This is a genomic window from Amorphus suaedae (assembly GCF_053629675.1).
This window is the reverse complement of the sequence record NZ_JBRJIT010000003.1, coordinates 115,084-170,245: the sequence shown is the minus strand read 5'-3', so window position 1 is coordinate 170,245 and position 55,162 is coordinate 115,084. Positions and strand designations below refer to the sequence as shown.

Genomic DNA, 55,162 nt, shown 5'->3' with positions numbered 1-55,162 from the left:
CCGCAAGGTGACGGTGACGGCGCCCCAGCGCGGCACCAAGCGCGAGCTCGTCGACCACGCGCGCCAGAATGCGCGCGAGGCGCTGGGCCGCAAGCTCGCCGAGAGCGCCAGCCAGGCGGCACTGCTGAAGGGCGTGGCCGAGGTGTTCGGCCTCCCCGCCACGCCGCGCCGCATCGAGGTCTACGACAACTCCCACATCATGGGCACCAACGCGGTGGGCGGCATGATCGTCGCTGGCCCGGACGGCTTCGCCAAGGCGCACTACCGCAAGTTCAACATCAAGTCGGAGACGGTGACGCCCGGCGACGACATCGGGATGATGCGCGAGGTGCTGCAGCGGCGGTTCCAGCGGCTTCTGAAGGAAGCTGGCCCGCGCGGCGACGGCGAGACGCCCGACGAGGGGATCGGGCCGTGGCCGGACCTGGTGCTCATCGACGGCGGCGTCACCCAGCTCGGCGCGGCGCGCGAGACGCTGGCCGACCTCGGCATCACCGACCTGCCGCTGGTGGGGGTGGCCAAGGGCGTCGACCGCGACGCCGGCCGTGAGGAGTTCCACATTCCCGGCAAGCAGCCGTTCCGGCTGCCGCCGCGCGACCCGGTGCTCTACTTCGTGCAGCGCCTGCGCGACGAGGCGCACCGCTTCGCCATCGGCACCCACCGGGCGAAGCGGTCGAAGGAGATCCACGCCAACCCGCTCGACGAGATCGCCGGCATCGGCACCGCGCGCAAGCGGGCGCTGCTGCGCCATTTCGGCACCGCCAAGGCGGTGTCGAAGGCCGGAATTGAGGATCTCCTGTCGGTGGACGGCATCTCCGAGGCGATGGCGAAACTCATCTACGCCCACTTCCACGAACGCGCAGGTTGAAGTAATAACAAGTAAGAGCTGGCCGGAAAGCTTCGCACAGCCTTCCAGGCCGCCCTGCGTCCATGTGTTCCCGCGTCCACAGACTTTGAAATGACCTGTGATGTCCGTCACAGCGGCCCTCCGCCGTGGCGTGGCATCTGCAGTTTCGTTGGAAATCGATCGTTTCCGGCCACCGGTTCCCTGTGCCCACCGGCCGGCCGATCCCCGGAGATCTCTCGAATGTCGTTCAGGTTCGCGCCGGCGCTCGCCGGCATCGGCGTCCTGGCCGCGCTGTCGGCCGGCGCCTCCGCCGAAACGCTCACCGAGCGTGGCTTCTATCTCGTCACCACCGTCATGGCCTGCGGCAACTGCCATACGCCCGTCGGCCCCACCGGGCCCGACCAGGCGAAGTTCCTGGCCGGCGGCCTGACCTTCGACGACAAGCCGTTCACCGTGACGGCCCCCAACATCACCTCCGACAAGGCGACGGGCCTCGGCGAGTGGACCGACGCGGAGATCAAGGCGGCGCTGGTCGAGGGCGTCCGCCGCGACGGGACGCCGCTGGCGCCGGTGATGCCGAGCGCCTTCTACAAGGTGCTGTCGCCGCGCGACCTCGACGCCATCGTCGCCTATCTGCGCACGGTGACGCCCATCGAGAACAGCGTGCCGGGGCCGGAATACCGCCAGGTGATCGAGGCGAAGCCGCTGCCGGGCGCCGAGAAGCCGATCCTGGAGGCGGCGCGCAACCGCGACGTGGTGACCGAGGGCTTCTACCTGACCACCATCGCCCACTGCATGGAGTGCCACACGCGCTGGACCGACGGGCACCCGGATCCGATCGAGGGGCTGGGCGCCGGCGGTCGCGAGTTCCCCGGCCCCTGGGGCACGTCCGTCGCCGCCAACATCACCCCGGACCCGGAAGCCGGCATCGGCGCCTGGTCCGACGCGGAGGTGAAGAAGGCGATCACCGACGGCGTCGCGCCGGACGGAACCATGCTCAAGCCGCCGATGGGATATCCCTACTATCACGGCATGCTGGACGACGACGTCGACGCCATCGTCGCCTACCTCAGGACGATCCCGCCCCGGAAGTGAGCGGCGTCCCCGGCCGCATTCATCGGCGGCGCGGCGGAACGCTTCGCCGCGCCGGGAGGTTTCGTTGACGGGTGCGGTCGGCTGTGGTCTTTCTGTGCCGCCCGCATTCCGGATCAGGCGAACCCAAGGGACCGGTCGGAAATTGCTACGGATTCAACACCTTGAAGATGCCGCGCCCGCCCGGCCCCGGTCCCGCCAGGCGGACGCGCCCGGCTGGCCCCGCGCTTGCTTGACGGTCGAAGCATGAGCACCACCAACGCCTTCACCGTCCCCAACCTCCTCACCTACGGCCGGATTCTCGCGGTCCCCATCATCGCGGCGCTGCTGCTGGTGCCCGATCCGACGGCACGCTGGGTGGCGGCGGTGCTGTTCATCGTGGCGGCGCTGACCGACTATCTCGACGGCTACCTGGCGCGCACCCTGAACCAGGTCTCGGCGCTCGGGCGCATGCTCGATCCGATCGCCGACAAGCTGGTGGTCGCCGCGCTGCTCATCGCGCTGTCGGCCGACGGCACCATCGACGGGCTGAACGTGCTCGCCGCGGTGTTCATCATGATGCGCGAGATCTTCGTGTCGGGCCTGCGCGAGTTCCTCGGCGGCACCGTGGTCATCCACGTCTCCAAGCTCGCCAAGTGGAAGACCACCGCGCAGCTCGCCGCCATCGCCATCCTGCTGCTCGCGCCGGTTCTCGGTGCCGCCGCCCAGGCCACCGAATGGCTGGGGCTCATCGTCCTGTGGATCGCCGCCGGCCTTACCATCTACACCGGCGTCGACTATATCCGCGGGGGATTGCCCTATCTGAGCGAGGCCGAGTGATGCGTGTCGTCTATTTCGCCTGGGTCCGCGAGCGGGTCGGCGTCGAGGAGGAAGAGATCGACCTTCCGGCCGACGTCGCAACCGCCGGCGACCTGGTCGCCTGGCTGAAGGACCGCAGCCCCAACCACGCCTTCGCGCTGGAAGAGCCGGCCGCCATCCGCGTCGCCGTCGACCGGATGCACGCCCAGCAGGACGCGCCGATCGCCGGCGCCCGCGAGGTGGCGCTGTTCCCGCCGATGACCGGCGGGTGACTGCCGTGAGCGCGCCCTCCTGGCCGGCGCCCGTCGTGCGTGTCGGCCTCGATCCCATCGACGTCGCCGCGGAGACCGGGGCCCTCACCGGGGGCCGCACCGACATCGGCGCGGTGGTGACCTTCACCGGGCTGTGCCGCGACGAGGGCGGCCGGCTGTCGGTGCTGGAGCTGGAGCATTATCCCGGCATGGCCGAGGCCGAGATCGGCCGCATCGCGGCGCAAGCGATCGCGCGCTGGCCGCTGATGGGTCTCAGGGTCGTCCACCGCTCCGGCCCGATCCGCCCCGGCGAGACCATCGTGCTGGTGGCGGCCGCGTCGGCGCACCGCGGCGACGCCTTCGAGGCGGCCTCGTACCTGATGGATTTCCTGAAGACCCGCGCGCCCTTCTGGAAGAAGGAGCACCTCGCCGACGGCACCAGCGGCGGCTGGGTGGAGGCGAAGTCGGCCGACGATGCGGCCGCCGGGCGCTGGGACTAGAGCCGTTCCCTTTCGTTCAGATCGACGCGGTCCGAGCGAAAAATGCGCAAGGTCTTGAATCCAAGGAATTTCCGGGCGCAACGGGCGCCGGTTCGCCGTCCGGAACCGCGACGGGGAATGGCCGGGCCTATTCCGGGATCGGCAGGCGGTGGTCGGCCTTCAGGGTCGACAGCACGATCGACGACTTCACCGTCGAGACCGACTGGTGGGGCAGCAGCGCGCCGTTGATCAGCTCCGACAGCGCCGGCAGGTCGGCGACCACGATCTTCAGGAGATAGTCCATGTCGCCGGTGAGGGCGTGCGCCTCCTGCACCTCCGGCAGGCGGGCCACTAGCCGCTGGAAGCGCTCGGCGTTCTCCGGCGAATGGGTGTTCAGCATCACGTTGACGTAGACGGTGATGGTGAGGCCGAGCCGGGCGGCGTCGAGGTCGGCCCGGTAGCCGCGGATCAGGCCGTCGGTCTCCAGCCGCTGGCGGCGGCGGGAACACTGGGACGCCGACAGGTGGACGATGTCGGCCAGCGCCTGGTTGGTCAGCGCGCCGTCGTCCTGCAGCGCCCGCAGGATGCGGCGGTCGTAGAGGTCGAGGGTGGAGGATTCGTGCGGCATCGGATCACTCTATGCGCGCTTCGTGCGCCGTCAACGGCCGATATGCGCGCGCCGAGCGTGAACGAGCGCCGATACGACAACGGCCCGGCAGACGGGTGTCTGCCGGGCCGTGTCTGACTGTCGGAAGCTTCGATCAGGCGTCGGCGTCGGGCTTCGGCGCGGCCTTCGGGCCGCCCTTGGAGACGCCGACCATCGCCGGGCGCAGCACCCGGTCGGCGATCACGTAGCCCGGCTGCACGACCTGCACGACGGTGCCGTTCGGCACTTCCTCGTTGGGAACCTCGAACATCGCCTGGTGCTTGTTCGGGTCGAAGCGCTCGCCGTGCGGCTCGATCTTGGCGATGCCGTGCTTTTCCAGCGCGTTCAGGAACTCGCGCTCGGTGAGCTGGATGCCGTCGACCAGCGACTTCACGGCCGGGTCCTTGAGGGCGTCGCCCTCCGGCATGGATTCCAGCGCGCGGCGGAAATTGTCGCCCACCGACAGCATGTCGCGGGCAAAGCCGGCCACCGAATAGCGGCGTGCGTCGGCGACGTCGCGCTCGGCGCGGCGGCGGGTGTTCTCGGCCTCGGCGAGCGCGCGCAGCAGCTGATCCCGGAGGTCGCCGACCTCGCGCTCCAGCACGGTCACCGGATCGTCGACGCCGCTCGCGTCGGCAGCGTCTTCGGCCGGCGTCTCGGCGGTCAGCTCGGGGTCGATCTCGTCCGGGTTGGCCTTGTTGGCGGTCTCGTTGCTCATCATCGCTCGTCTTGGGCAGTCGGAGGGAGGGGCCGCCGCATGCGGCCCTGTTGCAGGCTATCTAGGTGGTCTCGCACGCGAATGCGAGCCCGGCCGTCGCCGACCGGGCCCGTTTTCGGCGCAGAAGCGTGCGATCAGATCGACGCGTTGATCCAGTCGACCAGCTTCCCCTTCGGCACGGCGCCCACCTGGGTGGCGGCCGGCTTGCCGTCCTTGAAGAGGATCAGCGTCGGGATCGAGCGCACGCCGTACTTCATCGCGATGTTCTGGTTCTCGTCGATGTTCAGCTTGGCGATCTTCACCTTGCCGTCCATCTCCGTCGCGATCTGCTCGAGCGACGGGGCGATCATCTTGCACGGGCCGCACCACTCGGCCCAGAAGTCGACGACCACCGGCTCGCTGGAGTCGAGAACGTCGGCCTGGAAGGAGGAATCGGTGACGTTGGAAGGGCTCATGGCACACCTCGGATCTGGAGACCCGGCGCCGGACTTTCGGCGGCGGGGCGGCCTTTTCGGCCGGCAGAAGAGAAAAGCCGGAAAACGTCCGGGAACTGCGGGCGCGAACCCGCCGGGCGGCGACTCTTCAGGTTGACTGCAAGGTAGGTAGCGCGACGAACAGCGTCAAGCGAGCGCGGCCTGCGGGGCCGCCAGGACAGGCATGCGGAGGCGGCGATGCGAATCGCCCCTCAGTCCTCGGTCCGGGCCTCGTTCAGGCGCGCCAGCACGGCGTCCAGCGCCGCGTCCGGGATCGCCATCAGCCGGGCCGTATCGGTCCACACCAGCGCCGCGCCGATCGCCGCATGCGGTTCCAGTGGCCGCAGGATCTCCCGGTAGAGCGCCAGCTGCGCCAGATAGGCGGGCGGCACGTCGTCCAGCGTCTCGGGTGCGGGCCGGTCGCTCTTGTAGTCGACGATGAGCACCCGGCCGTCGCCCCGGATCATCCGGTCGACGCGGCCGGTCACCAGCCGGCGCGCCCCGGCGACGGTGAGGTGGCCGGCGAGGCCCACCTCGGCGCGGCTGCCGGGGCCGAACACGGCGGCGAAGTCGGGGGCCTCCAGGATCCGCAGCGCCGCCGCGGCGATGGCCTCGGCATCGATCGCCGCCGCGCCGCGCTGGGCCGCGGCCAGCCGCCGTGCGGCGGCCGGGCGGTCGCCGGGAGCGATGTCGGGCAGCACCTCCAGCAACCGGTGGGTGATCGTGCCGCGCAGCATCGCGGCCTGGCGGGCGGCCTCGGGCGACAGGCCCGACGGTTCGCCCATGCCGGCCGTGTCGGGCGACGGGGAAGGCGAGCGGCGTGGTGCCGCATGGGGCAGGGCGCGCGACGGGCTGAGGGCCGGCGCCTCGATCACCGGCGGCGGGGCGGGCTGCCGGGCCCAGGCGGGCAGCGGCGCCGGGGCTTCGGCGGCGGGGGGCGCCTCCTCCGGCGCGCCGGCGGCGCGCGGCCGCGTGATGCCGCGCCACTCGCGGGCGACCACCGTCTTGCCGTCGTCGCCGAGGATGTCGACCAGCCTGTCGGCGAGCCCGGCCTCCACCAGCCGGTACCACGAGTGCTCGTGGGGCCCGCGCGCCGGCGACCAGCCACAGACCACCAGCTGGTCCATGGCGCGGGTCATCGCGACATAGAGCAGCCGGGCGTATTCCGCCTCCTGCCGCGTGCGTTCCGAGAGCACCACGTCGAGCACCGCCTGGGGCCGGTGGTCGCCGTTCGGCGCCCAGGCGAGCGGCGGCACCGTGTCAGGGGCGGCCGGCGCGATCGGCACGATCTTCGGGTCGTGATGGGAATGCAGCGGCGCCCCGCAGCCGTCGACCAGGAAGACGATGCGGGATTCCAGCCCCTTTGCGCCGTGCACGGTCATCACCCGCACCGCGTCCGAGGCGGCGTCGCTCTCGCGCTTCAGCTCGGAGGCGGTGGCGGTGACGCGGGTGAGAAAGCCCTCCAGCGTCGGTACGCCGGAGCGCTCGAAATCGAGCGCCATGTCGAGGAAGGCGTCCAGCACCTCGTCGACCTCCGAGCCCAGGCGGGCCCGGAACAGGCGGCGGCCGTCGTCGGCGCCGAGCACGGTGGCGTAGAGGTCGAACGGCCGGTCGGCGCGGGCGATGCGGCGCCAGCGGGCGAGCCGGTCGGCGATGCCGGCAAGGCGCGCGTCCTCCCCGGCCGCCTCGTCGAGCGCGGCGGCAAGCGTGCCGTGGCGGTCGTGGGCGAGGCCGAACAGCGTCTCCTCGTCGAGGCCGAACAGCGGGCTCTTCAGCACGCAGGCGAGCGACAGGTCGTCGGCTCCGGTCAGCAGCGCCCGGCCGAGCGCGATCAGGTCCTCCACCGCGATGTGCTCGGTGACGGTGAGGCGGTCGGCACCGGCGACCGGAACGCCCGCCGCCTTCAGGGCGCGGTTGACCAGGTCGGCGAACGGTGCCCGCTTGCGCAGCAGCACCAGAATGTCGCCGGCGCGGATCGGCGCGCCGTTCGGATGGCGGGCCTCGCTGTCGAGCCAGTGCCGGATCGTGGCGGCGATCCGCTCCGCCAGCTGCACCGGCCCCGACGAGCCGGACGCGTGGTCCATGGGCTGCGTCCAGTCGTCCGGCGCGTCGGCCGTCACCGATTCCATCAGCGGCCAGACCGTCACCAGCCCCGGCTCGTTGGCGCGGATCGGCTCGTGCACGGTGGCGGCGCCGTCGCTGGCGATGCGGCGCTGCAGCTCCGGGTCGGCGAACACCGCGTCGACGGCGCCGAGCACGTCCGGGGTGGAGCGGAACGACAGGGTCAGGTGGACGGAGTTGAAGGTGGCGGCGATGGCGGTCGCCTGGCCCTCGAAGTGGCTGTGCTGGCGGTGGAAGGCGTCGGGGGCGGCGCCCTGGAAGCCGTAGATCGACTGCTTCTCGTCGCCGACGGCGAACACCGTGCGGACGCGGCCCTCGCGGGCGCCTTCGCCGGCGAAGAACTCGCCGGCCAGCGCGTTGACGATGTCCCACTGGCGCGGGCTGGTGTCCTGCGCCTCGTCGACCAGGATGTGGTCGATGCCGCGGTCGAGCTTGTAGTGGATCCACTGGGCGGCGTCGGAGCGCGACAAGAGCATGGCCGTGCGGGCGATCTGGTCGTCGTAGTCGACGAGGCCCTCGCGCGCCTTCTCCACCTCCATGTGGCCGAGCGCCCGGTCGGCGAGGCAGGCGAGCGCGGCGGTCGCCGAAACGTTGCGGATGGCGCGGGCCTTCTCCAGCAGGCCGACGAGCCGCGCCTGTTCTTCCGCGTAGCGGTCGGCGAGGTCGGGCAGGGCCGCGAGGATCGTCTTGGTTCCGGCGCCGGAGGCGGCCCTGGGCTCGCGTTTGGCCGTCAGGAACATGTCGAGCCACGCCTCGGCGCGCTCCGCCGGCTCCACCGAGACGTCGCCGCACAGGCTGATGCGGTCGAGCTGCTTGCGGTCGTTGGCGCCGCCGGCGGACAGGGCCTCGGCGTAGGCGCGCCGGAAAGCGGGATCGAAGCCGGGCGAGCCGAGGATCTCGTCGGTGAGGCCGTCGAGGGTGTCGGCCGGGCTGAGGCTGAGGGCGGCGCGCAGCCGGTCGATGGCGGGCGCCAGCCCGCCGGCGCTCTCCAGCCACGCCCGGAAGGCGTCGCGCTCGCGGATCATCGCCCGCACGGCGCCGAGCAGCGTCAGGTCGGCCGACAGCGGCAGGATGTCGGCGATCGCCCGGGCGAGCGGTCCGCCGGGGTCGGCGGCGGCCTCGGTCAGCGTCGCGTCGATCGCCTTGTCGCAGAGCTCGGCGTTGGCGGCGTCGTCGAGCACGGTGAAGCGGGCGGCGAGGTTCGCTTCCAGCGGAAACTGGTGCAGCAGGGCGGCGCAGAAGGCGTGGATGGTCTGGATCTTGAGGCCGCCCGGGGTCTCCAGCGCCTCGGCAAACAGCCGGCGCGCGCCGGCGCGGTCGGCCGCCGTCGGCGCGCGGCCGAGCCGGCCGGCGAGATGGCCGTCGAGCTCGGCGTCGCTGGCGCGGGCAAACGCCGCCAGCCGGTCGAACACCCGCTGGGACATCTGCGCGGCGGCGGCGTTGGTGAAGGTCAGGCAGAGGATCTTGCCGGGCGCCACGCCGGAGAGCAGCAGGTTGACCACCCGCTCCACCAGCACGTGCGTCTTGCCGGAGCCGGCGTTGGCCGACACCCAGGCCGAGGCGCCGGGATCCGAGGCGCGCGCCTGGGCGAGCAGCGTCGCCTCGGGGATGGTGCGCACGGTCATTCGCCGCCCTCCACCGAGAGCGCCCATTCCCGCGAGCGGGCGAGATGGTCGTAGTCGCCGTCGAAGCTCTTTTCCAGCCGCACCCGGGCGCGCGACAGGTAGCCCGCGGAGGGGAAGGCGTAGCGCTCGAGCAGCGCGCGCAGGCGCTCGTCCACCTCGCCCACCAGGGTGGCGGCGTCCTTGGCCTCCTTGTTGTCGAGCACCGAGCGCAGCCGCACCGGGTCCCTAGACCCCTTCAGCTCGACATAGGCGAGGTCGGCGATCGGATGGTTGCCCAGCGCCCCGAAGCCGCCGGCCGCCAGCATCAGCGCCTCGATGGTGAGCTGCGGCTCCAGGTGGGTCGCCACCTGCTGGGGCGAGGGCGCGGTACCGGTCTTGTAGTCGAGGAGGACGACGCGGCCGTCGGTCTGCTCGTCGATGCGGTCGGCGCGGCCGGTGATGGTGACCGGACCGGCCGGGGTGGACCGCTCCAGCCGGCCGGCGATCTCGACGTGGCGGGCGCGGATGCCGGCGGCGCGCTCCGCCTCCAGCGCGACGAACGCCTCGGCGATGCGGGCGAAGCGCGGCAGCCAGAGGGCGGTCACCTCGGCCTCGTCGAGCTCGCGGAAGGCCTTTTCGCCAATGGCCACCAGCGCGGCGAGGGCGGTGGCGTCGAACGGCCCCTGCCAGTCGCGGATGAAGTCGGCGAGGATGTCGTGGATCAGGGTGCCGCGCTCGGAGGCCTCCAGCGACGGGGCGATCGGATCCAGCGGCGAGAGCCCCAGCACCCGGCGCGCGTAGACGGCGTAAGGGTCGCGGATCAGCGTGCCGATCTCGGTGACGCCGAGCCGGCGGGGCCGCGCCTCCACCGGCGGCGCAGGGTTCGGTCGGGATGCCGGGGCCGCCGGGCCGTCGGGGGTGTCGAGGCCGCCGGCCCAGGCGACATAGGTGCGGCCGCGCGCGGCGATCGCCCTCGACGCGTCGGGCCCGCAGACCGCCAGCAGCCGCTGCAGCCAGCGCGACGCCACCGTCGGCGTGCCGGAGACGCGCTTGGCCCGGCTCATCACCACGTCGCCGGCGCCGAGCGCCTGGGCCACGTCGTGGGCGGCAAGGCCGATGCGGCGTTCCGGCGGCTCCAGCCCGAAGGTGCCGAGCATCGGGCGCGACATCCATGGTCCGACCTCCACGGCGGCCGGCCAGGTTCCCTCGTTCAGGCCGGCGATCACCAGCCGGTCGACCGACTGCAGGCGGGCTTCCAGTGGGCCCCAGATGAACAGCCGGTCGTCGGTGGGCACCGGGCCGCGGACGGCGGCATCGCCGGCCAGCGCCTCGAACAGCGACGGCCAGTCGCCGGGCAGCACCTCGAAGTCGACGCCGCCGGTCTCGGCGATGCCCGCGAGCGCCGCGCTCAGCACCGGCCCGTCGGCGCGCCGCGCCAGCCGGTCCGGCAGGGCGGGATCGGCGGCGAGCGCCTCGACAACCGCGAGATGCGCGGCGGCCAGCCGGTGGAGCGGCACCCTGGCCTTCGCGGTGGCGAGCGCCTCGAGCGGCTGAAGCGCGCGCTCCAGCGCGTCGATGAGCGGTGCGGCGGCCTCCAGCCAGCGCAGCCGGCGGGCGTGGTCGGCGCCGCGATGCTCCTCGTCGAGCCGCTCGACGCGCAGGTCGAGGGCAGCGCGCAGCCCGGCCGATCCGGGGCGCACCCGGTGGCCGCGCAGGACGCCGAGCTCCAGCCCTTCCAGGCCGCGCATGTAGTCGGCGGCCGGCATGCCGAGCCGGCAAAGCGGGTGCTTGAGGAGCGCGATGATCGTGTGGGCGTCGCCCTCGGTGGCGGCGGTCGCGGCCAGGCGCGCGAACACGCCGGCCGAGGTGGTGCCCAGCGGCCGGCCGGCGGAATCGTCGACGGAGATTTCCCAGCGGCGCATCTCGGCGGCGACGCGGCGGGCGATCGCCCGGTCGGGGGTGACGAGGGCGGCGGTGGCGCCCGGCCGCTCCAGCGTTTCGCGCAGCGCAATGGCGATCGCCAGCGCTTCCTCGCGCGCCGTCTCCGCCTCGATCAGCGACAGGCCACGGGATGCGGCATCGGCGGCGGCCGCGTCGAAGGTCTCCGCCCAGGCGTCGGTGGTGGAGGCCGGCCGGAACGCCGCCGAGACGATCCGCGCCCGGGCGTCCGCTTCGCTCAAGGGGGCGGCGCCGAGGGCCGGGACGTCTGTGCGGTCGAGGCCGATGCGCTTCAGAAGCTGCTTCAGGCCGAACTGGGGATGGCTGAACGACGGCGCAGGCCGCGCGTCGATGGCGGTCCATGCGGCGTCGTCGATGTGTCCGTCGAGGCCGGGCAGCACCACCGCGCCGTTGGGCATCCGCGCGATGGTTGCGATCAGCCGCGCCGTTGCCGGGATCGAGCCGGTGGAGCCGGCGGCAATCACCGGTCCTTTCGGCGGCGCGGCGGCAAGGCGGTCGGTCTCCGCGTCGATCAGCAGCCGCCGGCGGCGCGCCGGTTCCAGCGCCCCGCGCTCCTCCAGGAACGCCGGCCAGACCTCGACGGCGATGGACAGGAAGGTGGTGGTCACCTGCCAGTACTGGGCAAGCTCCTCCGGCACCAGGTCGGCGAGGGCCGTCCAGTCGGCCTCCTGGGTCTCCACCTGGTCCATGAGGGCGAGCAGGTCGCTGGCGAGCCTGGCGGCGTCGGCCGGCGAGCTCGGCACGGCGACGGTGTCGCCGGGAAGCAGGTCGAGGGTGTCGGCCGACAGCCGCTCCGCCCAGCGCCGGACCAGGCCGGCCATGGCGACGCGGCGGGTCAGGTCGGGCAGCGACGGCGCCAGCAGCGTGGTGTCGTCGGGATCCAGGGAGGGATGAGGAAAAGTGGAATCCGGTTTTCCGCCCGCATCCCGCTCCAGAATGTCGAGCACCAGCAGGTCCTCGGAGACGTCGCCGATGGCGCGGATGTCCGGCAGCACGACGCTGGGTCCGGGGGCCGCAGACAGGAAGGCGGCCTCCAGCGCGCGCACGGCGCGCCGGGTCGGCAGGTAGATGATGGCATCGGCCAGCGCCAGCGGATCGTCGGGGACCCGGCCGCCCGGCCACAGCGTGCCGTCGGCGAGCGCCGCAACGAGCGCCGGCAGGAACGGCACCGACGGCGGGATGGTGAACACGCGCGGCGTGCCCGTGTCCCCGGCCGTTTCGGATGTCACCGTGTCGGGCATGTCGGCGTCGGCTCCGTCGCGGGCGGCGTGGATTCGGACGCCCGCCGGGTCAGAATGCGCGCACCGGAGCGTCCGCGACAACAGCGGGCTGTGGACGGTCCGGTCCGGCTCCGGAGCAACGGGCGCTTCCGAAGAAAAATGCAAGCCGGCCGCCGCTTCGGCCGGAGAGGCTCAGATTCCTATTCCGGAGCCATTTCTGATCGATCAGGTGATCCCACCTGATCGGAAAAGGCTCTAGGCGGCGCTCTCGGCGATCGCCGCCTCGGCGTCGCGGATCGCCTTGGGCGTGCCGACGTGCAGCCACAGCCCGTCCATCCGGAGCCCGAACATGCGGCCGTCGGCGATCGCCCGGTCGAACAGCAGGTTCAGCGAGAACCCGCCCTCGGGAACGTCCTGGAACAGGCCCGGCGAAATGATGCCGGCGCCGGCATAGGCGAACGGCGCCACGTGGCGTTCGCTGCGCCGCGCGATCCGGCCGTCGGTGGAGAGCACGAAATCGCCGGTGCCGTCGTAGCCGATGCTGGTCACCGTCGGGGCGAGCATCAGGAGCCCGTCCATCTCGGCCGGGTTCCAGGCGTTGGCGAGCCGCACCAGGTTGGGCGTCGCGCCCTCCAGCCAGAAGGTGTCGGCGTTGAGCAGGAAGAACGGCTCGTCGCGGAAATGCGGAAGCGCCTTGGCGATGCCGCCGCCGGTATCGAGCAGCTTGCCGCGCTCGTCGGAGATCGTCACCCGCGGCGCCTTCCGGCGCGAGAGATGAACCTCCATCAGGTCGGCGAGATAGTGGACGTTGACCACCGCCTCCTCGACGCCGGCGTTCTGCAGCCGGTCGAGGCCGTAGTCGATCAGCGAGCGGCCGGCCACCTCCACCAGCGGCTTCGGCGTGGTGGCGGTCACGGGCCGCATGCGCTTGCCGAAGCCGGCGGCGAGCACCATCGCGCGGGTGGGACGGGTGGAGGGCGTGGTCATGGATGGAGGACTTCGGTGCTGGGGGCTGAGCGGGCAAGCATGGCGAGCGCCGGCTCGTAGAACCCTCTGAGTTCGGCGAAAATGGGGTCTGCCAGCGATCGCTCGAGATAGGCGGCGATGCGCGGCAGGTGCGCGAGGTAGGCGGGCTTGTCGTCGCGCACCTTGAGGCGGGCGAAGATGCCCAGGATCTTGGTCGCCCGCTGGGCGGCGACGACGGTGTAGGCGCGCCGGAAGCCGGCCGCGTCGAAGGCCGGGTCGGCGGCGCGGCGGGCGGCTTCGTAGCGCGCAAGCAGGCGGGTCTCGATGTCGGCGGAAACGGTGACGCGGGCGTCCTGGGCGAGCGAGGCCAGGTCGTACGCCGTCGGTCCGATCAGCGCGTCCTGATAGTCCAGAAGCCCGACGGTGGCCAGTCCGCCGCGCTCCGGCAGCCACATCAGGTTGGGCGAGTGATAGTCGCGCAGCAGCCAGGAGGTCTCGGCCTCCTCCACGAACGGCCAGAGCGCGTCCCAGGCCTCGGCGAAGGCGCCGAGCGTCTCCGCGTCCATGGCGGCGCCGGTCGCGAACGGCACGAACCACTCCGGATAGAGCGACAACTCGATCCCGAACACGCCCTTGTCGAAGGGCGGGATCAGGTGGCGTCCGCCGCCCGGTACGGCGGGGTCGCGCGGCATCGGCTGGCCGTGCAGGTCGGCCAGCACGTCGACCGCCAGCCCGTAGCGCTCCTCCAGCACGGCGCCGTCCTGCAGGATCGGTTCGGTGCCGAGGTCCTCCAGGAGCAGCAGCCCGGCGTCGAGATCGTGGGCAAGCACCTCTGGCGCGGAATAGCCGCGGGCCCGGAGCCCGTCGCCGATCGCCACGAACGGCCGCACGCTCTCGGCCAGATGGGCGCGGCGCGAATAGGGTTCGCCGCCGTAGATCGCCGGCCCGTCGGGCTGGGTCGGCGCGTTCATCAGCACGGCGCGGGTGTCGCCGGCGCGGATGCGCTCGTAGGTGCGCGACGAGGCGTCGCCCTGCAGGTGGCGGCGGGCCGCACCGGCGAAGCCGGCGGCGTCGAGGAAGGCGCGCACCGCGCGCGAGCGCTCCAGCCGGCGCGCCATGTCGGGCGCGGCGTCGAGGGTCACCGTCCGCCGGTCCGCCTCGGCGCCCGGCGCAATCGCGATCGCCAGCGTGGCCGGCGGCAGCATGCCGGCGCCGTGTTCCGGCCATTCCATCAGCACCGCGCCCGCTTCCAGGAGCTCGTCGATGCCGAGCTCGGCGGCCTCGGACGGATCGCCGAGCCGGTAGAGGTCCATGTGGGCGATGGTCAGGCGCTTCAGCTCGTAGGGCTGCAGCAGCGTGTAGGTGGGGCTCGGAACCTCCAGCTCGGGATCGTCGGCGAGCGTGCGGAGCAGGGCGCGCGCGAAGGTGGTCTTGCCGGCGCCGAGCGGGCCGGAAAGGGTGATCAGGTCGCCCGGCCGCACGACGGCCGCCACGTCCTCCGCCAGCCGCGTCGTCGCGGCTTCGTCCTCGATGGAGATCACAAGCGGGTCACGGGTCATGGTCGGGGCCGGGGCGCGATCGCCGCGCCGCTTGATCTATTGCCTGAGGGGAAGCCGGACGGTCACCGTGGTGCCGGCACCGGGGGCGGACGCGATGTCGATCGAACCGCCGTGAAGTTCGACGAAGCTCTTGACGATGGCAAGTCCCAATCCGGCGCCGCGGCGGCGGCCGCCGGTGGGGTCGGAGACGAAGCGGTCGAACACGACGTCGATCTGGTCCTCGGAGATGCCGCGGCCGTGGTCGGCCACCGACAGCACCACGTCGGAGCCGTCGCGGCGGCCGTGGATCTCGATGGTGTCCTCGTCCGGCGAGAAGGTGACGGCGTTGGCGAGCAGGTTGTAGACGACCTGGCGCACCCGGGTCTCGTCGGCGGTGATGGTGCCGATCTCCGGGGCGATGTCGATGGCGACGGTGAGACGGGCTTCCTTGATGCGGTCCTGCAGGCCCTCGGTCGCGGCGGCGACCACGGCGGCGAGGTCGACGCTGCCGAGCTCCAGCTCCATGATGCCGGCGTCGACCGTGGTCAGGTCGAGGATGTCGTTGATGATGGCGAGCAGCGCCTCCGACGACGAGCGGATGTAGCTCGCGTACTCGCGCTGCTTCTCGTTCAGCGGGCCGACGCCGCTGCCGGTCAAGAGCTGGGTGAAGCCGATGATGGTCGTCAGCGGCGAGCGCAGCTCGTAGGAGACGTGGCCGATGAAGGCGGTCTTGAGCTGGTCGGCCTCCTCCAGCGCCAGGTTGCGCTCCTTCAGCGCCCGCTCGACCTTCACCGTGTCGGTGACGTCGACGAAGGTCGCCAGCGTCGCGCCGTCGGGCAGCGGCACGGTGGCGTAGTCGACCACGGTGCCGTCGTCGCGCTCGAGCCGGTCGGCGACGGGCTCGCGCCGGTCGTCCAGGCTGGTGACGGCGCCGGCGATGCGCACCCAGGCGGCCCGGTCGGCCGGACTTTTTGCGCTGGCGTGGCTGATGCGGGTGATGTGGGTCTGGTCGGTGAGCGCGTCCTCGGAGAGCTTCCACAGCGCCTGGAACACCGGGTTGCAGAGCCGCAGCCGGCCGTCGGGGCCGAACACCGCGACGCCCTCGGCCAGGTGGTCGAGGCTCTCGCTCTGCACCCGGATCAGCGCGTTGTAGCGGCTCTCCAGATCCAGGCGCTCGGTGACGTTTTCGTAGATGTAGGTGACGCCGCCGTGCGGGTGGGGGTTGGTGATCACCCTGAGCGTCTGGCCGTCGGGCAGGTGCCACCACTCCTCGAAGCTTTCCACCGACTGGTAGCCGCGGGTCACGTGGCGGGCCCAGACGTCGAACTCGGCCTGCTCGGGCAGCTTGCGGGCGGCGCGCAGCGCCTTCAGCAGCGTCTCGTCCTCCGGACCGGTGTCGAGATAGCCGGCGTCGAGGTCCCACAGGGCGCGGTAGGCGGGGTTGTAGAACTGCAGCCGCCGGTCGGGGCCGAACACGGCGACCGGGGTGGCCAGCTCGTCGAGGGTGCGGGCGTGGAAGTCGACGGTCCGGCGCAGCACCGCATGGGTCTGCTCCAGCTCGGTCACGTCGATGCCGACGCCGACGCTGCCGCCGCGTCCCGACAGCTCGACCACGTCCAGCGTGCGGTTCTCGCCGCGGATGACGGTGGAGACGCGCACCTCGGCGCGGCCGTCGGCGGTGCGGGCGGCGGCGAGCGCCTCGCGCCCGGCGGTGTCGAGGAGCTCGTCGCCCGCGGCGATCGCGGCGGCCGGGTCGGCGCTTTCCACCGCGTCCGCGTAGGCGGCGTTGACGAAGCGCAGCCGGCCTTCCGGATCGCGCATCCAGACCGGATAGGGCATGCGTTCGAGGAAATCGCGCAGCGCGCCGGTCTGGGGCGCCTGCGCGCCGCCGACGGCGTGGGCGAAGGTGACGGCGGCGCTGTCGCCGGCGATCCGTCCGCGCGCCGAGACCGTCGAGCCCGCCGCCGTGCGCAGTTCCGCCTCGAACGGCCGGCCGTCGGCGCGCAGCGCCTCCAGCGCGGCGGCGAAGGTCTCCGCGTCGTCGGGCGCGAGCCAGCTGTCGGGATCGAGAAGGGCGTCGGCGGCGGCCGGCACGCCGCCCAGTTCGGCGACGCCGTAGACGATGGCCGGGCCGCCGTCGGCGGGCAGCACCAGGGTGCGCCGGTCGGCGGCGTCCAGCAGCGTTTCGGCCCGCTCCGCGCGCAGGCCCGCGTCGGCGCCGTCGGCCTTCAGCGCGGCGAGGCGGCGATGAGTGGACCAGGCCAGCGCGGCGAAGCCGACGGTGGCCAGCAGCCCGGCCGCCGCGGCGGCGCCGAGCACCAGCGGCACCAGCCCGTCCGGCGTGCCGGCGGGGGCCGCGAACGCCGGGGCGACCATCGGCACGAACCACAGCGGAGCGGCGGCGAGAGGTCGGAACGGCCGGAGGTGTGGGGCGGTCATGGTCGTCGCGACTTGCCGTTGTGCGCGCGGGTTCGCGAATCGAACCGCAGCGGATGCCGCAGACCCTAATTCATCGGCGGCGCGGATGGGACCCGCCACGCACGCGGCGGCGGTCCTCGCGACAAAAAAAGGCGCCGGCCCTCGCGAGCCGGCGCCTTCGATCTTTCAGGTGTCCCGCGTCGGCGCGTGGCCGCCGCGGAGCGCCCGCAGCGACTAGTAGCGGTACTGGTCGGACTTGAACGGACCGTTGACCGGCACGCCGATGTAGTCGGCCTGCTCGTCGGAGAGCGTGGTCAGCTCCGCCGACAGCTTGCGCAGGTGCAGCTCGGCGACCTTCTCGTCCAGGTGCTTCGGCAGCACGTAGACCTTCTTCTCGTACTGCTCGGCCTTCGTCCACAGCTCGATCTGGGCCAGCGTCTGGTTGGAGAACGAGGCCGACATCACGAAGCTCGGATGGCCGGTCGCGTTGCCCAGGTTCACCAGGCGGCCCTCGGAGAGGAGGATCATCCGCTTGCTGTCCGGGAACTCGATCAGGTCGACCTGCGGCTTGACGTTCTTCCACTTGAAGTTCTTCAGGCCGTCGACCTGAATCTCGTTGTCGAAGTGGCCGATGTTGCAGACGATCGCCATGTCCTTCAGGGCACGCATGTGATCGACGGTCAGCACGTCCTTGTTGCCGGTCGCGGTGACGACGATGTCGGCGCGCGGAGCGGCCTGCTCCATCGTGACGACCTCGTAGCCGTCCATGGCGGCCTGCAGGGCGCAGATCGGGTCGATCTCGGTGACCATGACGCGGGCGCCGGCGCCCGACAGCGACTGGGCCGAGCCCTTGCCGACGTCGCCGTAACCGCAGACGACGGCGACCTTGCCGGCCATCATCACGTCGGTGCCGCGACGGATCGCGTCGACCAGCGATTCACGGCAGCCGTACTTGTTGTCGAACTTCGACTTGGTGACGGAGTCGTTGACGTTGATCGCCGGGAACGGCAGTTCGCCGCGCTTCTCCATCTGGTAGAGGCGCATGACGCCCGTGGTCGTCTCCTCGGAGACGCCGCGGATGGCGTCGCGGCAGCGCGAGTAGAAGGTCGGATCCTTCTCGAGCCGGCGCTTGATGGTGGCGACGAGGAACTTCTCTTCCTCGTTCTTCGGGTTGGCGAGGACCGAAGGATCCTTCTCGGCCTTGGCGCCGAGCATGACGAGCATGGTGGCGTCGCCACCGTCGTCGAGGATCATGTTGCAGGTCTCGCCGTTGCCCCAGTCGAGGATCTTGTCGGCGTAGTCCCAGTATTCCTCAAGCGTCTCGCCCTTGATGGCGAACACCGGGGTGCCGGTCGCGGCGATGGCGGCGGCGGCCTGGTCCTGGGTCGAGAAGATGTTGCACGAGGCCCAGCGCACGTCGGCGCCCAGCGCCACGAGGGTCTCGATCAGCACGGCGGTCTGGATGGTCATGTGCAGCGAGCCGGCGATGCGCGCGCCCTTGAGCGGCTGCGATCCGGCGAATTCCTCGCGGACGGCCATCAGGCCCGGCATCTCGGTCTCGGCGATGTCGATCTCGGTGCGGCCCCAGTCGGCGAGGCCGATGTCCTTCACGATGTAATCGGTGGCTGGCTTGTCGAGCATATGGTCGCTCCTCGTTCGTGTTCTCAGGTGGAAGGGCGCGCACGGCAGGGTGCGGCGCGCCACATGGGGCCGGGTATACCGGGGACGGCGCCGGTATTCAATAACGATATAAAGATTTCTTTATATTTAGCCGGTCGGCGCCGCAAGCGCTTTCGCGTGCCCGGCGCGCGTGAGCCCGGCGCAGCGCCGGCGCGCGGGCGTGCGGAGACGTCCGGTCATCGTCCGGTTCGGTCATGCGGGGGGTCGGGGAGAAGCCCGAGGGCTCAGGTGCAGTGCTGGCCGTCTTCGCCGAAGCCGTCGCCGACCAGCTCGGTCAGCGCGGCGATGGCCTCGTCGGCCTCGGGGCCCGACGCGGTGACGGTGATCTGGGTGCCCTTGCTGGCGCCCAGCATCAGGAGGCCCATGATGGAGCCGCCGCCCACCGTGTGGCCGTCGCGCGAGACGGACACCTCGGCGTCGAAGAACTCCAGGCACTTGACGAACTTGGCCGAGGCGCGGGCGTGCAGGCCGCGCTGGTTGACGATGGTGAGCGTTACCGTGCGGGGCTCGGTCACGGTGTCGGTCATCGGCTCCCCGAGAGAACCTGGCTCGCGACGCTGATGTATTTCTGGCCGGCCGTCTTGGCGTCGTCCACCGCCTTCACCAGCGGGGTGTCGACGCGCACGCTGGCCAGCTTCACCAGCATCGGCAGGTTCACGCCGGCGATCACCTCGACGGTGCCGGCGCGCATCACGGAGATCGCCAGGTTGGAGGGGGTGCCGCCGAACATGTCGGTGAGCACCACCACGCCGGAGCCGTCGTCGACGGCCGCCAGCGCGTCGACGATGTCGGTGCGGCGCCGTTCCATGTCGTCGTCAGGGCCGATGGAGATCGTGGCGACGTTCTCCTGGGGGCCGACCACGTGCTCCAGGGCGGCCTTCAGCTCCTCGGCAAGCCTGCCATGGGTGACAAGAACGAGCCCGATCATGAGACCTCGCAATCAGCGCGGCCGGCCGGCTCGGCGCGAGCGGCGGAGGCGGGCGCCAGGCGTCCGCGGGAAAAAGAAGGCCAGAAAGATCGATCCGTCACGTAGCGCTGACCCAGGGTCGACGAAAGGTGGCGGCCAAAATCGGCTACCCGGCAAACCAGTTCAAGGGAAATCGACCTCAATTCCTGCGGCATCCGCTTCCGTGATCGCCGCGATACGCGCTTGGATTGCGGAAATCGTGGTCCATCCACTTCCGGAAGCGGGCTGGCGGGCGACCTCGATGCCGTCGATGCGCGTGGACAACGCCTCCGCGTCCGGCATCCGGTCGAGCGCCTCGGCCGCCACGAGGTCGACCACCAGCCGCACCACGGCGGCCGGTTCGTGATCCACCTCGACGATGCCGCTGCCGCGGATCTCCATCCGGCCGGCGATCGGCGCCGGCACGCGCGCCACCAGCCGGCCGTTACGGGCCGTAAGCGCCACCCGGTCGTCGGCGACGAGGCAGGCGAAGCCGCCGTCGCGCTGCGTCTCGCGGATCAGCGTGCCGGCCAGCGCCGTCTTGCCGGCACCGGATGCGCCGCGGATGAGCACGCCGTGGCGGCCGATCAGGATACAGGTGGCGTGGACCGTCTGCATGGCCGGGCCCCGCTCAGCCGGCCGTCAGCGCCGGCAGCCGCACGATGAAGCGCGCCCCCGCCGTGTGGAACGCGCCGTCGTCGGAGACGGTGCGGTTTTCCGCCGAAATGGTGCCGCCGTGGGCCTCGATGATCTGCCGCGAGATCGACAGGCCGAGGCCGGAGTTGTCGCCGAAGCCGTCGACCTCCGGCCGGTCGGTGTAGAAGCGCTCGAAGATCCGCTCGATCTTCTCCGCGGTGATGCCCTGGCCCTGGTCGTCGACGATCACCTCGACCTCGCCCTCGCGCCGGTGGGCGGTCACGGTGATGGTCGCGCCCTTCGGCGAGAACGAGCGGGCGTTGTCCAGGAGGTTGGTGAACACCTGCCCCAGCCGGCTGTCGTGCCCGTTGACGAGGTACGCGTCGCGGCCGCCGCGGGTGGCCTTGATGTCGACCTTCAGCGCGATCGAAATGCCGCTGGAGCGGGCGATTTGGCGCTGCATCTCCACCACCGCCTCCAGCAGCGCGACCATGTCGACCGGCTCGGCGTCGCGCCGCGCCAGCTCCGCGTCGAGGCGCGAGGCGTCGGAAATGTCGGAGATCAGCCGGTCCAGCCGGCGGACGTCGTGCTGGATGATGCCCATCAGCCGCTCGCGGGACTCGTCGGTCCGGGCGCGCGGCAGCGTTTCCACGGCGCTTCTGAGCGAGGTGAGCGGGTTCTTCAGCTCGTGGGCGACGTCGGCGGCGAACGCCTCGATGGCGTCGATCCGGTTGTAGAGCGCCTCGGTCATTTCCCTGAGCGCCCGGCCGAGGTGGCCGATCTCGTCCTGGCGGTCGTCGAAGGAGGGGATGGCGTGGCGGCCGCGCACGCCCCGGCGCACCCGCTCGGCGGCCGCCGCCAGCCGGCGGATCGGTCCGGCGATGGTGCCGGCCATCAGGATCGACAGCACCGCCATCACGCCGGCGGAGACCAGGAAGACGCGCACGATGCCGAGCCGCTCGGCACGCAGGATGGAATCGATGTCGCCGCCCTGGGTCGACAGCAGCAGCGCGCCGAGCACGGCGCGGAAGCGCTGGATCGGCACCGCCACCGAGACGATCAGCTCGCCCTTCTCGTTGACGCGCACGACGCTCGCCGGCGCGCCGGAGACGGCCCGTTCGACCTCCGGGTACTCCTTGCCGTTGGCGCCGCCGATCTCCTTGTAGGCCGGCAGGTCGCCGTGCAGCGTCCAGGCCTTCAGCCGCTCCCAGATGCGCTCCAGCGGTCCGGGCTCGCTCTCCTGGGGCGGCGGCAGGTCGAAGCGCAGGATCTGGCCGCGCGAATAGAGGTGCCGGGAATCGAGCAGCAGCAGCCCGTCGCGGTCGTAGATCCGGGCGCGGGTCTTGGTGGGGGAAATCAGCCGCCGCAGGATCGGCGCGACGCGCTCCGGATTGATGGGGAAGTCGAGCGCGTGGGCGCCCTGGTCGATGGGCGAGACGCTTTCGCCGGCCTGCAGCTCCAGCAGGCGTTCGGGATCGACGGAGATGGTGTCGGTGTCGACGGTGGCGGATGCGGCGATGGCGGCCGCGATGATCTCGCCCTGGATCAGCAGGCTTTCCACCCGTGCGTCGATCAGCCCGGCGCGGAACTGGTTCAGGTAGAGCGTGCCGGAGACCAGCGCGACGAGCCCGACCAGGTTCAGCACCAGGATGCGGCGGGTCACGCTGGAGAACACGTAGGTCGACAGAAGCCCGCCCAGGCCCCGTCCGACGCGCGCGCCGAAGCGGCCCACGGCTCTCAGCCGCAACCGGCGCCGCGGGGTCTTCTGGGGGACGGACTTTGTGTCGGTGTCGACGGCCATGAGGGCGCCCGCGAAGCGCGGCCTACATCTCCTTGAAGCGGTAGCCGACGCCGTACAGGGTCTCGATCATGTCGAAGTTGGTGTCGACCACCTTGAACTTCTTGCGCAGCCGCTTGATGTGGCTGTCGATGGTGCGGTCGTCGACGTAGACCTGATCGTCGTAGGCGGCGTCCATCAGCGCGTTGCGGCTCTTCACCACGCCCGGGCGCTGGGCGAGCGCGAACAGGATCAGGAACTCGGTGACCGTCAGCGTCACCTGCTCGCCCTGCCAGGTGCAGGTGTGCCGCTCCTGGTCCATCATCAGAAGGCCGCGCTCGAGCAGCTTGCTGGCGTCGGTGGCCTTCGGCGGCGAGCCGTCGCGGGGCTGGGCGCGGCGCATCACCGCCTTCACGCGCTCCACCAGCAGGCGCTGGGAGAACGGCTTCCGGATGAAGTCGTCGGCGCCCATCTTCAGCCCGAACAGCTCGTCGATCTCCTCGTCCTTGGAGGTGAGGAAGATCACCGGCATGTCGCTCTGCTGGCGCACCCGGCGCAGCAGCTCCATGCCGTCCATGCGCGGCATCTTGATGTCGAAGATCGCAAGGTCCGGCGGATCCTGGGTCAGCCCCTGCAGCGCCGAGGCGCCGTCGGTGTAGGTCTGGACCCGATAGCCTTCGGATTCGAGGGCGATCGAGACCGAGGCCAGGATGTTCCGGTCGTCGTCGACGAGTGCAACCGTCGCCATTAAGCGTCCTTTCGTCGCGTTCGAACGCGTTCTTCATGTCTTCTTGATCACCGCGGCGCCCGGTTCTGCCCGGAACGCCGCCATGACCGTGATCGGCCGCTTGAGAACGGGAATGAATGCCGGTGAACACCGGTTCCGTCTGTTGCCCGTCCCGCCCGAGAAACCTGTCCGGCCGGGCCGAAATGCCCGATCCGCCGGAAGTGGCTCTCCAAACACATAAGGTGCGCACGCCCCTCTCGTTCGGATCAATTCGGTCCGAGCGGGAAATGCGGCAGTCACTGAGGCCCGTAAGAGGCACCAATTACGTACAAAATATGGCTTCTTGACTGTGATGTAAAAGACCCGGTTGCTGACCTATGGGAAGATCATCCACGGATTTCCGTGCCATTTCCGGCGCGGACGCGGATCGCGCCCCTTGCCGGGAAGGGCGCGCGCGGGCAATTCGTGGAGCGTGGGAGTCCGCATTTGACGCTTTGCCGGCGGTGCGCGGCTCCTCTTCCAGCCGGGCATCCGACCCCGCGCCGGCGCAACCCGAGGGATCCCGATGGCCTCCGACCCCGCCCCTGAATTCGACGCCCGGACCACCGCGCGGCACCTGCTGCGCACCGCCTTCCAGGGCGCGCTCGGCACGCTGGAGCCGGACGGCGGCGCGCCGCACGTGTCGCTGGTCACGGTGGCGACGATGCCGGACGGCGCGCCGGTGCTGCTCCTCTCCGACCTGGCCGTGCACACCCGCAACCTCAAGGCCGACGATCGCGTCTCGCTGATGATCTCCGAACCCGTCCGCCCCGGCGATCCGCTGGCGCTCGCCCGGGTCACCATCGCCGGGCGGATCGCCCGCACCGACGATCCCGCCGCGCGGCGCCGCTTCCTGGCGCGCCATCCGGACGCCGCCGCCTACGCGGCCTTTCCGGACTTCGGCGTCTACCGGATCGCGCCGGAGCGCGCCCATCTCGTCGCCGGCTTCGGCCGCATCGTGACGCTGCCCGCCGCCGAGCTGATGACCGATGTCAGCGGCGCCGACGATCTGCTGGCCTCGGAGGAAGGTGCCATCGCGCACATGAACCAGGACCACGCTGACGCGTTGTGCCTTTACGCGACCCGGCTTGCCGGGGCGCCGGACGGCGACTGGCGGGCCACCGGCCTCGACCCCGAGGGGATCGATCTGGTGGTCGGCCACGAGGCCGCCCGGGTCGACTTTCCCGAGCCCGTTCCGCCCGGGGGCTCGCTGCGCGGCGTTCTGGTCGATCTGGCCCGGCGCGCCCGCGAGGCCTCCGGCGGAGTATCGGATCGGGACCGCTAGCCGGCGGAGCGCATCACCGGACCGCGAGTCCGGTATTCGCTGGCGCGCGGAGGGTTTCGGCACCGGTTTGACAGCGGTGTCGAGTCGCACTTGTTTCGCTTGTCACCAGCGAAGCGGTTTACTAGGGTCGCGCGAGTTTTCGCGTGGGGAGGTCCAGTGCAGCGACCGACGCAATCTGTCGCTGCCACGGCCGGATGCTGCAGTGCAAAATAAAACCGGGGGTTTCAACCCGCGCTCCGGCTGTTTAACGAGAGGTACAACAGTGAAAGAAATCGGCTTGCGAAATCCTGCCGCGGGCACCGATACGGTCGGCCTGTCCGGTCTGGCGTCGATCCGTTGGAACCTCGCGGCGCCGCGCCTCTACGAGGAATCGCTCAAGCGCGGCGAAGGCATGCTGACGGCGGCTGGAACCCTTGCCGCCGACACCGGCGTCCACACCGGCCGCTCGCCGAAGGACAAGTTCGTCGTGTCCGACGACGTCACCGCCGACCAGATCTGGTGGGACAACAACCACAAGCTCGAGCCGGCCGCGTTCGATCTGCTGTTCGACGACATGCGCGCCCACGCCCAGGGCATGGACCTGTTTGCCCAGGACCTCTACGGCGGCGCCGACCCGGAACACCGGATCAACGTACGGGTGTACACCGAGTACGCCTGGCACTCGCTGTTCATCCGCAACCTTCTAATCCGGCCCGAGACCGAGCAGCTCGAAAGCTTCGTCCCGGAGCTCACCATCATCGACCTGCCGAGCTTCGTGGTCGATCCGAAGCGCTACAACTGCCGCTCGGAGACGTTGATCGCCTGCGATTTCGCGCGCAACGTCATCCTGATCGCCGGCACGTCCTATGCGGGCGAGATGAAGAAGTCGGTCTTTACCGTCCTCAACTACCTGCTGCCGCCAAAGGGCGTCATGCCGATGCACTGCTCCGCCAATCTCGGCGAGAACGGCGACACGGCGATCTTCTTCGGCCTCTCCGGCACCGGCAAGACGACGCTTTCGGCCGATCCCAAGCGCAAGCTCATCGGTGACGACGAGCACGGCTGGAGCGAGAACGGCGTCTTCAACTTCGAGGGCGGCTCCTACGCCAAGATGATCAAGCTGTCGGCCGAGGCCGAGCCGCAGATCTGGGCAGCGAGCCAGCGCTTCGGCGTCATCTACGAGAACGTCGCCATCGATCCGGACACCCGCGAGCCGGACTTCAACGACGACTCCAAGACCGAGAACACCCGCGGCGCCTATCCGATCGAGTTCATGCCGAACATCGCGCCGGGTGGCGTCGGGCCGCATCCGAAGAACATCATCATGCTGACCGCCGACGCGTTCGGCGTGATGCCGCCGATCGCCAAGCTGACGCCGGCGCAGGCGATGTACACCTTCCTCTCGGGCTACACGGCGAAGATCGCCGGCACCGAGAAGGGCGTCACCGAGCCGCAGGCGACGTTCTCGACCTGCTTCGGCGCGCCGTTCCTGCCGCGTCACCCGGTCGAGTACGGCAACCTGCTGCGCGAGCTGATCGCCGAGCACGGCGTCGACTGCTGGCTGCTCAACACCGGCTGGACCGGCGGCAAGTACGGCGTCGGCCGGCGCATGCCGATCGCCGCCACCCGCACGCTGCTGGCCGCCGTCCTCGACGGCTCGCTGCATTCGGCCGAGTTCCGCACCGATCCGAACTTCGGCTTCGCGGTGCCGGTGTCGGTGCCGGGCGTCGACGCCAAGATCCTCGACCCGCGCGCCACGTGGGACGACAAGGCCGACTACGACGCCCAGGCCGCCAAGCTGGTCGGCATGTTCGTCGACAACTTCGCCCGCTTCGCCGACCACGTGGACGCCAGCGTCCTGCAGGCGGCGCCGGAGCTGAAGAACGCCGCCGAGTAGCAGCGGGGTCGCGGCGCCGGCCCGCCGGCGCGGATCCGCCAGAAACGAAAAACGCCCGCGTCCTTCCGGATGCGGGCGTTTTTCGTTCGGGGGCTGGGCCCGCCTTGCCGTCCCGTGCAGATCTTTGGCTAGTCCTGCGGGCTCGCCGCGGGCTCCGGGGCGACGCCGTCGTCCAGCTCGAAGAACGTGACCGCCGTCTCGCCGTACTCGCGCCGCTCGACCAGCGTGAAGCCTTCCAGCGCGTCGACCTGGTCCTTGATGGTTTCCTCCAGCACGCAGAGCGCGCCGGGCTTCAGCCAGCCGCCGGCCCGCGCCGAGGCGAACGCCGCCGTGCCCAGGCCACGGCCGTAGGGCGGGTCGGCGAAGCAGAGATCGAACGGGGCGAGCGTGCCGGCCGGGCCGAGCTTCGTCGCGTCGCGCCGCCAGATGCGCACCAGCCCGGTGAGGCCGAGCGTCTCGGCGTTCTCGCGCAGCACGCCGCGCGCGCCGGCCGATTCTTCCACGAACAGCGTGAACTTGGCGCCGCGCGACAGCGCCTCCAGCCCGACGGCGCCGGTGCCGGCGAAGAGGTCCAGCACGCGGGCGCCCTCGACCGGGTCACCGTAGGCGTGCTGCAGCACGTTGAAGACCGTCTCGCGCAGGCGGTCGGTGGTCGGTCGCGTGGAGAGGCCGGGGGGTGCGGAAAGCCGCTTGCCCCGAAACCGGCCGCCGACGATCCTCACGAGCGCGGGCCCCGCTTCGGACCGGAGCCGCTCGGTCCGCCGGGCTTGCGCGGTCCGCGGTTGCCGCCCGCTCCGCCCGGACCCCGTCCGGGGCCGGAGCCGCCGGGTCCGCGATAGCTGCCGGGGCCGCCTGCCCCGGGCCTGCCCTGTCCGCCCGGCCGCTTGTCGCGGCCGCCCGCACCACCCGGACCGCCGGAGCCGCGATTTTCACCGCCGGCACCCGCGCCGCGCGGTCCCCGGTTGCCGCCGGGTCCGCCCGGTCCACGGCCGGGACCCGAGCCGCCGGGGCCGCGGTATCCACCACCCGGGCCGCCGGCCGGCCGCTCGCCGCGTCCACCGGACCCGCCCGGGCCGGAGCGGCCCTGGGGCCGGTCGCCGGGAGCGCCGCCGCGTCCGGCGGGACTTCCGCCCGTCTCGCCGCGATCGCTCTCGGGGCGCGGCGTGCGCAGCCCGGACCGGTCGAATGTCTTGCGCGGGGCATCGGAGGCACCGGCCGGGGCCGGCCGGGGCCGACCCTCGCCCGGACGTCCGCCACCGGCGCCGCGCGGTCCGCCACCCGGGCGTCCCGCTCCGGCACCGCCGCGGCGCTCGCCGCTGTCGCCGCCGGGGCGATCCCGATAGCCCGCCGAACGCGGTGCGGAGCCGGTGCGGCCCTCGCCGCCGGGCCGTCCGCCACCCGCGCCGCCACCCGGGCGGTCCCGGTAGCCGGCGGAGCGGGGGGCGGATCCCGAGCGACCTTCGCCGCCCGCGCCACGCGGTCCGCCACCCGGACGTCCCGGTCCGGCGCCGCGCGGTCCGCGCGCCTCGTCGCGTCCGCCGGCCGGCGTGTCGCCGGCGCCATAGCGCCCGCCCGGGCGCTGGGGACGGCCTTCGCCGCCGCCCGGGCCGCCACGTCGCTCGCCACCGCCTCCCGCCGGACGGTCGCGATAGCCGGCCGAGCGCGGCCGCTCCGGTCCGTCCTTGCTCTGTCGTCCGCGATAGCCGCCGCGCTCGCCGGGGGCCGCGCGCGCGTCGGCGGGGCGTCCTTCGCCACGCGGGCCGCGGCCGGCGTCGTCGCGGCCGTGCGGCCGGTCGCCGTGCCGCTTCGGATCGGTGGGCTCGCCGCCGCTGCGCGAGCGCTGGCGCGGCGGGTGGGCGCCGGGCTCGGCGCGGTTCGGCTGCTGATTGACCGGCGAGGTGAAGTCGGCGCCGGCCGCCTCGATCAGGCGCGCGCCGAGCTGGTCGCGCAGCGTCCGGCCGGCCACCTCGTCGGCCTCGCCCAGCGGGATGTCGCCCAGCTGGAACGGCCCGAACGAGATGCGGATGAGGCGGCTGACCTCCATGCCGAGCGAGCCCAGCACGTTCTTGATCTCGCGGTTCTTGCCCTCGCGCAGGCCGATGGTCATCCAGATGTTGGCGCCCTGGTCGTGGTCGATCTTCGCCTCGATGCCGCCGTAGAGCACGCCGTCGACGGCCACGCCGTCCTTCAGCCTGTCGAGCTGCGCCTGGGTCACCTGGCCGTGGGCGCGCACCCGGTACTTGCGCAGCCAGCCGGTGGTGGGCAGCTCGAGCACCCGCGACAGCCCTCCGTCGTTGGTGAGCAGCAGCAGCCCCTCGGTGTTGATGTCAAGCCGGCCGACGCTCATCACCCGGGGCAGCCCCTCGGGCAGCCGCTCGAACACGGTCGGGCGTCCCTGCGGGTCGAAGGCGGTGGTCACCAGGCCGCGCGGCTTGTGATAGAGCCACAGCCGGGTCCGCTCCTTGACCGGGAGCGGCCGTCCGTCGACGGTGATCTTGTCGTCGGGGCCGACGGTGACGGCCGGGGTCGTGAGCTTGGCGCCGTTGACGGTGACGCGGCCCTCCGCGATCCAGGCTTCCGCCTCGCGGCGCGAGCACAGACCGGCGCGGGCCATCACCTTGGCGATCCGGTCTTGGGAGGATGTATCGGGCGTGTCGGTCATGATCGAACCAGAGAGCGGACGGCGCGGGGAATCCCCATCCTTCATGGACGAGGCGCTCGGTGCGGCGCGCGATGCTGCGGGACGGGGAGAGGTGCCCGTCGGGGCGGCCGTCGTCAAGGACGGAAAACTCCTCGCCCTCGACGGCAACCGCACCCGGGAGCTCTCGGACCCGACCGCGCACGCCGAAATTCTCGCCATCCGGGCCGCCTGCCGCATGCTTGGCGACGAGCGGCTGACCGGCTGCGACCTCTACGTTACTCTGGAACCGTGCCCGATGTGTGCATCGGCGATCTCATTCGCGCGGATCCGGCGACTTTATTTCGCCGCCGCCGATCCGAAGGGCGGCGGGGTCGAGCACGGACCGCGCATTTTCGGGCAGCCCACCTGCCATCACGCCCCCGACGTCTACGGCGGAATCCGCGAGACCGAGGCGGCGCATCTGCTGAAGGGCTTCTTCCGCGAGCGAAGATAGGTGTTTTTGCCGCTCACGCCGGGTTCGCTTCGCTCACCGGCTCCGCGAGGGCGGCCTCCGGCCGGCCTGCGGTCGCAGGCTGGTGGGTGCGGTCCTTGAATGCGTGCGGCTATTGTCCTCGAGGCCAAATGCCAATCTCCGCTCATTCCAGCGAAGGCTGGAATCCAGTTGCGGCCGCGCCCCCATTCAACGCGGGGGCCAGCGGCGTGCTCCCATCAGCGCGCGACCGCGCGCCGGCCGGAGGCCGCGCCCGCGCAGCCGTGAGCGCAGCTCATCGGCGTGAGCGAACCATCAGCGCGCGACCGCGCGCCGGCCGGAGGCCGCGCCCGCGCAGCCGTGAGCGCAGCTCATCGGCGTGAGCGCAAAAATACCTATCCGACCTCGGTGCTTCCCGCTTCCTGCGGGTCCTCGAAGAACAGGAGCAGTCCCGCCAGCGTTTCGTCGGGGGCTTCCTCGCAGACGAAATGGCCGCCATCGACCGGCTGGCCGTCGACGCTGTCCGCCCAGTCCTCCCAGATCGTCAGGATGCCCTCGCCGGTGGCCGGGATGCCGTGCGAGCCCCAGATGACGTAGGTCGGCGCGGCGATCTTGCGGCCGGCCTCGGCGTCGTCGCTGTCGGCGTCCCAGTCGGAGGTGGCGCCGGCGCGGTAGTCCTCGCAGGTGGCGTGTATGCGCGGCACCTCGGAATAGAACGCCCGGTAGTGGGCGAGCGCCCGGTCGTCGAAGGCCGACAGGTTGCCCGACTTCGTCCAGCTCGCCAGCGTGTAGTCCTGGTACTGCACCGGCGCGCGGGCGATCAGCAGCTCCGGCATTGGCTCCGGCTGGGCCAGGAACAGCCAGTGATAGGTCTTCATGGCGCGCTTGACGTCGAAGCGGTCCCACATCGCCTTGGTCGGGATCACGTCGAGCACGGCGAGCTTCTCCACCGCCTCGGGAAAGTCGAAGGCGAGCCGGTAGGCGACGCGGGCGCCCCGGTCGTGGCCGGCGATGCGGAAGCGCGGATAGCCCAGCCGGTTCATCACCGCGACGATGTCCTTCGCCATGGCGCGCTTGGAATAGGCGTGCTGGTCGGCGCCGGGGCCGGCGAGCCCGCTCTGGCCGTAGCCGCGCAGGTCCGGCAGCACCACCGTGTAGCGGGTGGCCAGCGCCGGCGCGATCCGGTGCCACATGGCATGGGTCTGGGGGTAGCCGTGCAGGCAGACCAGCGGCGGTCCCTCACCGCCGATCCGGCAGAAGATCTGCGTCCCGTCGCCCTCGATCGTCTCCGAGCGGAAACCGGGAAAGAGCTCGGGGAGAGCGGCCATGGGGTAACCTCGGAGCGTTCGCGGGCAGGGCAGGCGGCGTGATCCGAGCATGGAGGCCGGCCGGTCCCCGCGCAAGGCGCCGCCGACAGGCCGGACGAGGCCGTGGCATTTCTGCCGCGGGCGCGCAATCAGCCGGCGTAGGGCTCCAGCTCGAGCGCCGTCTGGATCAGCCGGCCGAGATGGGCCACCAGGGCTGCCTCGGGCAGCTGCGTCATGGCCGGCAGTTCCAGCACGTAGCGGGTTAGCGCGAAGCCCAGCACCTGGCTCGCCACCAGCGCCGCCTTCCAGTCGCTGTCGCCGCTCGGATCGTAGGCGCGGATGGCCGGGATCACCTGGGAGGCGAACACCCCGCGCATGCGTTCCGAGACCTCCGGCTGGGTCGCCGCCGAGCGCAGCAGCACGCGCAGGCCGGGCGCGGTCAAGGGATCCGTCCACACGACCGTGAAGTGCTTCGCCAGCCGCAGGCCGACGTCGCCAGGGTCCGCTCCCTCCAGGTCCGGCAGCCGGAGGTCGATCCGCGCGGCCGCCGCGAACAGCTGCTCCTTGGAGCCGAAATACCGGATCACGAGCGCCGGGTCGGCCCCGGCCTCGGCGGCGATCTCGCGCACCGACACGCCTGCGTAGCCGGCTTCGGCGAACAGCGCGCGCGCCGCGTCGAGGATCCGCGCGCGGGTGAGGTCGGACTTCTTCGGGTAGGGAGGCCTGGTCATTCCGCAGCTATGTCAACATACGTTGACAAGCGCAAGAGGCGGGCGTATGTCAACAGGCGTTGAAATATACGGGAGTGCCGATCATGAAGCCCCGTTTCGCGTCCCTTCTCGTTTCGCTGTGTGTCGCGGTCACCGCGGTTTCCGCCGCGCTGGCCATCCTCGGGCCCGGCCCCGCGCTGGCGCTCGCCATCCTCACCGGCCTTGCCCTGGCCGGCTGGCTGTGGACGGCGGATGCGCCGCCGGTCGAGGGGCTGCTGTCGCCCTTCCTCGCCATCATCCCGCTCGTGCTGCTGCTCGACTGCCTGCGCTTCGCCGGCGGCTGGGTCCCGCTGCTCGCCGGCCATGCCGGCGCGGGGTTCCGGCCCGGCCTCGATCTCACCGAGGCGCTGTGGTTCCTCGCCTATGTCTGCGCGCCGGCGTCGCTGGTCGCCATCGGCGGCTTCGGGCTCGCCTTGCGCCACCCGCTCGGCGTGCTGATGGCCTGGTGGGCGGCGTTCTGGGCCATCGCCGAGGCGCTGTTCCAGCCGATCATGGGCGGCCTTGGCGGGTGGTCCGCCTTCGATGTCGCCGGCCTCGTCCCCGCCGCCGCGCTTGCGGCCGTCGGCGTGGTGCTGCTCCAGCGTCTGCTCGCGCCGAAGGTCCGCGCCCGGCCGGAGGCGGAGCCGGCATCGCTTCACCGGCGCCGGCTGTGGGCGATCCTCTTCGTCGCGCTGGTGGCGGTCTATGCCGTCACGCTCTACGCGCAGGCCGGGCTGCTGGTGGTCGGCGTCGTCGTGGGCTCCATGATGGGCGGCATGATCGGCTGGTGGAACACCACCTCCCGGCTGCCGGCCGACCCGGCGCGCATCCTGCCGCTGATGCTCCTGATGCTCGGCTTCTTCTACATCCACGTGGGAGAGGAGACGGTCACCGGCTTCCATCAGGCGATCGCCGCGCTCACCGGCGGCACCTGGCCCGAGCACGATTTCCTGCTCATCATCGCGCTCGCCGGCCCGGCGATCTGGTTCTTCGCCAGCTGGAGCCTGTGGCAGCGCCAGGCGTTCGGCAATTTCGTGCTGTGGTTCCTGGTCGTCGGCATGATCCTCGGCGAGCCGGCCCACGTGCTGGTCTTTCCGGTGGTGTTCGCGATCCAGCACGGCGGCGGCTACGCCTACTTCTCCGGCATGTACACGGCGCTGTTCGCCATGATCCCGGCGATCCTGATCCTGGCGGAGCTGCTGCGCACCCGCCGGCAGGCCGCATGAGCGGGCGCCATCTGGCCTGGGCGGCCGGCCTCGCCGCGCTGGCGCCGGGGCCGGCGCTCGCCCACGGCTTCGCCGGCAGCGGCTGGCTGCATCCGCTCACCGGTCCCGATCACATGCTGGCGATGGTGCTGGTCGGCGCCTGGAGCGCCCAGCTCGGCGGCCGCGCCCTGTGGACGGTACCCGCCGCCTTCGTGGCCGCCATGGCGGCCGGCGCACTGGCCGCCCGGCCCGGCGTCGTGCTGCCGGGAACCGAGATCGCGGTGGCGCTGTCGAGCGTCGCCCTCGGGACGGCCGTGGCGCTCGCGCGTCCGGTCGCGGTGCCGCTCGCGGCCACCGCGACGCTGGCCTTCGGCCTCGCCCATGGCGCCGCCCACGGGGTCGAGGCCCCCGTCGCCGCCGGCTGGAGCTACCTTTTCGGCTTTCTCGTCACCACCGCCGGCCTGCACATCGCAGGCCTCGCCGGCGCCAGCCTGCTGCTCGACCAGGCGCGCGGCGTCTCCGCCCTCAGGGTGCTGGGCACCGGCTCGGTGCTCGCCGGCGGCGTGTTCCTGATCGCCGCCGCGGGCTGAACCCGCGGCCCGCCGGATCGCGCGCTAGGCGAAATCGGCCTCTTCGTACAACGGCCGGATTTCGAGCTCGCTCGGGCCGGGCATCGGGTTCGGGCAGCGCTTGGCCCATTCCACCGCCTCGGCCAGGTCCTTCACGTTCCAGATCCAGAAACCGGCGACGAGCTCGCGCGTCTGCGCGAACGGCCCGTCGATCACCGTGCGGCCCGGCCCGTCGAAGGCGATCCGCTTGCCCCGGGAGGACGGCTTCAGGCCGTCGCCCGTCACCAGCAGGCCGGCGTTCGCCAGCTCTTCGTTGAACTTGCCCATGGCCTCGAGAAGCCCCGGCTCCGGCATCCTGCCTTCCTCGGACTCTTCCGTCGCCTTCACCAACACCATCACGCGCATCGCATCCTCTCCCTTCGGGGCTGGTGGCGGGATGCTACGCCCGATCGGGCGCGGCGCCTACGTCCTCCGGCCGATGGCCCTGGCGCCGATGTCGCGGCGGCAGAAGCCGCCCGGCCAGTCGATCCGGTCGACCGCGGCGTAGGCCCGGTCGCGGGCCTCTTCGATGGTGGCGGCCCTGGCGGTGACGGCGAGCACGCGCCCGCCCTTCGCCACCAGCCGGTCGCCGTCGCGCGCCGTGCCGGCATGGAAGACAACCGTGTCGGGACCGTCGATCCCGGCGATGCCGCCGATCTCCGAGCCGTTCTGCACCGGGCCCGGATAGCCGTTCGCCGCCATCACCACGGTGAGCGCCGGCTCGTCCGACCAGGCGACCGTTTCGCCGGCGAGCCGGCCTTCGGCGGCGGCGAGCAGCAGCGCCGCCAGGTCGCTTTCCAGCCGCATCATCAGCACCTGGCACTCCGGATCGCCGAAGCGGACGTTGTACTCGATCAGCTCCGGGCCCTTGGCCGTGATCATCAGCCCGGCATAGAGCACGCCCTTCACCGGGGTGCCGCGCGCCTTCATGGCCGCCACCGTCGGCTCGACGATCTCGCGCATGGTGCGGTCGATCATCGCGTCGGTCATCACCGGCGCCGGCGAATAGGCGCCCATGCCGCCGGTGTTCGGCCCCTCGTCGCCGTCGAAGGCGCGCTTGTGGTCCTGGGCGGTGGCGAGCGCCACCACGGTCTCGCCGTCGGTAACGGCAAAGAAGCTCGCCTCCTCGCCGACCAGCTTTTCCTCCAGCACCACCTCGGCGCCGGCCGCGCCGAACGTGCCGGCGAAGCAGGCCTCGATGGCGGCGACGGCCTCGTCCATGGTCTCGGCGACGACGACGCCCTTGCCGGCGGCGAGCCCGTCGGCCTTGACCACGATCGGCGCGCCCATCGCCTCGAGCGCCGCCAGCGCGTCCGCGCGGCTCGCCGCGCGCCGGTAGGCAGCGGTGGGGATGTGCGCCTCGGTGCACAGTTCCTTGGTGAACGCCTTGGAGCCCTCCAGCGCGCTCGCCGCCTTCGAGGGGCCGAAGGCGCGGATGCCGGCCTCCTCCAGCGCGTCGACGAGCCCCGCCACCAGCGGCGCCTCCGGGCCGACCACCACCAGGCCGATGTCGTTGTCGCGGCAGAACGCGATCACCGCGGCGTGGTCGTCGGCGGCCAGCGGCGCGGTTTCGGCGATCTCCGCGATGCCGGCGTTGCCGGGCGCCACGATCAGCCGGTCGGTGAGGGGAGACTTCAGCAGCGCCCAGGCAAGCGCATGTTCGCGGCCGCCGCCACCGATCAGGAGTATGTTCATGGCCCGCGCGTCCGCCTTCTCGTCATGTCCCGGATGTGTCCGCGCCGCGTTTAGCATCGCCTCCCGGTCCGGTCGAGCCGCTTGACCCGAAGCCGGGCGTGGGCGATGTCCGCACCGTCCACCCCGCCAACGGCCGGAGCCTGTCGATGATCGAAAGCGCCTCCCTTCCCGACACCGTCAGGGGCCACTGGGTCGAGCGCTGGTCGCCCGCGTGGTTCCTGCCCTATGCGCGGATGGCGCGGCTGGAGCGGCCGATCGGCTGGCAGCTGCTGCTGTGGCCGTGCTGGTGGTCGCTGGCGCTGGCGAGCGACGCGGCGGGGCGGGCCTGGCCGAGCCCCTGGTACTGGCTGCTGTTCCTGATCGGCGCGGTCGCCATGCGCGGCGCCGGCTGCGTCTTCAACGACATCGTCGACCGCGATCTCGACGCGCGGGTCTACCGCACCCGCGGCCGGCCGATCCCGTCGGGCCAGGTGACGCCGCGCCAGGCGGCCGTGTTCATGCTGGTCCTCTGCCTGATCGGGCTGGCGGTGCTGCTGCAGTTCAACCTCACCACCATCGTCACCGGCATCGCCTCGCTGGTGGTGGTGGCGATCTACCCGTTCATGAAGCGGATCACCTACTGGCCGCAGTTCGTGCTCGGCCTCGCCTTCTCGTGGGGGGCGTTCCTGGGCTGGACGGCGGTGTTCGGATCGCTCGGCTGGCCGGCGCTCGGCGTCTACGTTGCGTCGATCCTGTGGACGATCTTCTACGACACCATCTACGCCCACCAGGACACCGAGGACGACGTGCTGGTCGGCATCAAGTCGACGGCGCTCTTGTTCGGGGAGCGCACCAAGCCGATCCTGTCGGCGTTCGGGGCGGGGGCGGTGCTGGTGCTGGCGGCGTCCTGCGCGTGGGCGGGCGTCGGTCCGCTGGCCTATCTGGGGCTCGCCGGCTTCGCCGGCCACCTCGCCTGGCAGGTGAAGGTGCTCGACACGACGAGCTCGCCGGTCTGCCTCCGGCTGTTCCGTTCCAACTGGCACGCCGGCTGGTTCTTCTTCGCCGGCCTCGTCGCCGATGCGCTGGTCCGGAACGGCGGGTTTTTCTGAGTGGGTCTTTCTTTCCCCTCACGCCGAGTTCGCTGGCGCTCACCGGCTCCGGGTGGGCGGCCTGACCGGCCGTCGGACAGTCGTCCTCTGGGGAAGCATTCGTGCGAGCCCGAAATGGGTTGCCTCGCAAAATCCGGTTTCCAGCCATCCTGACCACCTAGGGCCTGGCCGGACACCACCAGCAGCGCGCGACCGCGCGCCGGCCGGTCAGGCCGCGCTCGCGCAGCCATGAGCGCAGTGAATTGGCGTGAGCGAAAACATCAATTCCGCGCGATGATCTCGCGCTCTTCGCTGTAGACCCGCGGCGCGCCGGGCGTGCCGGCGGTCCGGCGCCGGGCGAAGCGCGAACGGCGGCCGACCAGCGCCGAGCCCTTGCGGCGGGGCGACGGCTTCTCTGCGAACACGGCGCCGATGCGGTCGAGGCGGGCCGACACGCCGCCGGCCTGGTCGAGCACCAGCAGCGGCCGGTCGAGGGCGGCGCCCCAGGCGCGCCAGGCGGCGCCGATCTCGGCGGTGCAGGTGCCGGTCGCCAGCGGCACCGACAGGGTCGGGTCCGGGTGGCACAGCGTCAGCTGGAACACCGGTCCGGTCGCCGCGTCGCGCACCGCGCTGACGGCCACGCCGTGATAGGCGGCCATCGGCACCACCGCGGTGTCCGTGCCCTCCGGTCCGACGCGGCGGATCAGCGCGCGGTCCTGATCGAGGTGGACATGCAGCGTCGCGTCGTCGACGTCGACGGTGAACTTCGCCGGGACCTTGCACGCTCCGGCGTGGTGGTCGACCGCTGCATCGAGGACGCCCGCCTGCGTCTCATGAAGGGCCTGGATCATAACGCATCTCCTGTTGGTGCGGCCGGCGTCTTGGGCGTGCCGGTCCGCGTCCTATGGAGAGGACTATAGCGCCGCCGCTTTTCGGCCCCATTAAACGCCGCGTTGCAATGCCGGGGATCACGGGAACCTTTCCTAAACCAAGTCCGCCCGCCCGCACCCCGCCGCCGGCGCGGCTTGCACACGCGCCGGACGGTCCGTACATGACGGTCAGCCGAGCCTTCGGCGGCCGCGGCCTCTCCCCGGCGGCCGCCTCCCATGCCACGCTCCGACCGACAGGACCCCCATGACCGATGCGACCGACCTTTCCGCGCTGACCGAGGTTGCCGACCGGCTGGTCGCCGCGGCACGCGCCGCCGGCGCCGACGCGGCCGATGCGGTCGTCGTTCACGGCACGGCGCTGTCGGTCTCGGTGCGCGAGGGCAAGGTGGAGGAGACCGAGCGGGCCGAATCCGCCGATCTCGGCCTGCGCGTCTTCGCCGGCCGCCGCTCGGCCGTCGTCTCCGCCAACCTCACCGAGGACCCGAAGGCGCTCGCCGAACGGGCCGTGGCGATGGCGCGGGTCGCGCCGGAGGATCCGTTCGCCGGGCTCGCCGATCCGGCCCGACTCGGCCGCTCCGACGCCGACCTCGACCTGGAGGACGCCGACCTCCCGGACGCTGCCGCGCTCACCGCCTCCGCGCACCGCCTCGAGCGCGCGATGACCGACGTCGCCGGCGTCACCCGGTCCGGCGGCACCTCGGCCTCCATGTCCACCGGCGGCATCGTGCTGGTCACCTCCGAGGGCTTCTCCGACGGCTACCGCGCCACCCGCCACGGCCGCTCGGCCTCGGCGATCGCCGGCGACGGCTCGCGGATGGAGCGCGACTACTGGGGCGAGGGGCGGGTCCACCTCGCCGACATGCCGGACGATGCGTCGATCGGCACCCGCGCCGGCGAGCGCGCCGTGCGCCGCCTGGAGCCGGAAAAGCTCACCACCCGCAAGGCCGCGGTGGTGTTCGAGCCGCGCGTCGCCACCAGCCTGGTCGGCCATCTGCTCGGCGCGGTCAACGGCTCGTCCATCGCCCGCAAGACGAGCTTCCTGCGCAGCCGCATGGGCGAGAAGATCTTCGCCGACGGCATCCGCATCTCCGACGACCCGTTCCGCCGCCGCGGCATCGCCTCGCGCCCGTTCGACGGCGAGGGCGTCCCCGGCGAGGCGTTCGACATCATCGAGGACGGCGTCCTGCGGCGCTGGCTGCTCGATTCCGCCACCGCCCGCGAGCTTGGACTTGAGACCAACGGCCGCGCCCGGCGCGGCGTCGGCTCGCCCGGCCCCGGCAGCACCAACGTCACGCTGCACGCCGGCACCCGCTCGCCGGAGGACATGATGCGCGACATCGGCGAGGGGCTGCTGGTGACCGAGCTCATCGGCCACGGCGTCAACCTCGTCACCGGCGACTATTCGCGCGGCGCCGCCGGCTTCTGGATCGAGAACGGCAAGATCGCCTACCCGGTCAGCGAGATCACCATCGCCGGCAAGCTCGACGACATGTTCGCGCGCATGATGGTGGCGAACGACCTGGAGGAAACCCGTACCGTGAACGCGCCGACGGTCGCCATCGAGGACATGACGATTGCCGGACGCTGACGCCATCTCGCCGATCGCCCATCTCGACGCCGACGTGGCGCTGCTGGAGACGGCCGCGCGCGCGGCCGGCCGGATCGCGCTCGGCTTCTTCGAGACCGATCTGAAGCGCTGGACCAAGGGCGACGAGTCGCCGGTCACCGAGGCCGACATCGCCGTCGACACCTATCTGCGCGAGACCCTCGGCGCGGCCCGGCCGGACTACGGCTGGCTGTCGGAGGAGACCGCCGACACCGCCGACCGGTTCGACCGGCGCACCCTGTTCGTGGTCGACCCCATCGACGGCACCCGCGCCTTCATCCGCGGCGCCGACGAATGGACCATCAGCCTCGCAGTCGTCACCGACGGTCGCCCGGTCGCCGCCGCAGTCTTCTGCCCGCGCCACGACGAGATGTTCGTCGCCGCCGCGGGCCATGGCGCCTGGCTGGGCGCGGAGCGCATGGAAGCCGGCCGCAGGCCCGGCCTCTCGGGGGCCCAGATCGCCGGTCCGCGCAAGGTCATGGCCCACCAGGCGGCGACCGACGCCGGCCTCGTCTCGGTGCCGTTCGTGCCGTCGCTCGCCTACCGTCTGGCCCTCGTCGCGGCGGGCCGTCTGGACGGTGCCGCGTCGACCCGCGGTCCCTGCGATTGGGACCTTGCGGGCGCCGACCTTTTGGTGCACGAAGCCGGTGGCCGCCTGTCGCAGCTGTCCGGAGATCCCCTGCTCTACAATCGGGAGCACCCGGTCCATCCTCCGATCGCCGCATCGGGCGAGCCGCTTCACGAAGCCTTGCTGGCGTTGCTGGAAGTGACGCTGGCGGATCGGTCTACAGCGCAGGCGTAACCCCAGTTTTCGGCCCGTATCCGGCTCCGAGCCATCGGAATCGATCGTGGTCATGCGTCCGGGTCGGTCGGGACCCGACCCATCGTGATCCAAAGCGCGCAAGGATGGTCAGATGAACGAAGGCACCAAGCCGAAGCAGCTCCTCCATCTCGTCTTCGGCGGCGAGCTGACCCACGTCGACGGCCTGGAATTCCGGGACCTCAACCGTCTCGACATCGTCGGCATCTATCCGGACTACAAGTCGGCCTACGACGTCTGGCGCGGCAAGGCCCAGGCCTCCGTCGACAACGCGCTGATGCGCTACTTCATCGTGCACATGCACCGGCTGCTCGATCCCGAGGCGGGAGACGACCCGGCGCACTGACGGCGTAGGGCGGCGCGGCCGCGGGCGTTCCCGATCGGGCAGCGGTCGGGGCGCTTCGACCTGATCGGCCGCGTCCGCGCGATGCCGGTCCGGTTCCCCGTTCAGACCGCTTCGATCTGAACGGTTTATGCGTTAGGAACGGCGCAGGCGGCGCCCGCTCCCGGCATCCACCGGCCGGTCCGGAATGCCTGAACAAGAATGGCCTCAGCGGGTCCGTCCGGTCGATGTCGGTGCGGATCGCGTTGCGGGCGCCAGAACAGGCAGGTCTCTCGAGACGATGTGGAAACGCTTGATGCGCTCGGAGAGGGCCCGGCGCGCGCTCGGTCTCTCGATGGCCAACTATCTCAGCTTCGTTCACCGGACGAACCGGCTCGCGCTTGAGCCGGAAACGATGGTCGAGGATGCGGCTCCGCACCTGCCGGCGATCGTCGCCATGTGGCACGGCCAGCATTTCATGTTGCCGTTCGCGCGCCCCAAGAACTGGACCGACTGCCGGGTGATGATCTCGCGCTCGGCCGATGGCGACGTCAACGCCATCGCCGCCGCGCATCTGGGGCTGGGCCTGATCCGCGCCTCCGGCGGCCGCAACGCCGCGCAGATCAAGAAGCGCCATGGCGTGCGCGGCTTCCTGCAGGCGATGACCGCGCTGGAGGAGGGGGCGGTCGTGGCGCTGACCGCCGATGTGCCGAAGGGCCCCGCCCGCGTCGCCGGTGACGGCATCGTCCAGCTCGCCGGCCGCTCCGGCCGGCCGGTGATCCCGGTGGCCTACGCCACCAGCCGCCGCATCAACCTCAATTCCTGGGACAAGGCCACGGTGAACCTCCCGTTCGGCCGCGCCGCCATCGTCTGCGGCGAGCCGATCTACATCGGGCGCGACCTCTCCGATGCCGCGCTCGCCGAGGGCCGCAAGCGCATCGAGGACGGTCTCAACGGCGTCACCGAGCGCGCCTATGCCATCGTGGACCGGCATGCGGGCTGACGCGATCCTCTACACGATCTGGCGGGGCGTCTCGCGCGCCGCGCGGCCCTTCCTGCAGGTGCTGCTGGCGCTGCGCGTGCGCCGCGGCAAGGAGGATCCGGAGCGGCTGGCGGAGCGGCGCGGCCGGCCCTCGCTGCCGCGTCCCGAGGGCGACCTCGTCTGGATCCACTGCGCCAGCGTCGGCGAGACCAACGCGGTGCTGCCGCTCATCGAGCGCCTCGTCGCCCGCGATCTCAACGTGCTTCTCACCACCACCACCGTGACCGCCTCGCGGGTCGCTGCCAGCCGCCTGCCGGCCGGCGCGGTTCACCAGTTCGCCGCCCTCGACGTGGTCACCTATCTCCACCGGTTCCTGCGCCACTGGCGGCCGACCCTGGCGCTTTTCGTGGAATCGGAGCTCTGGCCGATCGCGCTCGACGAGCTCGCCCGCGCCGGCATCCCGAGGATCGTCGTCAACGGCCGCATGTCGAAGCGTTCGGCGCGCGGCTGGTCGCGCTTTCCGCTCGTCCACCGGGCGATCTTCGGGCGCATCACCGAGGTGTTCGCCCAGTCGCCCGCCGACGCCGACCGGTTCCGGGCGCTCGGCGTCGGCAAGGTGCGCGACGTCGGCAACATGAAGTACGACGGCGACGCCCTGGCCGCCGATCCGGAGGCGCTGGAGGGGCTGCGCGCTGCCCTGGGCGAGCGTCCGCGCTGGCTCGCCGCCTCCACCCATCCGGGCGAGGAGGATCTCGTCGCCGCCGCCCACGCCCGCCTTGCCGGCCGCTGGCCGGGCCTCGTGACGCTTCTGGTGCCACGCCATCCCAACCGCGGAACGGAGCTGCGCGACAGCCTCGCCGCCGCCGGGCACGCGGTGGCGCTGCGCTCGGCCGGCGATCCGCTGCCCGAGGCCGGCGGCATCTACATCGCCGACACCATCGGCGAGCTCGGCCTGTTCTTCCGCACCGCCGCCGTCGTGCTGATGGGCGGCTCGCTGGTGGAGAAGGGCGGCCAGAACCCGATCGAGCCGGGCCGGCTCGGCTGCGCGGTGGTCGTCGGCCCGCACACGGAGAACTTCGCGGCCGTCTACCAGACGCTGCTTGCGGCAGGCGGCGCGGTGTCGGTCGCCGATGTCGACGGCCTCATCGCCACCGTCGACCGGCTGCTCGCCGATCCGGAGGAGGCGGCCACCATCGCCGAGGCCGGCGCCCAGGTGGCGCTCGCCCAGGGCGGCGCGGTGGAGCGGACGATGACGGCGCTGGACGACTATCTGGGCGGACCGGATGCGACGCCGGCCGGCGTCGTGCCCTCCGGCTCCCCGGTCGGCGCGGGACCGGTCCGGTGACACGCTCCGCCCCCCGCTTCTGGTGGGAGGGAGGCGCCGCCGGCGTCCTGCTCGCGCCGCTGGGGGCGCTGGTCGGCTTCGTCGCCGGGCGCCGCCTGCGCCTGCCGGCGGGCGGCCGTCTCGCGATCCCGGTGATCTGCATCGGCAACCCCACCGTCGGCGGCTCCGGCAAGACCCCCACCGCCATCGCCGTCGCCGACATGCTGCGCGCGGCGGGCCACGCGCCGGCCTTCCTGCTGCGCGGCTACGGCGGCCGGCTGGCCGGGCCGGTGCTGGTGGATCTCGACGCGCACATGGCCGAGGATGTCGGCGACGAGGCGCTGCTGCTCGCCCGTCACGCGCCCACCGTCGTCTCCCGCGACCGGCTGGCCGGCGGCAGGCTGCTGGAGCGTTCCGGCGCCGGCGTCGTGGTCATGGACGACGGCTTCCAGAACCCCGGTCTGCACAAGGACGTCTCGGTGCTGGTGATCGATGCCGCGGTCGGCGTCGGCAACGGCCGCGTCACCCCCGCCGGTCCGCTGCGCGCGGCGCTCGCCCCCCAGCTTGCCCGGGCGGACGCGGTGATCCTGGTGGGGTCGGGGACGCGCGGCGACGCCGTTGCCGGACAGGCGCGACAGGGTGGCCTGCCGGTGCTCCGGGCACGTCTGGCACCGGTGGCGGAGGAGGGGTTCGCCGGCCTGCGGGTGCTGCTGTTCGCCGGCATCGGCCGCCCGGAAAAGGTGGCCGCGACGCTGGCGGAGGCGGGTGCGGAGGTGGTGCGGCTGGAGGCGTTTCCCGACCATCACCCCTTCACCGAGGCGGACGCCGAACGGCTGCTCGGGCGCGCCGCCCGGGAGCGGCTGGCGCTGGTGACGACGGAGAAGGATCTGGCGCGGCTGGCGGGGTCCGAGGGCGCACGCGGCCGGCTGGCCGAGGCCGCCCGGCCGATCGCGGTGGACCTGCGCTTCGAAGATCCGGACGCCGTGCGCGCCGTCCTGGCGAAGGCCGTCTCAGACTAGGTGCAGAACGGGGGAAAGGGGTGCGAGGTCAGGTCTCCCCCAGCGCGCGACTGCGCGCCGGCCAGAGGCCGCGTTCGCGCAGCGCGAGCAACGCGAGCCGGCGTGAGCGGCAAGAGAATCCTAGTTCCCCGCCTTCAGCGCCTGGTGCCGGCTCAGCGCCGCGGCGCCGTCCACATAGGCTTCCTGCAGGTCGACGTTCCAGTAGCGCAGCTCGTCCAGCGGGATCGCCCGGCCGGTCACCGCGCAGCGCACGAAGCCGCCCGGCGCGATCACCTGGAAGTCGCCATCCAGATAGCGCACGCGCGCCTCGCCATCGGGCTTGCCGGGAGTGTGGCGGTTCATGGCAGGTGTCTCTCTTCAGGGTCTCGCGCCGCCCTTGCCGGCGGAGATCAGGAGGTCGCGAACAGGCTGCCGAGGTCGGCGAAGGCCTTGAACTCAAGCGCGTTGCCCGACGGATCGCGCAGGAACATGGTCGACTGTTCGCCCGGCTGGCCCTTGAAGCGGGTGCGCGGCTCGATCACCCAGTCGATGCCCTCGGCGGCCTTCAGGCGGTCGCGCAGCTTGTCCCAGGCCTCGGGGGTGAGCACCACGCCGAAGTGCGGCACCGGCACGTGGTCGCCGTCGACCGGGTTCACGTGCGGCGTCGCGTCCATGCCGGGATCGAGATGGGCGACGATCTGGTGGCCGAACAGGTCGAAGTCGATCCAGGTCGTGTCCTCGCGGCCGGTGCCGCAGCCGAGCGGGCCGGTGTAGAAGGCGCGCGCGGCCTCCAGGTCGTGGACCGGAAAGGCGATGTGGAAGGGCGTCAGTTCGGCCATCGGAGGCTCCACGGGTGTGCCGGTCCCGGACGCGGGACCGCTGGATCTCTGGGCTTTAGGCCTGGGTGCCGCCCACCGTCAAGCCGTCGATGCGGATGGTCGGCTGGCCGACGCCGACCGGCACGCCCTGGCCCTGCTTGCCGCAGGTGCCGATGCCGGGGTCGAGCTTCATGTCGGATCCGACCATGCGGATGCGGGTGAGCGCGTCGGCGCCGTTGCCGATCAGCATCGCGCCCTTCACCGGTTCGCCGATCTTGCCGTCCCTGAGCCGGTAGGCCTCGGTGCAGGAGAACACGAACTTGCCGGAGGTGATGTCGACCTGGCCGCCGCCGAACGACACCATGTAGAGCCCGTCCTTCACCGAGCCCAGGATCTCCGCCGGGTCGTGGTCGCCGCCGCGCATGTAGGTGTTGGTCATCCGCGGCATCGGCACGTGGGCGTAGGATTCGCGGCGCCCGTTGCCGGTGGGCACCATGCCCATCAGCCGGGCGTTCTGGCGGTCCTGCATGTAGCCGACCAGCCGGCCGTTCTCGATCAGCACCGTCTCGTGGGTCGGGGTGCCCTCGTCGTCCACCGTCAGCGAGCCGCGGCGGCCGGGGATGGTGCCGTCGTCGACCACCGTCACGCCCTCCGACGCCACCTTCTCGCCCATCAGGTCGGCGAACGCCGAGCTCTTGCGGCGGTTGAAGTCGCCTTCCAGCCCGTGGCCGACGGCCTCGTGCAGCAGGATGCCGGGCCAGCCGGCGCCGAGCACGATGTCGAAGGTGCCGGCCGGGGCCGGGGCGGCGTCGAGGTTGACCAGCGCCTGGCGCAGCGCCTCGTCGATGGCGAAGCCCCACTGCGCCTCGCTGATGTAGTGCTCGAAGCCCTCGCGGCCGCCGAGGCCGTAGGAGCCGGTCTCCTGGCGGTCGCCGTCGCCGACGACCACGGAGACCGAGAGCCGCACCAGCGGGCGGATGTCGCGCACATGGTGGCCGTCGCCGCGTAGGATCTCGACCACCTGCCACGAGCCGCCGAGCGACACCGTCACCTGGCGCACCCGCGGATCGCGGTCGCGGGCGGCGGCGTCGATGCGCTCGAGCAGCTTCACCTTGTCCTCGAAGGACGGCGCGCCGAGCGGGTTGGTGGCCTCGTAGAGGCGCCGGTTGGTGCCCGGCGGCGGCGCGGCGTACTCGGCGCCGTGATAGCCGTTCTTCACCTGGCGGACGGCGTCGGCGGCGCGGGCAAGCGCTGCCTCCGACACCTCGCCGGAGTGGGCGTAGCCGACCGCCTCGCCGGCCACCGCGCGCAGGCCGAAGCCGTGGGCGGTGTCGAAGGTCGCCGACTTGAGGCGCCCGTTGTCGAAGACGAGGCCCTCCGACTGGCGGTATTCCAGGAACAGCTCGCCGTCGTCGGCGCCGGACACGGTGTCGCCGACCAGCGCGGTCACCTTTTCCGGCGACAGGCCTGCGGCGGCGATGAGGTCCGGGGCGGTGTCGGTCATCAGGTCCTCCAGGAAGCGGATGCGCCGCGCGACGCGCGCGGGCGGCCCGGGCGTGTCGCCGCGGGGGGAACCGGCCGTGCCGGTCGTTGCGCTCTATGTGGCGCGCCCGGGCGCGGCTGCCAACCCCGGCCTGCGTCCGCCACGGCGCCTGCGCAGCGCCTCGGCGCCGCTCACCGATGGCGCGGACGGGGCCGCCTCTGCGGTCGAGGCGGTCATACGGTCTCGGGCAAGGCGCCCGGCCCGCGCGGGCCGAAGCGCCGGCGGGCGGCCTACGGGAGCGCCTTGAAGCCGTCGGAGAAGCCGTTCAGCGAGATCGGGATGCCGATGCCTTCTTCCGGCGTCTGGAAGATGATGAAGGTGGCGGTCGAGCCGGCCTCGAACTTGCCGAGCAGGGTGTCGTCCAGCATCACCTCGGCGACGCAGCCGTTCGGCAGGCAGCGCACGAAGCCGGCGCGGCCGACATCCTCGTCGTCAATGGTCAGGCCGAGGCCCGACGGCAGCAGCACGCCCAGCGGCGCCAGCACGCGCAGGATGCGGCCGTCCTTGTCGGCGGTGTGCAGCACGATCACCGTCAGGCCGACGTTCTCGCGGTCCTCGGCGGTCACGTTCTGGATGAGAGCGCACTGCTCCCCTTGCGCGCCGGGCGGGGTGTCGCACCGGATCTGCCAGTCGCCGTGACTGGACTTCACCTGTCCCTGTGCGCTGGCGGGCGCGGCGGACAGGACGGAAAGGCACAGGCCCAGTGCCGCTGCGACCCAGGCGATTCGCGGCAGGTGAAGGGAGAACGTGTCAGCTTTCATACTTGGTCTCATTCCGTCGGCTTGAGGACTGACGATCTTGTTAGCGCATTGGTCCGCTTTTGCCGACCGCAGGTTCGCCACCCCCCGTGGGGCGGCATTGCCGTGAGAGCCCGTCCGTGCTTCGTACGGGCGGAACCCTGCCCGATCCGGCGTCGGTCGAAAAGCCTGCTGTTGCTTTGGAACGCGATGAAGGCGCGTTGATGGCAGGCACCGGGCGCGCGCGGCCGGTCCGCGCGGCGCGCGCCGGCGGCTTTTTTTTGGGCGTGGCGTTTCGTCTCGGGGCGTGCGAGAGAGTTCCGGGTGTATAAGTTGGAGCTGTTTTAAGGCCCGTGTGCACAATGCGCCCGGCGGGTGCTTTTCATCCGGCGGCGGCTGAGACATAACGGGGGCGCGGTCGCGCCCGGCCGCTGCGCCATGAGCGCGGACCGGGGCGACGGGCCGGTGCCGGCGGGTGCGGCGGAAACGTCGATGCCGCCTGCCCGGGTTGCGAGGCGACCGAACCCCTGGATACCGTTCGACGGGCCCGAGACCCGCGACGGCGACGGAAGCGAGATTCGAATGCGAGACGAGGTGTCGACCGCGATGAAGTGTGGGGCAACAGTAAGGAGTTGGGCCGCTCGGGCCGGGATCGCGGCGATCGCCGCGGCCGCTCCGTTGGGTGGAGCCATGGCCGCCCAGCCGCAGCCGTGGGAGATGCGCTTCCAGCCCGCGGCCACCGACGTGATGGCCAGCATCACCTGGTTCGGCAACTACACCCTCGTGCTGATGGTGCTTGTCGTCCTGCTGGTTCTCGGCCTGCTGCTCTACTGCGCCTGGCGCTTCTCCGAGCATCGCAATCCGGTCGCGTCGAAGACCTCCCACAACACCATGATCGAGGTGCTGTGGACCGTGCTGCCGGTGCTCGTGCTGGTGGCGATCGCGGTGCCCTCCTTCCGTCTTCTCTTCTACCAGACCACCATTCCGGAAGCCGACCTCACGGTGAAGGCGACCGGCTATCAGTGGTACTGGGGCTACAGCTACCCGGATGAGCAGTACGAGGGGATCGAATTCTCCTCCTACATCCTGCAGGGCAGCGACCTCGAGGACTACCGCAAGCAGCACAACCTGACCGCCCAGCAGGCGCCGCGCCTGCTGTCCGTCGACGTGGACATGGTCGTTCCCGTCAACAAGGTCGTGCGGATGCAGATCACCTCCGCCGACGTGCTGCATTCGTTCGCGATGCCGTCCTTTGGCGTCAAGATCGACGCCGTTCCCGGCCGCCTGAACGAGACCTGGTTCAAGGCGGAGAAGACCGGCACCTACTTCGGCCAGTGCTCGGAGCTTTGCGGCCAGAGCCACGCCTTCATGCCCATCGTCATCCGGGTGGTCGAGCAGGACCAGTTCGATGCGTGGGCCGCGGCGGCCAAGGAGGACATCCAGAAAGCCAACGACATGGTTCTCGCCTGGCAGGTGGACGACCGGCGCAAGATCGCTGACCAGGCGACCGTGCGACAGGTCGCCTCGACCGCCGCTGGCGTGACCGCCGAGTAAGGGATCGACCGACGCTCGGCCGCGCTGGGTCGCAGGCCGGACGGGATCGACAAGGAGATTGGTACGATGACCACCACTGTCGCTGACGCCGCTCATGCCCATCCGACCGGATGGCGGCGCTGGGTCTATTCCACGAACCACAAAGACATCGGTACGATGTACCTGATCTTCGCGATGATGGCGGGGGTTATCGGCGGTGGCCTGTCCATCGCCATGCGTGCCGAGCTGCAGTCACCGGGCATGCAGATCTTCGGCAGCGCGGAGATGTACAACGTCTTCACCACCTCGCACGGCCTGATCATGATCTTCTTCATGGTGATGCCGGCGCTGATCGGTGGGTTCGGCAACTGGTTCGTGCCGATCATGATCGGAGCGCCCGACATGGCGTTCCCGCGCATGAACAACATCTCCTTCTGGCTGCTGCCGGCGTCGTTCTCGCTGCTGCTGATCTCGCTGTTCGTCCCGGGCGCGCCCGGCTCCAACGGCTTCGGCGGCGGCTGGACGGCCTATCCGCCGCTGTCCTCCTCGCTGGGCAACCCCGGCCCGGCGATGGACTTCGGCATCCTGTCGCTGCATCTGGCCGGCGCGTCCTCGATCCTCGGTGCCATCAACTTCATCACCACGATCCTGAACATGCGCGCCCCGGGCATGACGCTCCACAAGATGCCGCTGTTCGCGTGGTCGGTGCTGGTGACGGCGTTCCTGCTGCTGCTGTCGCTGCCGGTCCTCGCCGGCGCGATCACCATGCTTTTGACCGACCGCAACTTCGCCACCTCGTTCTTCGATCCGGCGGGCGGCGGTGACCCGATCCTGTTCCAGCACCTGTTCTGGTTCTTCGGCCACCCCGAGGTGTACATCCTGATCCTGCCGGCCTTCGGCATCATCAGCCACGTCGTGTCGACGTTCTCCCGCAAGCCGGTGTTCGGCTACGTCGGCATGGCCTACGCCATGGTCGCCATCGGCGTCATCGGCTTCGTCGTGTGGGCGCACCACATGTACACCGTCGGCCTGTCGGCCGACACGCAGGCCTACTTCGTGTTCGCCACCATGGTGATCGCGGTGCCGACGGGCGTGAAGGTGTTCTCGTGGATCGCCACCATGTGGGGCGGCTCGATCTCCTTCCGCACCCCGATGCTGTGGGCGATGGGCTTCATCTTCCTGTTCACCCTCGGCGGCGTGACGGGCGTGCAGCTCGCCAATGCCGGCCTCGACCGGGCCATGCACGACACCTACTTCGTGGTGGCGCATTTCCACTACGTGCTGTCGATGGGCGCCGTGTTCGGCATCTTCGCCGCCTGGTACTACTGGTTCCCGAAGATGTCGGGCTACATGTACAACGAGACGATCGGCAAGGCGCACTTCTGGCTCACCTTCGTCGGCGTGAACCTGATCTTCTTCCCGCAGCACTTCCTGGGCGTCTCCGGCATGCCGCGCCGCTACGCCGACTATCCGGATGCGTTCGCGGGCTGGAACTTCGTCTCGTCGATGGGCTCCTACCTCTCGGGCATCGCGCTGCTGGTGTTCTTCTTCGGCATCTTCGAGGCGTTCTCGCGCAAGCGGGTCGCCGGCGACAATCCGTGGGGTGCCGGTGCGACGACGCTGGAATGGACCCTGACGTCGCCGCCGCCGTTCCACCAGTTCGAGACGCTGCCGCGGATCAAGTAGTCCGCGTCGCCGGTGTCCTTCCGGTCCGGAGGCGGTAACCGCCCCCGGACCGAGACAACCCCGATCCGATCCCCCACGGCGCCGGCACGGTCCGGTGTCGTGCAACGACCAATTCGAAGGGACGAAACACCCTCGTCATGGTGACAGTCGCCTCCACGCCGTCCATGGACGTCGCCTCGCCCCTGCTGGGAGCGGACGCCTCCGTCGAAGACTATTTCGCGCTGCTCAAGCCGCGGGTGATGTCGCTCGTCGTGTTCACCGCGCTCGTCGGCATGGCGATCGCGCCGTCCGGCGGCCTGCATCCGGTGCTGGCGGCGATCTCGCTGCTGGCCATCGCGGTCGGCTCCGGCGCGTCGGGCGCCCTCAACATGTGGTGGGACGCCGACATCGACGCGGTGATGGAGCGGACCAAGAACCGCCCGGTCGCCGCCGGCCGCATCGCGCCGCACGCGGCGCTCGCCTTCGGCATCGCGCTCTCGGTGGGCTCGGTGCTGGTGCTCGGCCTGACCGCCAACTGGGTCGCCGCCGGGCTGCTCGCCTTCACCATCTGGTTCTACGCCTATTTCTATACGGTCATCCTGAAGCGCCGCACGGTGCAGAACATCGTCATCGGCGGTGCCGCCGGCGCGTTCCCGCCGGTGATCGGCTGGGCCGCCATGACCGGCGACGTCGCCGTCGCGCCGCTGGTGCTGTTCGCCATCATCTTCCTGTGGACCCCGCCGCACTTCTGGGCGCTGGCGATCCTCAAGAACGACGACTACAGCCGCGCCGGCGTGCCGATGATGCCGGTGGTCGCCGGTGCCGCCGCCACGCGCCGCCAGATGCTGCTCTACGTGCTGGCGCTGCTGCCGGTGGGCGTGCTGCCCTACTTCCTCGGCTTCGCCGGCTACGTCTATCTCGGCGTCTCCACGGTGTTCGGCGCGCTGTTCCTGATGTCGTCGGTCAACGTGCTGCGCCATCAGGAAGGTCCGCGCGCCGACCGCGCCTGCGGCCAGATGTTCGCCTTCTCGATCCTCTATCTGTTCGTCCTTTTCGCCACGATCCTGGCGGAGCGGCTCCTCGGTCTGGCCTGAGCGGGGCGGCATGAACGACGACAACAAGCCCGAAGACGGCATCCAGCTCACCGAGGCGCAGAAGCGGCGGCGCCGCTCGCGCTCGATCGCCATCGCCGTCGGCCTGGGCGCGCTGGTCTTTCTGTTCTACCTGATCACCATCTTCCGCATGGGGTCGGGCGTGGCCGTACGGCCGCTTTAGCGGAGAGGCGGATGGGCGCGGGGCCGACACACGGACGGGGCAGGCGGATCCTTCGCGGGGTCGCCGTCGCGTGTGCGGTGATCGGGGTCGGCGCGATCGCTGCCGCGGTGATGGGCGTGCCGACCGAGCGGGTGCTCGCCGGTGCCCGTGCCTACGACGCCGTCACGCTGCGCTTCGACGCGGTGGTCGACCGCAAGCTGCCGTGGAAGGTCCGGCCGGTGGAGCCGGAGATCCGGCTGCCGGTCGGCCAGGTCGTCGACATCGAATACGAGGTGCAGAACCTCGCCTCACGGCCGACCGCGGCCGTCGCCACCTACACGATCGGCCCGGACGTGGCCGGCGTCTACGTGTCCAAGCTCGACTGCTTCTGTCGCGAGGAGCAGGATCTTGGCGCGGGCGAGCGGCGGCTGGTCACGGTGACCTTGTTCGTGGATCCCGAGATCCGCCAGGACGAGGCGGCCGGCAAGGCCGGGGCGATCACCTTGTCGTATACCTTCTTCCCGGTCGCCGGGCCGGACGAAGGAAACAGGGCTGCCAGGGCCGAAACTCTGGCGAAGCCGACGCGTCAGTTGTAAGAAACGTTCGAAACCGGACCCGGAACGGGCAGACAGGACGAAGGATCGGGACGAATCGATGGCCCACGCGCACCAGAAAGACCACGACTATCACCTCGTCGATCCGAGCCCGTGGCCGGTCATCGGCTCGTTCGGGGCGTTCGTAGCCGCCTTCGGTGCGATTGCGCTGTTCCGCTGGCACAAGGGCGAGGACCTCATCGTCTTCGGCCTCGACACCGGCGGCTGGGGCATCTTCGCCATCGGCATGGCCATCGTGCTCTACACGATGTTCGGCTGGTGGTCCTCGACCATCCGCGAATCGCTCGGCGGCGACCACACCCGCGTGGTGAAGCTGCACCTGCGCTACGGCATGATCCTGTTCATCGCCTCGGAGGTGATGTTCTTCGTCGCGTGGTTCTGGGCCTACTTCGATGCGGCGCTCTTCGTCGACGCGCCGATCGAGTTCCTGAAGCTGGAGCACACCGGCGGCGTCTGGCCGCCGATCGGTGTCGAGACCTTCGACCCGTGGCACCTGCCGCTGCTCAACACCCTCATCCTGCTGACCTCGGGCACCACCGTCACCTGGGCCCACCACGCGCTGCTGCACGATGACCGCGAGGGCCTGAAGTGGGGCCTGCTGCTCACCGTCGTCCTCGGCATGTTCTTCACGCTGGGCCAGTACGTCGAGTACTCCGAGGCGCAGTTCGCCTTCGCCGGTTCGATCTACGGATCGACCTTCTTCATGGCGACCGGCTTCCACGGCTTCCACGTCATCGTCGGCACCATCTTCCTGGCGATCTGCCTGCTCAGGGCGCTGTCGGGACACTTCAACAAGGACCACCACTTCGGCTTCGAGGCTGCCGCCTGGTACTGGCACTTCGTCGACGTGGTCTGGCTGTTCCTGTTCGCCTGCATCTACATCTGGGGCGCGTCGGTCCACACCTTCAACGCCTGACGCGGCATCGGGCCGGGGCGGGGTGCCCACGGTCCGTCCCGGACGATGCGACACGAGATCGAGGAACGCGGCGCATGCGCCGCGTTTCCCGTTTCTGGGGCGGAATGGATAGGAAAGTTCGCCGGCTTTCCGCCCGCATCCCGCTCCCCAATCGGGCGCGCGACAATCGGTCGGATTGCTGCGGCCGGCCCGTTGCGGTCTGACCGGGACCTGCTCTGAGGAGGCTGCGCACCATGAGTGACGAGGCGACACCGGGCGCATCGGCCCCCCGGCCCGGCCGCAAGCCGCGCTCCTACCCGCCGCTGCCCGCGACCCAGACCGGCATGGCCGGCCGCTGCCCGCGCTGCGGCGAGGGCAGGCTGTTCAGCGGCTTCCTGGAGACGGCCGACTCCTGCAAGGTCTGCGGCCTCGACTTCAAGTTCATCGATTCCGGCGACGGCCCCGCGGTGTTCGTCATCCTCATCGTCGGCTTCCTGGTGGTCGGCCTGGCGCTGATGATGGAGGTGCTGTGGCAGCCTCCGCTGTGGCTGCAGATGCTCATCCTCGGCCCGCTGACCATCGGCCTGTCGCTCGGCATGATCCGGCCGCTGAAGGGCGTCCTGATCGCCCGCCAGTACCAGATGAAGGCCGCCGAGGGGCGGGTGGAGGAAGCGTGAGCGCCGCCGCGCCCGGCTCCGCGCCGCGCGAGGCCGCGCGGCCGCTGCGCGGGCTCCTGTGGCCGACGCTCGCCACCCTGGTGGCGCTTGCGATCCTCGTCTCGCTCGGCAGCTGGCAGGTCCACCGCCTCGCCTGGAAGGAGGGGCTGATCGCCGCCGCCACCAGCCGCAGCGTCGCCGATCCGGTGCCGGCGCCCGGCCCGTCCGAATGGGCCGGCCTCAAGGAGGATCAGTGGATCTACCGGCGCGTCTCCGTGACCGGCCACTACGGTCCCGGCGAGCTCCACGTGTTCATGGCGCTCAGCGAGCCCAACGGCCCGCTCGGCGGCCCGGGCTACCTGGTGTTCGCGCCGTTCGTCACTGACGCCGGCTGGACGCTGCTGGTCGACCGCGGCTTCGTGCCCATCGACCGCAAGGACCCGGCCACGCGTCCCGGCCCGCCGGCGGGCGAGGTCACCATCGAGGGCCTGATGCGCCACGGCGAGCAGCAGGCCTTCTTCACGCCGGCGCCGGACCTCCAGAAGAACGAATGGATCGTCCGCGACCTGCCGGTGATGGACGCGGCGCTGGATCTCGATCCGGGCACCACGGCCCCCTACTACGTGTCGCTGGTCGCCTCCCAGACGCCGCCAGGCGGCCTGCCCCAGGCCGGCGAGACGCCGCTCACCTTCGCCAACAGCCACCTCCAGTACGCCGTCACCTGGTACGGCCTCGCCGTCGTGCTGGTGTTCGTCTACGCCGCCTTCGCCTGGCGCCGCCTGCGGCCGGCGAACGACGAAGCGCCGGACGCCGACTGAGCGCCAACAGGGCTGTCGCGCATCGGGGGCACTCCCCGCGCGGCCCGCGGCTCGCCTGCAGTGGCGCGCGCCGCCGGGACCTGCCCTCCGACGTCTTCGCTCCTCTTCTCCCGAGACCCCGTGCGCCGGCGCGTAGCGTCCGCCGGTGGACGCTTCTTCGCGTCGCTTATTTCGGTCTCAACCCCGCGAAGCCCGCCTCCCGACGAAATTTCATCGGGCCCTCTTGCGCCTATTAAATTATGCACAATATCATTGTGCATAATTCAACTCGGCATCAGGAGATCCCGGCCATGAGCACGCTTTATTCCACCACCGTCACCGCCGTCGGCGGCCGCAACGGCCACATCAAGAGCCAGGACGGCCTGCTGGAGGCCGATGTCGCCATGCCCGAGGCCCTCGGCGGCAAGGGCGGCGCCACCAACCCGGAACAGCTGTTCGCGGCCGGCTACGCCGCCTGCTTCGGCAGCGCAGTCATCCACGTCTCGCGGGCCGGCAACGTGAAGCTCAAGGACGACGCCGTCGGCGTCGAGGCGACCGTCGGGCTGTCGCCCAAGGACGGCGGCGGCTTCCAGCTCTCCGTCGCCCTCGACGTGAAGATCGCCGGCGTCGACCAGCAGGCCGCCGAGGCGCTGGTGGAGGCGGCCCACAAGGCCTGCCCCTACTCCAACGCGGTGCGCGGCAACGTTGACGTGGCGCTCAGCGTCACCGCAGTCTGAGACTTGACCACGACGACGGCCGGACCCCCTTCCCGCGATCCCATGGACCGCGGGGCGGGGCCGGCCCGGGAGGCGACCATGCCGGACGATGACGACGATCCCCTGCGCCTCGACCGGCAGGTCTGCTTCCCGCTCTACGCGGCGACGAACCTGATCACCCGGCTCTACCGGCCGATCCTCGCCGCCCTCGGGCTCACCTATCCGCAGTACCTGGTGATGCTGGTGCTCTGGGAGGGGACGCCCCGCAGCGTCGGCGACCTCGGCCGGGCGCTCTACCTCGATTCCGGCACGCTCACGCCGCTCCTCAAGCGCCTCGAGCAGGCGGGCCTGGTCACGCGCCGGCGCGATCCGGCCGACGAACGGCGGGTGCTGGTCGACCTGACGGAGGAGGGCCGCGCGCTCAGGGCGCGGGCGGAAAGCGTGCCGGCGACGATGGCCGAGGGGTTCGATGTCGATCCGGAGGCGCTCGACCGCCTGCGCGAGACCGTCCGTGCGCTGGTCGACACCCTGGGCAGCCATGCGGCCCTCGCCCGGATCGCCGGCGAACCAGCTACGGAGGGCGACCCGGAGCGCTGATCAGGCACCGCCGAACGACAGCGTCCGGTCCAGCTCCGACAGCGGCGTCGCCGCGGCAAGCAGCGCCTTCGCGCGGGCGCTGTCGTCGTCCATCTGGGCGATCAGCGCCTCCACCCCGTCGAAGCGCAGCTCCGGCCGCAGGAACGCGAACACCGAGATCCTGAGGGCGCGGCCGTAGAGGTCGCCGTCGAAGCCGAACAGGAACGTCTCGAACAGCGGCGCGCCGTCGTCGAACATCGGCCGCCGGCCGAAGCTCGCCACCCCGTCGTAGACCGCGCCGTCCACCCGCACCCGCACGGCGTAGACGCCGTGGCGCAGCCCGCACGAGGGCTCCAGCGCGATGTTGGCGGTCGGGTAGCCCAGCGTCCGGCCGCGCTTGTCGCCGTGCACCACCTCACCGACCACCAGCCAGCGATAGCCCAGAAGTCGCGCCGCCGCCTCCGGCGCGCCGGCCTCCAGGGCGGCGCGGATGCGGGTCGAGGAGATCGGCTCGCCGCCCTCGTCGACGCGCGCCTCGACCACCTCGACGTCGAAGCCGTCGGTCTCGCCGCGCGCCAGCAG

General features: G+C 71.3%; 53 protein-coding genes (2 of these 53 running past the window's edge). 27 read left to right on the top strand and 26 right to left on the bottom strand.

The window, feature by feature from the left end:
• The 5 genes from uvrC to AB7M35_RS22195 all read left to right on the top strand — a co-directional run.
• On the top strand, nucleotides 1-865 hold the 3' end of the coding sequence (gene uvrC / locus AB7M35_RS22215; protein ID WP_453962740.1) for an excinuclease ABC subunit UvrC. It extends 1,133 nt beyond the left edge of the window; the window shows 865 of its 1,998 coding nt (coding positions 1,134-1,998); its start codon lies beyond the left edge, outside the window; it ends in the stop codon at nucleotides 863-865.
• A 219-nt stretch (nucleotides 866-1,084) separates the two neighbouring features.
• Nucleotides 1,085-1,939, top strand: a complete 855-nt coding sequence (locus AB7M35_RS22210; protein WP_453962738.1) for a cytochrome c — start codon at nucleotides 1,085-1,087, stop codon at nucleotides 1,937-1,939.
• 243 nt (nucleotides 1,940-2,182) lie between these two features.
• Nucleotides 2,183-2,755 carry a CDP-diacylglycerol--glycerol-3-phosphate 3-phosphatidyltransferase gene (pgsA, locus tag AB7M35_RS22205; protein WP_453962737.1) on the top strand — a complete coding sequence of 191 codons (573 nt, stop codon included), beginning with the start codon at nucleotides 2,183-2,185 and terminating at the stop codon, nucleotides 2,753-2,755.
• Nucleotides 2,755-3,006, top strand: a complete 252-nt coding sequence (moaD, locus tag AB7M35_RS22200) for a molybdopterin converting factor subunit 1 (RefSeq protein ID WP_453962735.1) — start codon at nucleotides 2,755-2,757, stop codon at nucleotides 3,004-3,006. Before pgsA ends, moaD begins: the two co-directional genes overlap by 1 nt.
• A 5-nt stretch (nucleotides 3,007-3,011) precedes the next feature.
• A complete protein-coding gene (locus AB7M35_RS22195; protein ID WP_453962733.1) occupies nucleotides 3,012-3,485 on the top strand; it encodes a molybdenum cofactor biosynthesis protein MoaE in 474 nt (157 codons plus the stop codon).
• A 127-nt stretch (nucleotides 3,486-3,612) separates the two neighbouring features.
• Here AB7M35_RS22195 and AB7M35_RS22190 read toward each other — a convergent pair whose 3' ends face one another.
• The 14 genes from AB7M35_RS22190 to AB7M35_RS22125 all read right to left on the bottom strand — a co-directional run bounded on the left by AB7M35_RS22190 (nucleotide 3,613) and on the right by AB7M35_RS22125 (nucleotide 22,914).
• The gene (locus tag AB7M35_RS22190) at nucleotides 3,613-4,092 is read right to left on the bottom strand and encodes an Lrp/AsnC family transcriptional regulator (protein WP_453962732.1); all 480 of its coding nucleotides are present in this window, start codon (nucleotides 4,090-4,092) and stop codon (nucleotides 3,613-3,615) included.
• A gap of 133 nt (nucleotides 4,093-4,225) precedes the next feature.
• Nucleotides 4,226-4,831, bottom strand: coding sequence for a nucleotide exchange factor GrpE (gene grpE / locus AB7M35_RS22185; RefSeq protein WP_453962731.1), 606 nt, complete (start codon nucleotides 4,829-4,831; stop codon nucleotides 4,226-4,228).
• A gap of 131 nt (nucleotides 4,832-4,962) precedes the next feature.
• Nucleotides 4,963-5,283 (bottom strand): thioredoxin, encoded by a 321-nt coding sequence (trxA, locus tag AB7M35_RS22180; RefSeq protein ID WP_453962729.1) that lies wholly within the window; start codon nucleotides 5,281-5,283, stop codon nucleotides 4,963-4,965.
• A gap of 230 nt (nucleotides 5,284-5,513) precedes the next feature.
• Nucleotides 5,514-9,047 (bottom strand): double-strand break repair helicase AddA, encoded by a 3,534-nt coding sequence (addA, locus tag AB7M35_RS22175; protein ID WP_453962727.1) that lies wholly within the window; start codon nucleotides 9,045-9,047, stop codon nucleotides 5,514-5,516.
• Nucleotides 9,044-12,226, bottom strand: a complete 3,183-nt coding sequence (gene addB / locus AB7M35_RS22170) for a double-strand break repair protein AddB (RefSeq protein WP_453962726.1) — start codon at nucleotides 12,224-12,226, stop codon at nucleotides 9,044-9,046. Before addB ends, addA begins: the two co-directional genes overlap by 4 nt.
• A 234-nt stretch (nucleotides 12,227-12,460) precedes the next feature.
• On the bottom strand, nucleotides 12,461-13,192 hold the full coding sequence (locus tag AB7M35_RS22165) for a nucleotidyltransferase family protein (protein ID WP_453962724.1): 732 nt from the start codon (nucleotides 13,190-13,192) through the stop codon (nucleotides 12,461-12,463).
• Nucleotides 13,189-14,730 (bottom strand): tRNA (adenosine(37)-N6)-threonylcarbamoyltransferase complex ATPase subunit type 1 TsaE, encoded by a 1,542-nt coding sequence (gene tsaE / locus AB7M35_RS22160; RefSeq protein WP_453962723.1) that lies wholly within the window; start codon nucleotides 14,728-14,730, stop codon nucleotides 13,189-13,191. Before tsaE ends, AB7M35_RS22165 begins: the two co-directional genes overlap by 4 nt.
• A 36-nt stretch (nucleotides 14,731-14,766) precedes the next feature.
• The gene (locus AB7M35_RS22155; protein ID WP_453962721.1) at nucleotides 14,767-17,148 is read right to left on the bottom strand and encodes an ATP-binding protein; all 2,382 of its coding nucleotides are present in this window, start codon (nucleotides 17,146-17,148) and stop codon (nucleotides 14,767-14,769) included.
• Nucleotides 17,149-17,361: 213 nt separating this feature from the next.
• Nucleotides 17,362-18,768: an adenosylhomocysteinase gene (gene ahcY, locus AB7M35_RS22150; RefSeq protein ID WP_453962718.1), complete on the bottom strand. Its 1,407-nt coding sequence runs from the start codon at nucleotides 18,766-18,768 to the stop codon at nucleotides 17,362-17,364.
• Nucleotides 18,769-19,031: 263 nt separating this feature from the next.
• The gene (locus tag AB7M35_RS22145; RefSeq protein ID WP_453962717.1) at nucleotides 19,032-19,334 is read right to left on the bottom strand and encodes an HPr family phosphocarrier protein; all 303 of its coding nucleotides are present in this window, start codon (nucleotides 19,332-19,334) and stop codon (nucleotides 19,032-19,034) included.
• Nucleotides 19,331-19,735: a PTS sugar transporter subunit IIA gene (locus AB7M35_RS22140; RefSeq protein WP_453962715.1), complete on the bottom strand. Its 405-nt coding sequence runs from the start codon at nucleotides 19,733-19,735 to the stop codon at nucleotides 19,331-19,333. The genes AB7M35_RS22145 and AB7M35_RS22140 overlap by 4 nt, the downstream gene beginning before the upstream one ends.
• A 162-nt stretch (nucleotides 19,736-19,897) precedes the next feature.
• Nucleotides 19,898-20,371, bottom strand: coding sequence for an HPr kinase/phosphorylase (locus AB7M35_RS22135; RefSeq protein ID WP_453962713.1), 474 nt, complete (start codon nucleotides 20,369-20,371; stop codon nucleotides 19,898-19,900).
• 13 nt (nucleotides 20,372-20,384) lie between these two features.
• Nucleotides 20,385-22,190: a stimulus-sensing domain-containing protein gene (locus tag AB7M35_RS22130; RefSeq protein WP_453962712.1), complete on the bottom strand. Its 1,806-nt coding sequence runs from the start codon at nucleotides 22,188-22,190 to the stop codon at nucleotides 20,385-20,387.
• A 22-nt stretch (nucleotides 22,191-22,212) separates the two neighbouring features.
• Entirely contained in the window at nucleotides 22,213-22,914 is a 702-nt protein-coding gene (locus AB7M35_RS22125; RefSeq protein WP_453962710.1) for a response regulator transcription factor, read from the bottom strand.
• Nucleotides 22,915-23,458: 544 nt separating this feature from the next.
• Between AB7M35_RS22125 and AB7M35_RS22120 the strand changes: the two genes are divergently transcribed.
• Entirely contained in the window at nucleotides 23,459-24,217 is a 759-nt protein-coding gene (locus AB7M35_RS22120) for a HugZ family pyridoxamine 5'-phosphate oxidase (RefSeq protein ID WP_453962708.1), read from the top strand.
• Nucleotides 24,218-24,479: 262 nt separating this feature from the next.
• Nucleotides 24,480-26,093: a phosphoenolpyruvate carboxykinase gene (locus tag AB7M35_RS22115; protein ID WP_453962707.1), complete on the top strand. Its 1,614-nt coding sequence runs from the start codon at nucleotides 24,480-24,482 to the stop codon at nucleotides 26,091-26,093.
• 128 nt (nucleotides 26,094-26,221) lie between these two features.
• Here AB7M35_RS22115 and rsmD read toward each other — a convergent pair whose 3' ends face one another.
• Complete coding sequence (rsmD, locus tag AB7M35_RS22110) at nucleotides 26,222-26,815, bottom strand: 16S rRNA (guanine(966)-N(2))-methyltransferase RsmD (protein WP_453962705.1); 594 nt, start codon at nucleotides 26,813-26,815, stop codon at nucleotides 26,222-26,224.
• Nucleotides 26,812-28,755, bottom strand: a complete 1,944-nt coding sequence (locus AB7M35_RS22105; protein WP_453962703.1) for a pseudouridine synthase — start codon at nucleotides 28,753-28,755, stop codon at nucleotides 26,812-26,814. Before AB7M35_RS22105 ends, rsmD begins: the two co-directional genes overlap by 4 nt.
• On the opposite strand from AB7M35_RS22105, the gene AB7M35_RS22100 reads away from it, so the two are divergent.
• Nucleotides 28,754-29,227, top strand: coding sequence for a nucleoside deaminase (locus AB7M35_RS22100; RefSeq protein ID WP_453962968.1), 474 nt, complete (start codon nucleotides 28,754-28,756; stop codon nucleotides 29,225-29,227). The genes AB7M35_RS22105 and AB7M35_RS22100 overlap by 2 nt on opposite strands.
• A 371-nt stretch (nucleotides 29,228-29,598) precedes the next feature.
• Here the strand turns inward: AB7M35_RS22100 and AB7M35_RS22095 are convergent, their stop codons facing one another.
• Entirely contained in the window at nucleotides 29,599-30,531 is a 933-nt protein-coding gene (locus AB7M35_RS22095) for an alpha/beta fold hydrolase (protein ID WP_453962701.1), read from the bottom strand.
• Between the two features lie 128 nt (nucleotides 30,532-30,659).
• Nucleotides 30,660-31,241 carry a TetR/AcrR family transcriptional regulator gene (locus AB7M35_RS22090; RefSeq protein WP_453962700.1) on the bottom strand — a complete coding sequence of 194 codons (582 nt, stop codon included), beginning with the start codon at nucleotides 31,239-31,241 and terminating at the stop codon, nucleotides 30,660-30,662.
• 83 nt (nucleotides 31,242-31,324) lie between these two features.
• On the opposite strand from AB7M35_RS22090, the gene AB7M35_RS22085 reads away from it, so the two are divergent.
• The gene (locus tag AB7M35_RS22085; RefSeq protein WP_453962698.1) at nucleotides 31,325-32,485 is read left to right on the top strand and encodes a hypothetical protein; all 1,161 of its coding nucleotides are present in this window, start codon (nucleotides 31,325-31,327) and stop codon (nucleotides 32,483-32,485) included.
• Nucleotides 32,482-33,054, top strand: coding sequence for a HupE/UreJ family protein (locus tag AB7M35_RS22080; protein ID WP_453962697.1), 573 nt, complete (start codon nucleotides 32,482-32,484; stop codon nucleotides 33,052-33,054). Before AB7M35_RS22085 ends, AB7M35_RS22080 begins: the two co-directional genes overlap by 4 nt.
• Nucleotides 33,055-33,078: 24 nt before the next feature.
• Here the strand turns inward: AB7M35_RS22080 and AB7M35_RS22075 are convergent, their stop codons facing one another.
• Together AB7M35_RS22075 and purD are read right to left on the bottom strand one after the other, a co-directional pair.
• Complete coding sequence (locus tag AB7M35_RS22075; RefSeq protein WP_453962695.1) at nucleotides 33,079-33,438, bottom strand: YciI family protein; 360 nt, start codon at nucleotides 33,436-33,438, stop codon at nucleotides 33,079-33,081.
• Nucleotides 33,439-33,495: 57 nt separating this feature from the next.
• Nucleotides 33,496-34,767 carry a phosphoribosylamine--glycine ligase gene (purD, locus tag AB7M35_RS22070; protein ID WP_453962694.1) on the bottom strand — a complete coding sequence of 424 codons (1,272 nt, stop codon included), beginning with the start codon at nucleotides 34,765-34,767 and terminating at the stop codon, nucleotides 33,496-33,498.
• Between the two features lie 146 nt (nucleotides 34,768-34,913).
• On the opposite strand from purD, the gene ubiA reads away from it, so the two are divergent.
• Complete coding sequence (gene ubiA / locus AB7M35_RS22065; protein WP_453962967.1) at nucleotides 34,914-35,855, top strand: 4-hydroxybenzoate octaprenyltransferase; 942 nt, start codon at nucleotides 34,914-34,916, stop codon at nucleotides 35,853-35,855.
• 260 nt (nucleotides 35,856-36,115) lie between these two features.
• On the opposite strand, the gene AB7M35_RS22060 is transcribed toward ubiA, so the two are convergent.
• Entirely contained in the window at nucleotides 36,116-36,685 is a 570-nt protein-coding gene (locus tag AB7M35_RS22060) for a DUF6101 family protein (protein WP_453962692.1), read from the bottom strand.
• A gap of 283 nt (nucleotides 36,686-36,968) precedes the next feature.
• Between AB7M35_RS22060 and AB7M35_RS22055 the strand changes: the two genes are divergently transcribed.
• From AB7M35_RS22055 to lpxK, 6 genes are all read left to right on the top strand, one after another.
• Nucleotides 36,969-38,312 carry a TldD/PmbA family protein gene (locus tag AB7M35_RS22055; RefSeq protein WP_453962691.1) on the top strand — a complete coding sequence of 448 codons (1,344 nt, stop codon included), beginning with the start codon at nucleotides 36,969-36,971 and terminating at the stop codon, nucleotides 38,310-38,312.
• Nucleotides 38,299-39,132 (top strand): 3'(2'),5'-bisphosphate nucleotidase CysQ, encoded by an 834-nt coding sequence (locus AB7M35_RS22050; protein WP_453962689.1) that lies wholly within the window; start codon nucleotides 38,299-38,301, stop codon nucleotides 39,130-39,132. The genes AB7M35_RS22055 and AB7M35_RS22050 overlap by 14 nt, the downstream gene beginning before the upstream one ends.
• A 112-nt stretch (nucleotides 39,133-39,244) precedes the next feature.
• Entirely contained in the window at nucleotides 39,245-39,496 is a 252-nt protein-coding gene (locus AB7M35_RS22045) for a DUF4170 domain-containing protein (protein ID WP_453962688.1), read from the top strand.
• 292 nt (nucleotides 39,497-39,788) lie between these two features.
• Nucleotides 39,789-40,475, top strand: a complete 687-nt coding sequence (locus AB7M35_RS22040) for a lysophospholipid acyltransferase family protein (protein WP_453962687.1) — start codon at nucleotides 39,789-39,791, stop codon at nucleotides 40,473-40,475.
• Entirely contained in the window at nucleotides 40,447-41,799 is a 1,353-nt protein-coding gene (locus tag AB7M35_RS22035) for a 3-deoxy-D-manno-octulosonic acid transferase (RefSeq protein ID WP_453962686.1), read from the top strand. Before AB7M35_RS22040 ends, AB7M35_RS22035 begins: the two co-directional genes overlap by 29 nt.
• A complete protein-coding gene (lpxK, locus tag AB7M35_RS22030) occupies nucleotides 41,796-42,797 on the top strand; it encodes a tetraacyldisaccharide 4'-kinase (RefSeq protein ID WP_453962685.1) in 1,002 nt (333 codons plus the stop codon). The genes AB7M35_RS22035 and lpxK overlap by 4 nt, the downstream gene beginning before the upstream one ends.
• A 120-nt stretch (nucleotides 42,798-42,917) precedes the next feature.
• Here the strand turns inward: lpxK and AB7M35_RS22025 are convergent, their stop codons facing one another.
• The 4 genes from AB7M35_RS22025 to AB7M35_RS22010 all read right to left on the bottom strand — a co-directional run bounded on the left by AB7M35_RS22025 (nucleotide 42,918) and on the right by AB7M35_RS22010 (nucleotide 45,898).
• Nucleotides 42,918-43,139, bottom strand: coding sequence for a DUF2093 domain-containing protein (locus tag AB7M35_RS22025; RefSeq protein WP_453962684.1), 222 nt, complete (start codon nucleotides 43,137-43,139; stop codon nucleotides 42,918-42,920).
• A gap of 47 nt (nucleotides 43,140-43,186) precedes the next feature.
• Nucleotides 43,187-43,615: a VOC family protein gene (locus tag AB7M35_RS22020; protein ID WP_453962683.1), complete on the bottom strand. Its 429-nt coding sequence runs from the start codon at nucleotides 43,613-43,615 to the stop codon at nucleotides 43,187-43,189.
• Nucleotides 43,616-43,670: 55 nt separating this feature from the next.
• Nucleotides 43,671-45,098 (bottom strand): metalloprotease TldD, encoded by a 1,428-nt coding sequence (gene tldD / locus AB7M35_RS22015; RefSeq protein ID WP_453962682.1) that lies wholly within the window; start codon nucleotides 45,096-45,098, stop codon nucleotides 43,671-43,673.
• Nucleotides 45,099-45,367: 269 nt separating this feature from the next.
• Entirely contained in the window at nucleotides 45,368-45,898 is a 531-nt protein-coding gene (locus AB7M35_RS22010; RefSeq protein ID WP_453962681.1) for an invasion associated locus B family protein, read from the bottom strand.
• 666 nt (nucleotides 45,899-46,564) lie between these two features.
• Between AB7M35_RS22010 and coxB the strand changes: the two genes are divergently transcribed.
• From coxB to AB7M35_RS21960, 10 genes are all read left to right on the top strand, one after another.
• Nucleotides 46,565-47,428, top strand: a complete 864-nt coding sequence (gene coxB / locus AB7M35_RS22005; protein ID WP_453962680.1) for a cytochrome c oxidase subunit II — start codon at nucleotides 46,565-46,567, stop codon at nucleotides 47,426-47,428.
• 66 nt (nucleotides 47,429-47,494) lie between these two features.
• A complete protein-coding gene (gene ctaD / locus AB7M35_RS22000; protein ID WP_453962679.1) occupies nucleotides 47,495-49,093 on the top strand; it encodes a cytochrome c oxidase subunit I in 1,599 nt (532 codons plus the stop codon).
• Between the two features lie 137 nt (nucleotides 49,094-49,230).
• Nucleotides 49,231-50,166, top strand: coding sequence for a heme o synthase (locus tag AB7M35_RS21995; RefSeq protein ID WP_453962678.1), 936 nt, complete (start codon nucleotides 49,231-49,233; stop codon nucleotides 50,164-50,166).
• Between the two features lie 10 nt (nucleotides 50,167-50,176).
• Nucleotides 50,177-50,347, top strand: coding sequence for a hypothetical protein (locus tag AB7M35_RS21990; protein ID WP_453962677.1), 171 nt, complete (start codon nucleotides 50,177-50,179; stop codon nucleotides 50,345-50,347).
• An 11-nt stretch (nucleotides 50,348-50,358) separates the two neighbouring features.
• Entirely contained in the window at nucleotides 50,359-50,922 is a 564-nt protein-coding gene (locus tag AB7M35_RS21985; protein ID WP_453962676.1) for a cytochrome c oxidase assembly protein, read from the top strand.
• A 58-nt stretch (nucleotides 50,923-50,980) separates the two neighbouring features.
• A complete protein-coding gene (locus AB7M35_RS21980; RefSeq protein ID WP_453962675.1) occupies nucleotides 50,981-51,856 on the top strand; it encodes a cytochrome c oxidase subunit 3 in 876 nt (291 codons plus the stop codon).
• A 233-nt stretch (nucleotides 51,857-52,089) separates the two neighbouring features.
• Complete coding sequence (locus AB7M35_RS21975) at nucleotides 52,090-52,512, top strand: DUF983 domain-containing protein (protein ID WP_453962674.1); 423 nt, start codon at nucleotides 52,090-52,092, stop codon at nucleotides 52,510-52,512.
• Nucleotides 52,509-53,309 (top strand): SURF1 family protein, encoded by an 801-nt coding sequence (locus AB7M35_RS21970; RefSeq protein WP_453962673.1) that lies wholly within the window; start codon nucleotides 52,509-52,511, stop codon nucleotides 53,307-53,309. Before AB7M35_RS21975 ends, AB7M35_RS21970 begins: the two co-directional genes overlap by 4 nt.
• A 290-nt stretch (nucleotides 53,310-53,599) precedes the next feature.
• Nucleotides 53,600-54,025, top strand: a complete 426-nt coding sequence (locus tag AB7M35_RS21965; protein WP_453962672.1) for an organic hydroperoxide resistance protein — start codon at nucleotides 53,600-53,602, stop codon at nucleotides 54,023-54,025.
• 78 nt (nucleotides 54,026-54,103) lie between these two features.
• On the top strand, nucleotides 54,104-54,601 hold the full coding sequence (locus AB7M35_RS21960) for a MarR family winged helix-turn-helix transcriptional regulator (protein ID WP_453962671.1): 498 nt from the start codon (nucleotides 54,104-54,106) through the stop codon (nucleotides 54,599-54,601).
• Here the strand turns inward: AB7M35_RS21960 and AB7M35_RS21955 are convergent, their stop codons facing one another.
• Nucleotides 54,602-55,162, bottom strand: partial view of a bifunctional riboflavin kinase/FAD synthetase gene (locus AB7M35_RS21955; RefSeq protein ID WP_453962670.1) — the 3' portion only. 444 nt of this gene lie beyond the right edge of the window; 561 of the gene's 1,005 nt are visible here — the last part of the coding sequence; the start codon falls outside the window, past its right edge; it ends in the stop codon at nucleotides 54,602-54,604.

Excerpts from the sequence above, each read along its gene's own strand:
- AB7M35_RS22025 (WP_453962684.1), bottom strand. The coding sequence starts at position 43,139 with ATGAACCGCCACACTCCCGGCAAGCCCGATGGCGAGGCGCGCGTGCGC.
- AB7M35_RS21965 (WP_453962672.1), top strand. The coding sequence starts at position 53,600 with ATGAGCACGCTTTATTCCACCACCGTCACCGCCGTCGGCGGCCGCAAC.
- AB7M35_RS22045 (WP_453962688.1), top strand. The coding sequence starts at position 39,245 with ATGAACGAAGGCACCAAGCCGAAGCAGCTCCTCCATCTCGTCTTCGGC.
- AB7M35_RS22155 (WP_453962721.1), bottom strand. The coding sequence starts at position 17,148 with ATGACCGCCCCACACCTCCGGCCGTTCCGACCTCTCGCCGCCGCTCCG.
- AB7M35_RS22020 (WP_453962683.1), bottom strand. The coding sequence starts at position 43,615 with ATGGCCGAACTGACGCCCTTCCACATCGCCTTTCCGGTCCACGACCTG.
- AB7M35_RS22145 (WP_453962717.1), bottom strand. The coding sequence starts at position 19,334 with ATGACCGACACCGTGACCGAGCCCCGCACGGTAACGCTCACCATCGTC.
- AB7M35_RS21990 (WP_453962677.1), top strand. The coding sequence starts at position 50,177 with ATGAACGACGACAACAAGCCCGAAGACGGCATCCAGCTCACCGAGGCG.
- tsaE (WP_453962723.1), bottom strand. The coding sequence starts at position 14,730 with ATGACCCGTGACCCGCTTGTGATCTCCATCGAGGACGAAGCCGCGACG.
- grpE (WP_453962731.1), bottom strand. The coding sequence starts at position 4,831 with ATGATGAGCAACGAGACCGCCAACAAGGCCAACCCGGACGAGATCGAC.
- AB7M35_RS22085 (WP_453962698.1), top strand. The coding sequence starts at position 31,325 with ATGAAGCCCCGTTTCGCGTCCCTTCTCGTTTCGCTGTGTGTCGCGGTC.
- AB7M35_RS21985 (WP_453962676.1), top strand. The coding sequence starts at position 50,359 with ATGGGCGCGGGGCCGACACACGGACGGGGCAGGCGGATCCTTCGCGGG.
- coxB (WP_453962680.1), top strand. The coding sequence starts at position 46,565 with ATGGCCGCCCAGCCGCAGCCGTGGGAGATGCGCTTCCAGCCCGCGGCC.
- AB7M35_RS22060 (WP_453962692.1), bottom strand. The coding sequence starts at position 36,685 with ATGATCCAGGCCCTTCATGAGACGCAGGCGGGCGTCCTCGATGCAGCG.
- purD (WP_453962694.1), bottom strand. The coding sequence starts at position 34,767 with ATGAACATACTCCTGATCGGTGGCGGCGGCCGCGAACATGCGCTTGCC.
- AB7M35_RS22135 (WP_453962713.1), bottom strand. The coding sequence starts at position 20,371 with ATGCAGACGGTCCACGCCACCTGTATCCTGATCGGCCGCCACGGCGTG.
- AB7M35_RS22010 (WP_453962681.1), bottom strand. The coding sequence starts at position 45,898 with ATGAAAGCTGACACGTTCTCCCTTCACCTGCCGCGAATCGCCTGGGTC.
- addA (WP_453962727.1), bottom strand. The coding sequence starts at position 9,047 with ATGACCGTGCGCACCATCCCCGAGGCGACGCTGCTCGCCCAGGCGCGC.
- AB7M35_RS22090 (WP_453962700.1), bottom strand. The coding sequence starts at position 31,241 with ATGACCAGGCCTCCCTACCCGAAGAAGTCCGACCTCACCCGCGCGCGG.
- AB7M35_RS22080 (WP_453962697.1), top strand. The coding sequence starts at position 32,482 with ATGAGCGGGCGCCATCTGGCCTGGGCGGCCGGCCTCGCCGCGCTGGCG.
- AB7M35_RS22055 (WP_453962691.1), top strand. The coding sequence starts at position 36,969 with ATGACCGATGCGACCGACCTTTCCGCGCTGACCGAGGTTGCCGACCGG.
- moaD (WP_453962735.1), top strand. The coding sequence starts at position 2,755 with ATGCGTGTCGTCTATTTCGCCTGGGTCCGCGAGCGGGTCGGCGTCGAG.
- AB7M35_RS22105 (WP_453962703.1), bottom strand. The coding sequence starts at position 28,755 with ATGACCGACACGCCCGATACATCCTCCCAAGACCGGATCGCCAAGGTG.
- AB7M35_RS22130 (WP_453962712.1), bottom strand. The coding sequence starts at position 22,190 with ATGGCCGTCGACACCGACACAAAGTCCGTCCCCCAGAAGACCCCGCGG.
- AB7M35_RS22075 (WP_453962695.1), bottom strand. The coding sequence starts at position 33,438 with ATGCGCGTGATGGTGTTGGTGAAGGCGACGGAAGAGTCCGAGGAAGGC.
- ctaD (WP_453962679.1), top strand. The coding sequence starts at position 47,495 with ATGACCACCACTGTCGCTGACGCCGCTCATGCCCATCCGACCGGATGG.
- AB7M35_RS21960 (WP_453962671.1), top strand. The coding sequence starts at position 54,104 with ATGCCGGACGATGACGACGATCCCCTGCGCCTCGACCGGCAGGTCTGC.
- AB7M35_RS22120 (WP_453962708.1), top strand. The coding sequence starts at position 23,459 with ATGGCCTCCGACCCCGCCCCTGAATTCGACGCCCGGACCACCGCGCGG.
- AB7M35_RS22095 (WP_453962701.1), bottom strand. The coding sequence starts at position 30,531 with ATGGCCGCTCTCCCCGAGCTCTTTCCCGGTTTCCGCTCGGAGACGATC.
- AB7M35_RS21975 (WP_453962674.1), top strand. The coding sequence starts at position 52,090 with ATGAGTGACGAGGCGACACCGGGCGCATCGGCCCCCCGGCCCGGCCGC.
- AB7M35_RS22190 (WP_453962732.1), bottom strand. The coding sequence starts at position 4,092 with ATGCCGCACGAATCCTCCACCCTCGACCTCTACGACCGCCGCATCCTG.
- pgsA (WP_453962737.1), top strand. The coding sequence starts at position 2,183 with ATGAGCACCACCAACGCCTTCACCGTCCCCAACCTCCTCACCTACGGC.
- trxA (WP_453962729.1), bottom strand. The coding sequence starts at position 5,283 with ATGAGCCCTTCCAACGTCACCGATTCCTCCTTCCAGGCCGACGTTCTC.
- AB7M35_RS21980 (WP_453962675.1), top strand. The coding sequence starts at position 50,981 with ATGGCCCACGCGCACCAGAAAGACCACGACTATCACCTCGTCGATCCG.
- AB7M35_RS22165 (WP_453962724.1), bottom strand. The coding sequence starts at position 13,192 with ATGACCACGCCCTCCACCCGTCCCACCCGCGCGATGGTGCTCGCCGCC.
- addB (WP_453962726.1), bottom strand. The coding sequence starts at position 12,226 with ATGCCCGACACGGTGACATCCGAAACGGCCGGGGACACGGGCACGCCG.
- AB7M35_RS22125 (WP_453962710.1), bottom strand. The coding sequence starts at position 22,914 with ATGGCGACGGTTGCACTCGTCGACGACGACCGGAACATCCTGGCCTCG.
- AB7M35_RS22040 (WP_453962687.1), top strand. The coding sequence starts at position 39,789 with ATGCGCTCGGAGAGGGCCCGGCGCGCGCTCGGTCTCTCGATGGCCAAC.
- AB7M35_RS22035 (WP_453962686.1), top strand. The coding sequence starts at position 40,447 with ATGCCATCGTGGACCGGCATGCGGGCTGACGCGATCCTCTACACGATC.
- tldD (WP_453962682.1), bottom strand. The coding sequence starts at position 45,098 with ATGACCGACACCGCCCCGGACCTCATCGCCGCCGCAGGCCTGTCGCCG.
- AB7M35_RS22140 (WP_453962715.1), bottom strand. The coding sequence starts at position 19,735 with ATGATCGGGCTCGTTCTTGTCACCCATGGCAGGCTTGCCGAGGAGCTG.
- AB7M35_RS22100 (WP_453962968.1), top strand. The coding sequence starts at position 28,754 with ATGATCGAACCAGAGAGCGGACGGCGCGGGGAATCCCCATCCTTCATG.
- ahcY (WP_453962718.1), bottom strand. The coding sequence starts at position 18,768 with ATGCTCGACAAGCCAGCCACCGATTACATCGTGAAGGACATCGGCCTC.
- AB7M35_RS21995 (WP_453962678.1), top strand. The coding sequence starts at position 49,231 with ATGGTGACAGTCGCCTCCACGCCGTCCATGGACGTCGCCTCGCCCCTG.
- AB7M35_RS22210 (WP_453962738.1), top strand. The coding sequence starts at position 1,085 with ATGTCGTTCAGGTTCGCGCCGGCGCTCGCCGGCATCGGCGTCCTGGCC.
- ubiA (WP_453962967.1), top strand. The coding sequence starts at position 34,914 with ATGATCGAAAGCGCCTCCCTTCCCGACACCGTCAGGGGCCACTGGGTC.